The sequence below is a fragment of the Paraburkholderia sp. J67 genome (assembly GCF_905220265.1).
In the GTDB taxonomy this organism is placed as follows: Bacteria; Pseudomonadota; Gammaproteobacteria; order Burkholderiales; family Burkholderiaceae; genus Paraburkholderia.
This window is the reverse complement of the sequence record NZ_CAJMZK010000002.1, coordinates 171782-227989: the sequence shown is the minus strand read 5'-3', so window position 1 is coordinate 227989 and position 56208 is coordinate 171782. Positions and strand designations below refer to the sequence as shown.

Below are 56208 nucleotides of genomic sequence, written 5' to 3'. Positions count from 1 at the left end.
CCTGGCAGAAGCCATCGAAGCGCTGTATGCCGATCCCGGCCTCGCCCAGCGTCTCGCTGCGAAGGGGCTGATCAACGTGAAGCGCGACTTTTCGCTCAATGCCTATATCGCCCAGATGAACAAAGTCATCCGCGGCATCGAGTATTGAGCAGGGAAGCCGCGCGCTCACGCGGCATCGAGTGCGAAAAAAAAGCCGCGCATTTGCGCGGCTTTTTTTATGGCAGGGTCACGGTAACCCCGGCGCCTTGCGCAATTCATGCTGCGCGAGGAGATCGGCTTCGCGTCTGCCCTGCAATCGCGCACTCGCGGCGCTCATAGTGCGCATCACCTCGATCATCAGCGCGTGCCGGAAGTTCGCTGCCGAAAAGCGCTCCGCGTTCGCACGGCAAGCCTGCGGTGTGATCAACGTTCCCTTTTGCTCGAAGAAGTCGACGCCTTCGAGCAGCGAGTCGATCGTCTGCTTCGCGAAATGCACGCCGGTGGGCTGCTCCTCGCCGACCGGCACGACGGTTTCGAGCGCACCGCCCTTGCCGTAAGCGATGACCGGCGTGCCGCAGGCCTGCGCCTCGACCACGGCAATGCCGAAGTCCTCCTCGGCGGCGAACACGAACGCCTTCGCCCGTTGCATGTGATCCTTCAATACCGCAAACGGCTGATAGCCGAGGATGGTCACGTTGGGTCCGGCCTTTTCACGGATCGCCGCCATCTCGGGACCATCGCCGATCACCACCAGCTTGCGATGCGGCGTCGTGCTGAACGCTTCGACAATCAGATCGACGCGCTTGTACGGTACGAGTCGCGACGCAGTCAGATAGAAGTCCTCTTTATCTGCGCAGAGATCGAACTGATGCACGTTGACCGGCGGCGCAATGACCGTCGCGCGACGCCGATAGATCTTCATGATGCGGCGCGCGATGAACTGCGAGTTGGCGATCATCCGGTCAACGCCGTTGGCCGAGCGTGCGTCCCAGCTGCGCATGTAGTAGAGCAGCAGGCGCGCGGCGAATGACTTCGGGCCGACCGTCAAACGTGCCTCACGCAGGTACTGATGCTGAAGATCCCACGCGTAACGCATCGGCGAATGAACATAGCTGATATGGATCTGGTCGGGCCCGACGAGTACACCCTTCGCCACCGCGTGCGAACTCGTAATGATGAGGTCGTACTCCGACAGGTCGAACTGCTCGACGGCAAGCGGCATCAGCGGCAGATAGCCGCGATACTTGCGCCGCGCGAACGGCAAATGCTGGATGAACGATGTCGTCACCGGCTTTTCGCACACCAGCGAGCGGTCTTCCAGAAAATCGACGAGGCTAAACAGATCGGCATCTGGAAAGCACTGGATGATCTGTTCGAGAACCTTCTCCGCGCCGCCCGGAACAACCAGCCAGTCATGAACAATCGCTACTTTCATGATTTCACACAGGTAGAGCGGATCGTCCGCGATGCAAATCAGTTTAAGAGGAGCGTGCCGCGGCGTGCGTGCGCGCGGACACACTGGACACGCAACGGCTTTCGCTGGCTTCTCGCCCGCCCCTTCGCGTAAGCGATGAGAAAACGGCCTGAATTCACACCGTCTTGTTGGGACTGTACGCGCGCACACACACGCTTACCCGCGAAGCACGGCATTCTCCCTACGGATTGCCGTCGCGTCACGTCGTCGTCCAATTGTCTGACCCAACGATCGTACACAGCGCGTGAGTGCGCTGACGCACCGACGAGGGCGCGTTGCCTTTCGTTAAATTGAGGCCACGGATGCAAGCGTTCCGTTTCATGCCGGAACCGTCCACCTGTTCCCATGCCACTAACCTGAGGGGCGCCGCTCCATGAAAACTGCTCTGCGACGTATCGTTTCCGAATCCGCCCGTCTCGACGTGCCGGTCGACACCCTCGCCGATGACGCCGATCTCTATGCCGCAGGCCTCTCGTCGCTCGCGACGGTGCACCTCATGCTCGCCGTCGAAGACGAGTTCGGCATCGAGATTCCGGATCGCATGCTCACCCGCCGTCTCTTTTCGAGCATCGACTCGCTCGCCGCCGCGGTCACAGAACTGCAACAGGCGAAGGCGGCAGCATGAACGCGCCGCTCACCGACGCGGCCGTCGAGCCAGAACGTCGCGCGCTTGCAGAGGCCGCCCAGGCAAGTGCTACGGATTCCCAGGTACTGGATACTTTTGCTGCCTGGCGTGAAGCTGCGCAGCGCGTAGCTCAAGTCGCCGCGCAGTATGCAGACCACGTGGACCGCAACGCACGCTTTCCGGTCGAGGCGTTCGATGCGCTGAAAGCCGAGCGGCTGCTCTCCGTGATGGTGCCGCCGCGCTTCGGTGGACCCGGCCTCTCGCTCGCGGAAATCGCCACGATCAGCGAAACGCTCGCGCACGGCTGCGCATCCACGGCGATGATCTACGCGATGCACCAGATCCAGGTGGCCTGCATCCTTGAGCACGGCGCCGAGGTGCCGTGGCATCAGCATGTGCTCACGCAGCTCGTGGAGCAGCAATGGCTGCTCGCTTCGGCCACGTCCGAAGAGAATATCGGCGGCAGCATGCGCACGAGCGCCTGCGCGGTCGACGTGCAGAACGGGCGCTTTCACATCGAGAAAATGGCGCCGACGATCTCGTATGGCGCGCACGCGGACGGCATTCTCGTCACCGCGCGGCGCACTGCCGAATCGCCCGCCTCCGATCAGGTCTTGATCGTCACGTTGCTGGGTGATCTCGAACTGGAAAAGCGCGGCACGTGGGACTCGATGGGCATGCGCGGCACCTGTAGCGAAGGGTTTCGCCTCGTCGCCGAAGGCGGCGCCGAGCAGATCCTGCCGACGCCCTTTGCCGAGATCTCCGACCAGACCATGCTGCCCGTCTCGCACACGCTGTGGGCCGCCGTGTGGACCGGCGTGGCGAGCGACGCGGTCAATCGCGCCAAGGCGTTCTTCCGCGCCCAGGCGCGCGCCAAGCCCGGTTCGGTGCCGCCTGCGGGCATGCGTCTGGCCGAAGCCGTGGGCCTGCTGCAAATGATGCAGGCGCGTCTGAAAGTGGCGCTCGATGCGGCGCACGCGGCCCATCTCGCGCGCGCAGCCGGCCGCGACGCCGACACGCCGCTTTCCGCGCAATTGCACTACGCGTCGGACATGAACACGCTGAAGACCAGCATCTCCGCGACGGCGCTGCTCGTCGTCCAGGAAGTGCTGATGATCTGCGGCATGGCCGGCTACAAGAACGGCACCGAATACAGCGTGGGCCGCCATCTGCGCGACCTGCACTCGGCGCCGCTCATGATCAATAACGACCGTATCGCCCAGAACACCGCGAGCCTGTTGCTCGCGCAGCGGCCGACCGGCCCGGGGAGAGCCTGAGATGAACACGATGACCGAAACCGCCGCCCTGGCCGCTGCGGGCGCACCGACTGACGCGCCCGCCCCGACCTTCCGCGACGCACTGATCGCCTGCGGCCTGTTGATCGACACCGGCGAGAACGGCCTCTACGGCCGCAGCCAGGTGTTCGAGGACGTGGTCGATCGCCTCAATGCAGCGATCACCCACCTTGGCGCAGATCAGGATGCCGAAGTATTGCGCTTTCCGCCCGCGATGCGCCGCACCGACTTCGAGGACAGCGAGTACCTGAAGAACTTCCCGCAACTGGCGGGCACGATCCATTCGTTCTGCGGCAATGAGTCGGGCCAGATGCGCCTGCTGCGCTGCCTCGACGACGCGATGGAGAAAAGCGACGACGATCGCGACACCGCATGGATGGAGCAGCAAAAGCCGACGCGCGTGGTGCTCACGCCAGCGGCCTGCTATCCGATCTATCCGGTGATGGCGCGGCGCGGCCCGCTGCCCGCGAACGGCCGCACGATCGACGTGCTGTCGTACTGCTTCCGTCACGAGCCCTCGCTCGACCCCGCGCGCATGCAGATGTTCCGCCAGCGCGAATATGTGCGTCTGGGCAATCCCGAACAGGTCATGGCGTTCCGCCAGATGTGGATCGAGCGTGGCTCGCTGCTGGTTTCGCTGCTCGAACTGCCGGTGGATGTCGATCTCGCCAACGACCCGTTCTTCGGGCGCGGCGGCAAGATCGTCGCGGACAGCCAGCGCGCCCAGGCGCTCAAGTTCGAACTGCTGATTCCTGTGGCGAATCCGGATAGCAAGACCGCGTGCCTGTCGTTCAACTATCACATGGATCATTTCGGCGGCATCTGGAAGATCGAATGTGAGGATGGCTCGACCGCGCATACGGGCTGCGTCGGCTTCGGCATGGAGCGCATCACGCTCGCGCTGTTCCGCCATCACGGCCTCGATGTCAATGCGTGGCCCGACGACGTGCGCGCGCTCCTGTGGGGCGACACGAAGGCACGCATCCAGCGCGGTCTCGCGGAGACCGGCGTATGAACGCCCCAAACGCCAACGCGGCCGTCACCGAAGTTGGCTCTCAGAGCGCCCCGCGCGTGCACGAGTCGCATGCGCTGCACCAGGGCGAACGCGTGTGGGTGGAGACCAACTGCTATGTCGATCTGTGGATCGAGCTGCTGCACGGCATGGGCTTCGATCCGCGCGCGGCGCTCGCCTTCACCGTGACGCAGGATTTCGAGGGCGATCAGTTCACGTTCTTCAAGTTTCCGCTCGAGGACATCGAACGGCTCTACGGCACCCAGGTGACGGAACTGGCGATCTACGACTCGCTCGAAGACCGGGTGCACGCACAAACGCAGCGCGGTCATACCGTGCTCGTCGAAGTGGACGGCTTCTATCTGCCGAACACGCGCGCGACCTCGTACCGCCGCGAGCACCCGAAGACCAGCGTGGGCATCGACTTCATCGATCCGGTGGGCAAGCGGCTCGGCTATTTTCACAACACGGGCTATCACACGCTCGACGGCGAAGACTACGACGGCGTATTCCGCAAGCTGCCGCGCTTCGCGGGGCAAAGCGATCTGCTGTTCCCGTATGTGGAATTCGCCAAACGCGTGCGCGTCCCGCTCGAAGGCCACGCGCTCGCGCAGGAGTCCGCAGCGCTGCTGCGCGCGCATCTCGCGCGCCGTCCGACGCGCAATCCGGTGACGGAGTGGCGCGCGGCGTTTCCCGCCCAGCTCGACACGCTGCTCGAACGCGGCGAACCGTTCTTCCATCCGTACTCGTTCAATCTGATGCGGCAACTCGGCGCGAACTTCGAGTTTCTGTCGAAGTATCTGCTTTGGCTCGACGCGCAGGGCGTGGCCGTGCCACACGAGATTGCGACAGCGGCGCAGAAGGTGGCTTCCGAGGCGATGGTGATGCAGTTCCGCCTCGTGCGCGCGATGGCACGCAACCGGCGCGACACCTGTGACGACTGCTTCGACGTGCTGGAAGCGAACTACGCGCAGACGCTGGAGCCGCTCGCCGCTCTGATGACTTGATGTTCATGATGGAAGGCGCGAGGCGAACAATCCGCCGGGGGACACTGCGTGCGTAATCTGCCCAACGAGTTACACGACCTTGGCGCGAGCGCGTCGTCTCTTGCGCTCGCGCGCACGGGCGACGATCTCTGGCCTGTGCCGCTCGACGCACAGTGGCGCTGCGTGTCGACGCCCGCTTTCGCCTGCGCGACGCCGGGCGCACTCGATACGGCGACGCGCGACGCGGACTGGCTCGATGCCCCGGTGCCGGGCACCGTCGCGTCCGCCTGGCGCGCAGCGGGCAAGCTCGACGTTGAGCGCGCACCGGCCTTCGCTTCGCAGGATCACTGGTATCGCACGACGCTGAGTGGCCACGGCACGCGGCGCTTGCGCCTGCATGGCCTCGCCTCGATCGCCGAAGTCTGGCTCGACGACACGCTGCTGCTCGAATCGGCGTCGATGTTCGTCGCGCACGACATCGAATTCGAATTGCAGGGCTCTGCGACCTTGGCGCTTTGCTTCCGCTCGCTCGATGCCGCGCTCGGCGCGCGGCGCACGCGGGCGCGCTGGCGTCCGCGCCTTGTTTCGCCGCCCACGCTGCGCAACGTGCGCACCACCCTGCTCGGGCATATGCCAGGCTGGTGTGCGTCGCTGCACGCGGCCGGGCCGTGGCGTCCGATCGACGTGCTGAGCGATGCGCCCGATGCGCTGCGCGACGTCGATCTCGCCACTGCGATGGACGGCGACGACGGCGTCGTCACGGTGACGCTGCGCTTCGTGCATGCACACGACGGCATGCAGGCGGCGACACTCCATTGCGCCGGCGCTGAAATCGCCCTGACCTGGCAAGACGCGCATACGCTCACTGGCACATTGCGTGTGCCCAATGTCGAACCCTGGTGGCCGCACACGCACGGCAAGCCCACGCGCCACGCGCTTACGCTGCAACTCGCACAGCATGCGGTATCGCTCGGCGAAGTGGGCTTTCGCGTTATCGAAGTCGATCGCAACCTCAACGCCGATGACGACGCGGGCTTCTCCCTGCGCATCAACGGCACGCCGGTGTTCTGCCGCGGCGCCTGCTGGACGAGCGCCGATCTCGTCACGCTCGCGGGCAGTGAGGCGCAGCTCGAACACACCTTCGCACTGGCGCGCGACGCGGGCATGAACATGATCCGCGTGGGCGGGACGATGGTCTACGAATCGGACGCGTTCTACCGGCTCGCCGATGCCTACGGCATCCTCGTCTGGCAGGACTTCGCGTTCGCCAATTTCGACTATCCGACCGATGCGGCCTTCACCGCCGCCGTCGAGACGGAAGCCACACAGTTTCTCGCGCGCACGCGCCGCTACGCCGCGCTCGCCGTGCTGTGCGGTGGCAGCGAAGCCGACCAGCAAGGCGCGATGTTCGGATTGCCGCCCGAGATGCGCGAGCAGACGCTCTTCACGCAGCAATTGCCCGGCATCGTCGCGCGCGAACGGCCCGACGTGGCCTATGTGCCCAACTCGCCATCCGGCGGCACGTGGCCGTTCTCGACGCGCACGGGCGTCACGCACTACTACGGCGTAAGCGCGTATCAACGCCCGCTCGACGATGTGCGCCGCTCGCAGGTTCGCTTTGCATCGGAGTGCCTCGCATTCGCCAACGTGCCCGACGACGCCACGCTGCACGACGCGCTCGGCACGATCCACGCGCACGATCCGCGCTGGAAAACGGCGGTGCCGCGCGACCCGGGCGCGGGTTGGGATTTCGACGATGTGCGCGATCACTACGTGCGCGCGCTGTTCGGCATCGAGCCTGCCGCCGTGCGCTACGAAGATCCTCAGCGCTATCTGGATTTGTCGCGCGCCGTGGTCGCCGAATTGATGATCGACGTGTTCTCTGAATGGCGGCGCGCGGGATCGCCGTGTGGCGGGGGTCTCGTATGGCAGTTGCAGGATCTGCGCGCGGGCGCGGGCTGGGGCACGATCGACGCGTGCGGGCGGCCCAAGAGTGCGTGGCACGCGCTCGCCCAGGTGCTCAACCCAGTGCAGGCCGTCATCACCGATGAAGGACTCAACGGGCTCGATATCCACCTCGTCAACGAACGCGCCGAGGCGCTCGCGCTACAACTCGAACTGGTTTGCCTGCGCGACGGCGCAGTGAGCGTCGCACAGGCCACGCGCGCCATCGAACTCGCGCCGCGCAGCGTGCAGCGCGTGAGCGCCGCCGATCTGCTCGGACGCTTCTTCGATTTCACGCACGCGTACCGCTTCGGGCCGCGCGCGCACGATGTGACGATCGTCACGCTGCGCGATCCGGTAAGCGGCGCGGTGATCTCCGAGGTCTTTCACCTGCCCGAACGGCGCGCGCTGGAGCGGCACGATCTGGGCATCGTGGCGACGCCGCAGCGCGCGGAGCACGGCTGGCAACTGGTGGTGGAGGCGCGGCGCTTCGCGCGCTGCGTCCATATCGCCGATGCGCACTATCGCGCGCGCCGCGACTGGTTCCATCTCGCGCCGAACCGGCCTGTCACGATCGATCTGGTGCCGCTCGACGCGAAGGCGAACATCGAAAACATCGCGCCCGATGGCGAAGTGCGTGCGATCAATGCGGCGGCAGCGGTGTTTTATCGCTAAGCGCCCGCCAACGCGCTCGCCTAGCGGCTCTTGACGAGCGCACGCAGCGCAAAAAACGGCCGATAGATACCCGGGCACGCGGCATAAAGGAACATGCGCAGCCTGAAGCCCATCTTGACCTCCTTCGTGCGCAGCAGCAGACCGAGCTTTGCGCCCAGTCCATCCACCGCGAACACGTCACGCGCATAGTGCTCGCGCGCAAGCTTGGGCACGAGCAACGCGCGCATACGCTCGCCGACACCGGCAGTCTGCGCGTCGCGCTGAAACTGTTCCGACTCCGCCAGCCCGAACGCGGTCGTGAGCTTCACGCGTGCGATGAACTGGTCGACGGTGCGATAGCGCCTCTTGCCCGACAGCCCGCCGCGCCGATAGCGCACGAGCGGTTCGCGCAGGCTGTACGCGCCGCCCGTCATCACCGCGCGGAACGTCATGATCTGGTCCTCCGCCATCGCGCCTGGCAGCATCGGCCCAAAACGCTCGAACAGACGTCGCGACCACGCATGCGAGGCGCCCACGACCCAGGGACGCTCGCGCTCCCAGTCGTCGAAGCTGCGGTACTGGCCGAGGTCGGTGGGCGCGATGCGGCCCGCGTCCGGCGAAGCGCTTTCGAATTCCACGAGATCCGAGGCGATGAGATCGACGCGCCGGTCGAGCCCGTTCCAGCACTCGACGAGACGCTCACAACGCTGCGGCACGGAGACGTCGTCGCCGGCCGTGACCACCAGCAATTCGCCGTGACTCATCGCTGCAAGCTGCGAGAGATGCGCGGTGATGCCCGCGTTGCGTTCGTTACGGTTCAGCACGATCCGGTGCGGGCCGCGATAGTCGCGCGTGGCGGCTTCGATGGCGGCCCAGGTGCCGTCGGGCGAGCAATCGTCGGAGATCAGGATTTCGAGCGGCGAATACGTCTGCGCGAGCGCCCCCGCCACGGCGTCGGCAATCACACCGGCCTGGTTATAGGCGATCAGCAGCATCGAGACGAGCGGACGCGAAGCCTCGTTCGCGGCTTGCCCTTCGCGGGTGGCGTGGTCGGATTGTCCGTTATCCTGAATCATTGGCTAGGCAATGCGCGCGCCTTGGTCACTTCGAGCACTCAGGCGCATGACGTAAAAGTGGGCTCGGTCTCACGAGCGGGCTCGTGACGCCGCGGGCGGCCATACTATCATGCGGCCCCCGCAGGCCAGAAACGTCGTCCTGTCCAAACATTTCCCGTCGCAGCGGCGTCTCGCCCACACAATAAATCACCGCACAAGTGGCCACGCCGCAGGCGCGTCGCGCCGCCTTTGTATAATCCCGCATTCCCCTTTTCCGCCCTGCGTTTACCTTTCATGCTTAGCTTCGCACTCGGCTTCATCGTCTCACTGCTGGTCACGCTGCTGATCGTGCGTTATGCGCATCTGCATGAAAGGTTTTCCGTCGATTCGGATCTCGCGGGCGTGCAGAAATTTCACGCGCGGCCCGTGCCGCGCATCGGCGGAACCGGCATCCTGGCTGGGCTCGTCGTGGCCGCGGTGCAGTTGCATGGCGCGTACCCGGCGGTCTCGGGCGGGATTCTCGGCATCGTTGCCTGCGGCATGCCGGCGTTCGGCTCGGGCCTCGTCGAAGACCTGACCAAGAAGGTCTCGCCGCTCGCGCGCCTGATCTGCACCATGGCCGCCGCCGGGCTCGCGTATTTCCTGATGGGCATCGCGGTCACGCGCATCAGCGTCCCGCCGCTCGATTTCCTGCTCTCCTACGCGGCGATTTCGTGCGCCGTCACCGTGCTCGCGGTCGCCGCGCTCGCCAACGCGGTCAACATCATCGACGGCTTCAACGGCCTCGCCTCGATGGTCGCGTTCATGATGTTCGCCTCGCTCGCCTACGTGGCCTTCCAGGTGCACGATCCGGTCGTGCTGTCGGCGTCGTTCATCATGATGGGCGCGGTGCTCGGCTTCTTCATGTGGAATTTCCCCGCCGGTCTGATCTTTCTGGGCGACGGCGGCGCGTACTTCATCGGCTTCATGCTGGCCGAGCTGTCGATCCTGCTGGTGATGCGCAACCGCGATGTCTCGGCGTGGTATCCGGTGCTGCTGTTCATGTACCCGATCTTCGAGACCTGTTTCTCGATCTATCGCAAGAAGTTCGTGCGAGGCATGTCGCCCGGCATCCCTGACGGCGTGCATCTGCACATGCTGGTGTACAAGCGGCTGATGCGCTGGGCCGTCGGCGCGCGCACCGCACGCGAACTCACGCGCCGCAATTCGCTCACCTCGCCGTACCTGTGGCTGTTGTGTCTGATCGCCGTGATTCCGGCCACCCTGTTCTGGCGCCATACGCTGCACCTGTTCTGCTTCGTGGTGGTCTTTGCGCTGACCTATGTGTGGCTCTACGTGAGCATCGTGCGTTTTCGCTCGCCGAAATGGCTCGTGGTGCGCAAACAGCGGCGCACCTGATTCATCGGATCGGGACCGTAGCCTTCAAAGCATGTGGCCCCGGTTCGCGCGTAGAATCGTTTCGATGGCCGCGCGGCGCCGGGCATCGAAGCCGCAGGTGGCTTGTGGGCAGCGCCGTATCGACCTGATCGACCTTACCGTTCGTAGCGTTCGTTGCTGGGGATTCCGTCAAAAGGAGAGCCGACATGAGCCACATGAAGCGTTATCTTGCGTTTGCCCTTGCCCTCTTCGCGCTTACGCTCGCCGCGTGCAACACCATTGCCGGCGCGGGCGAAGATATCTCGAAGGGCGGCAACGCCATCACCAATTCGGCCGACAAGGCGAAGTAAGCGCGCCTTGCCTCACGCCGCCAGGGCCGGTCACTCCATGTGGGTGAGCGGCCCTGTTTGCTTTCCCGCCCCGTATTTGATCGCCCTCCCGTTCTTGCGGCCCCTTTTGTGGCGCGCACCTCCGGTTCCGCTCCTGCTCGCGTTTCGATCTGCGCGAGATCGTGCCAGCCAGCGCAAACGCGCAAATTCGCCTCGCCCTCCCGCGCGAAAGCGCTACCCTTGAAATTCGCGCCGCGCCGCGCGAGTCCACTCACCGCTTGGGCGTTGCACAACGCCTGCGCACCGGCAGGGAGGCAAGCATGTCGAAGTCGATCTGGGTCGTCGTCGCCAATCGCGTGACCGCGCGCATTTTTGCGACCGAAAGTCCGCTTGGCGCCATCGAGGAAGTTCAGACGCTGCTCCATCCGGAAAGCCGCGTGCCGCAGCAGAGTCTTGTCAGCGATCGCTCGGGCCGCACCGAGCGCGCCGCCGCGGGCCGCCAGGCGAGCGACCCCGACACGGCGCATCACGAACATGAATCCACGGTGTTTGCGGCGGAGGTCGCGGGCACGCTCTCGAAGGCACGCAACGACGGCCGCTACGGCACGCTTGTGCTGGCCGCGCCGCCCGCGTTTCTCGGTGCGCTGCGCAAGGCGCTCGACGCGCAGACCAAGAGCCTCGTCACGCTGGAACTCGACAAGGATCTCGCCCTGCTCGACCCGCGCACGCTACGCACGCACTTTCCCGAGCGGCTGGTGCGCGCGCAGACCTGAGCGCTTTTCGGCGAGACCGGGGCAAGGTGAAACGAGTCGCTCAGCCCGCGAAATGCGTGATGCAACTGCGCACGAAGCCGATGGCGTGCTCGCCGGCGAGCATGCCCAGCAGGCCGATCAACGCGATCGTGGGCGGCGCGGGCGACTTCACGTCGAGCACGCTGTAGAGCAAGCCCGCGAGCGTGCCCACGGCCAGCGATACCAGATACGCCTTCATGGCGGGCTCCTTGGATTCGAGAAGGTTGAGGCGTCGCGCTTCAGGCGATGTCGATGACCACGCGCCCGCGCGTACCCGCCGCCACGGCGGCATAAGCGTCCTGCGCGCGCTCGAGCGGGAAGCGCTCGGCCACCACGGGCGCGGCGAATTGCCCGGCATCGAACGCCTCGGCCAGCGCGCGCATGATGGGCGCGGCTTCGGCAACGCCGAGCTTCGCGCTGTCGGCGCCCAGCAGCTGCGTCTCGTTGTGATAGAAGTCGATCAGATCGAACTCCACGCGGCGCTTGCCCGTGGCGCTGATCTCGACCACCCGCCCACGGCGCTTGACGAGCGAGAGCGCCAGCTCGAAGGCCACGCCGCCCACCGCGTCATAGACCACTTCCACGCCTGCTCCGTCCGTGAGCGCACGCACGCGTTCGGCGGTGTGTTCGTCCATCGGCACGAACGCGTCGATCAGCCGCGCAGCCGGCGAATCCTCGGCTGGCGCCTCGCGGCCGATGCCGATCACGCGCGCGCCGCGCGCCTTGGCGATCTGCGTAACCGCGCCGCCCACTCCGCCCGAAACGCCGATCACGGCGATGGTCTCGCCGGCCGCCAGTTGTGCGTAATCGACGGTGCCGAGCCAGCCCACCACGAAGTTCACGCCGATCGACGCCGCCTGCGCATGCGTGAGCGCGCGCGGCTTGCGTGCGAGCGCCGCCACGGGGATCTCGATGAATTCGGCGTGCGTGCCATCGCGCGTGAAGCCGATGTCGCCGCCCGTGCCCCAGACTTCCGCGCCGATCCATTCTTCCGGACCCGCCACCACCACGCCGCTGAAGTCGCGGCCCGGCACGCGCGGCAGGACCGTGTGATCGAAGTGACCGGAGACGTTCTTCACGTCGCTCGGGTTCACGGATGCGCTTTTCACCTGCACGAGCGCGTGGCCTTCGGCGGGCGCGGGCGTCGGCAGATCGACGAGTTCGAGGACGTCGGGCTTGCCGAAGGTTTTGAACTGGATGGCTTTCATGATGGGGCTCCGCTAGGTCAGGGATTCAACATGAAGCCAGTCTAGATTGCCGAAACGCAGTTGAGTGGACAGATGCTTTCGAATTTCGGACAAGGCGGGTTTCACGTCCCGACAATGCAAACGGCCTGCGCGAAGGCAGGCCGTTCCGGGTGTCTCAATCGAGGTTGGGTCAGAGCGCGTCGAGCGGGATCTTCAGGTAGCGCACGCCGTTGTCCTCGGGCTCGGGCAGGCGGCCCGCGCGAATGTTCACCTGAATCGACGGCAGGATCAGATTCGGCATCGCGAGCGTGCTGTCGCGTGCGCTGCGCATCTGCACGAAGGCGTCCTCGCTCACGCCGTCGTGCAAGTGGATGTTGCCGTGGCGTTGCGCGGCCACCGTGGTCTGGAAGCTCGGGCCGCGCGACGCGGGCGGATAGTCGTGGCACATGAAGAGGCGCGTGTCGTCCGGCAGGCCCAGCAGCTTGCGCGCGGAGCGATACAGCGTGTGAGCATCGCCGCCCGGGAAATCGCAGCGCGCCGAGCCAACATCGGGCATGAACAGCGTGTCGCCCACGAACACGGCGTTGCCGATCTGGTAGGCGAGATCGGCGGGCGTGTGGCCCGGCACATGCATCGCGCGCGCCGCGAGCGGGCCGACCTGAAACGTTTCCTCGTCCTTGAACAGATGGTCGAACTCGCTGCCGTCGGCGGCCACGGTCCTGGCCAGATTGAAGACCGCGCGGAACACGCCCTGCACGCTGCGGATGTGCTCGCCGATCGCGATCGTGCCGCCCAGTTCCTGCTTGAGAAACGGCGCCGCCGACAGATGGTCGGCGTGCGCATGCGTCTCCAGCAGCCATTGCACCGTGAGTCCGTATTCACGCACGAAGGCGATCACGCGCTGCGCCGAGTCCGTGGATGTGCGGCCCGATTTCGGATCGTAGTCGAGCACCGGATCGACGATGGCGCACGCCGAGTCGCGCCCCGAGTGCACGACGTAGGTGACCGTGGACGTGACCGGATCGAAGAAGGGTTCGACAAGCGCGGTGGTAGCGGGACTGATTTCGGCGGACTGACGGATAACGTGCTCGGACATCGGAAGCTCCCTACGGCGCTTGTTCTATTGAAACACATATTATGAATCGATATAATGTTTGTCAACAAACTGTCAGCCAGTCCATGATGTCGCGCACGGCTTCGTTCATCGCTACGTCCATCCTTTACCGACCATGAACTCTCCTCTCACACCCGAGGCGCTCGGCGCGCTACGCGAGTCCGCCGAGAAGTGCTGCGCGCTGCTCAAGGCGCTCGCCCACGAAGACCGCCTGCTGCTGCTCTGCCAGCTCACCGAGGGCGAGCGCAACGTGGGTGAGCTCGAAGCGCTCGTCGGCGTGCATCAGCCCAGTCTGTCGCAGCACCTGGGCGTGCTGCGCGAGGAAGGCCTCGTCGAGACGCGCCGCGAAGGCAAGTACATCTACTACCGCCTCGCAAGCCATGAAGTCATCCAGGTGATGCAGACGCTGTCCAGCCTCTATTGCGGCCGCCTCAAGGCGCGTCCCGCTTAACTCGAAGGCAGTCGCGTCACGTCGCCGTCGTCATTTCATTCAGCCAGTCCAGGAGTCATCGAGCCCATGCAACTCGTGCAACACGACGCGCGCTTCGCGAGCGCCGACCAGATCACGCCCGCCGATCTCGCCGCTATCGCCGACGCCGGCTATCGTTCGGTCATCTGCAACCGGCCCGATGGCGAAGGCGGCCCGTCGCAGCCGGCATCGAACGACATCCGCGAAGCCGCGCAGCAACTCGGGCTCCAGTTCGCGTACCTGCCGGTGACGCCTGGCAAGATCGGCCCCGACGATGTCGCGCAGTTCGCGCAACTGCTCGCCGACCTGCCCGCGCCCGTGCTCGCCTACTGCCGCACCGGCAATCGTTCGACCAATCTCTGGCAATTCGCGCAAGCGAGCGCCGTGGCGGCGCCGCTGGTCGCGCCGAGCGGGTCTAAGGCAAAAGCTTCGAACAGCGCCGAAGCGTGGGACGTCGTCGTAATCGGCGGCGGTCTGGCGGGCATCAGCACGACGGCGAGCCTGTTGCGCCGCCAGCGCAATCTGCGCATCGCCATCGTCGAACCGAACGATCACCACGACTATCAGCCCGCCTGGACGCTGGTGGGCGGCGGCGCGTTCGACGTGAAGAAGACGCGTCGCCCGATGGCAAGCGTCATGCCGCAAGGCGCGACCTGGATTCGCGCCGGCGCCGAACGCGTCGAGCCCGCGCAAAACCGCGTGCGCCTCACGAACGGCGAGACCCTCGCCTACAAGCAACTGATCGTGGCACCCGGGCTGCGCCTCGCGTGGGAGCGCATCGCCGGTTTGCAGGAAACGCTCGGCAAGAACGGCGTCACCTCGAACTACCGTTACGACCTCGCGCCCTACACCTGGGAGCTCGTGCAGCAGATGCAGGGCGGCACCGCGCTCTTCACCCAGCCCGCCATGCCGATCAAGTGCGCGGGCGCGCCGCAGAAGGCCATGTATCTCGCCTGCGATCACTGGATGAAGCGCGGCGTGCTCGCCAGAGTGAAGGTCGAATTCGATCTCGCGGGCGCGGTGTTGTTCGGTGTGCCGACTTTCGTGCCGCCGCTCATGGAGTACGTGAAGCGCTACAACGCGCAGCTCGAATTCAGCTCGAACCTGGTCGCCATCGACGGTCCCGCGCGCCGCGCCACCTTCGAGGTCAAGGACGCCGACGGCAACGTCACGCGCGTCGAGAAGCGCTTCGACATGATCCACGTGGTGCCGCCCCAGGTGCCGCCCGACTTCATCCGCGAGAGCGATCTCGCCGATGCGGCCGGCTGGTGCGAAGTCGATCACGCGACGCTGCAACATCCGCGCTGGCCGAATGTGTTCTCGCTTGGCGACGTGTGTTCCGCGCCCAACGCGAAGACCGGCGCGGCGGCGCGCAAGCAGGCGGTGATCATCGCCGAAAACCTGCTGGCCGCACGCGCGAACGCCGAAATGCGCTATCGCTACGACGGCTACGGCTCCTGCCCGCTCACGGTCGAAAAGGGCAAGGTGGTGCTGGCCGAGTTCGGCTACGGCGGCAAGCTGCTGCCGACTTTCCCGCTCGATCCGACGCAACCGCGCCGCCTGATGTGGTTCCTCAAGGCCAGCGTGCTGCCGCGCTTCTACTGGAGCGGCATGCTCAAGGGCCGCGAGTGGTTCACGGGCGCGACGCCGGGCGACGCGCAAGGCTGAGCCGGTCCCACAAGCCGATTCGATAAAAAGGAGACCCCGCATGATCGACACCACCACGCTCGTGAGCGCCGCGCTCGGCTCGGTCGTCGGGCTCATCCTCGCGCTGACGGGCGCGGGCGGCGCCATCGTCGCGGTGCCGCTGCTGGTGTTCGGTCTGGGTCTCGGCGTAGCGCAGGCCGCGCCTATCGGGCTCTTTGCGGTGGCGCTGGCGGCGGGCATTGGCGCGTTGCTCGCGCTGCGCGAGGGCAAGGTGCGTTACAAGGCCGCCGCGCTGATGGCCGTGGCCGGTGCGGTGATCTCGCCCGCCGGGCTGTGGGTAGCGCATCGCGTACCGGATGCGCCGCTCATGCTGCTTTTCGCGCTGGTGCTCGCGCGCGTGGCGTGGCGCATGTTCCACCAACCCGCCTCGGGCACGACGGCGCACGATCTGCATGGCGGCGGCGAAGCCTGTCCCTCCGACCTGCCCTGCCGCCTCAACCTCGAACGCGGCAAGCTCGACTGGACCGCGCCCTGCGCACGGGCGCTCGCGCTCTCGGGGGCGTTCGCGGGTTTTCTCTCGGGCTTGCTCGGCGTGGGCGGCGGCTTCGTCATCGTGCCGGCGCTCAAGCGCGCGTCGGATATTCCGATGCAGGGCATCGTCGCCACCTCGCTGGCTGTGATCGCGCTCGTGTCGAGCGCGGGCGTGGCGGCCTCGGCGGCGAGCGGTCACATGCTGTGGCTCAATGCGCTGCCCTTCGCAGCGGGCGCGCTCGCGGGCATGTTGATCGGCCGCAGCTTCGCGCGCCATGTGAGCGGCGCGCGGCTGCAACAGTCGTTTGCGATGTTCGCGGGCTGCGTGGCAGTGGGCATGGCCGTGAAGGCCGTGCATGCGCTCGTCATCGCGGGCAGCGTTTGAGCGATTCGATGCGCGCGGTTTGACGCCCCCGGGCCTTCAACCCTCGAAATCCAGCCCGCCGATCAGAATTTCCGGCTCGCCCTGCGTGCGCGTGGCGAAGTCCACCGGACGCGCCGTTTCCCACGACGCCATCTTGCGCACCGTCGCCTCCAGGTAGTGCGCGAAGCGGGTCTCGCCGCCGGGCTCCATGAGGCGCTCGATTTCGTCGACGTCCCAGGTCAGCGACAGGTTCAGCGCATACGCATACGGATGCCGCGCCTCGCCAGGCTCGCCGCGCAGGCGCACGCGCGTGGGATGCCCGTGTCCCTCGTTCGGCACGACATCGACTTGAATGGTCGGGCCGAACTGGCTCGCCAGCCGCGCGGCGATGCGCGGCGCGAATGCCTCCTCGAAGCGATGGACGGCTTCGTTGTTCATGCGCGGGTGTCTCCGTTTTTGCGTATCCGATATCGGCACATCGTCGCATACGCCCGGCACGCCGACCAGTCCTGACATGAGTGCGCCCGCCTGCCCGGCGCGCGCCGGACGATTCAACGGGCGGCGCGTGCCGTGCGCGCGGCCCGCGCCGCCGCAAGCGTGCCGCGCAGCCCTTCGAGCGAATAGAGCGCAAGCGCGACCCAGATCGCGCCGTAGCCGACCGCCTGCACCGACCCGAACGGCTCGCCGTAGATCAGCACGCCGGTGAGCAGTTGCAGCGTGGGCGTGACGTACTGGATCAAGCCGAGCATCGACAGCGGAATGCGCCGCGCGGCCGCCGCGAACATCAGGAGGGGCACCGCCGTGACCGGCCCGGCCGCGGCCAGCAGCAACTGCACGCCGAGCGACGCGTGCCCGAAATGGCTCGCGCCCGCGAGGCCGATGATCGACAGATACACAATCGCGACGGGAAACAACAACAAGGTCTCGAGCGTGAGCCCTTCGAGCGCGCCGAGCTGGGCGGTCTTGCGCAGCAATCCATAGCCGCCGAAGGTAGCCGCGAGCGCGAGACTGATCCACGGCGGCGTGCCGTTCTGCCAGGTCAGCCAGGCGACGCCGAGCGCCGCGATCGCCACCGCGCACCATTGCAGCGGCCGCAGCCGCTCGCGCAGGAACGCGAAACCAAAGACCACGTTGATGAGCGGATTGATGAAGTAACCCAGGCTCGCCTCGACGATATGCCCCGCGTTGACGGCCCAGATATAGATGCCCCAGTTGGCCGAGAGCAGCACGGCGCTGGCCGCGAAACGCGCCACGAGCCGGCGGTTGCGCAGGGCGGGCCGCAGCCAGCTCCAGTGATGCCGCACGATCAGCACGCCGAGAATGAACACCAGCGACCACGCCATGCGATGCGCGAGCATTTCGAGCGCGGGGATCTGGTGAAGCGTCTTGAAGTAGATCGGGAAGAGCCCCCAGATCACGAAGGCGGACAGGGCGTAGGCGATGCCGGAATTCATAGGCGTATGGATTGGGTTCACGCGCACGGCGGCGGCAAGCGGTTCAGCCGTTCCGGCAGCTTGAGGCTTGAGTCGCGAAGCGGGCCACAAAAATTTCAGGAAGATTTCATCCTTACCCTGCGCCGATTCGCCGGTTTTGCGACAATAGCGGATTTTCGCCGCCAGCCTTTGCCGCTGTCCAGCCTGACGCAACGCCTGATTAGCTCCATGCAGGTGCGCGCAGCGCCGCCGCGTCATCCGCGAGGCATGTCGCTAGACCTGCACTTTTTTCACGCGAGATTCGCGCACCGCGCGCGTTTCCGCGTCGCCGCGATGTCCCTACCCCATATCGAACCGCTCTATTCGCTGTCCGGCCTCGCAGTCGGATTCCTGGTCGGCCTGACTGGCGTGGGAGGCGGCTCGCTGATGACGCCGCTCCTCGTGCTGCTGTTCAACGTCCACCCCGCCACCGCCGTCGGCACCGACCTGCTCTATGCCGCGGCGACCAAGTCAGCGGGCACGCTGGTGCATGGCCTCAAGGGTTCGGTGGACTGGCGCGTGACGCTGCGGCTCGCGGCCGGGAGCGTGCCGGCCGCCACGATCACCTTGATCCTGCTGCATCGCTATGGGATGGATACGCCGCGCGCCGGGCATCTGATCCAGTCGGTGCTGGGCGCGGCACTGCTGATCACCGCCGTCGCCCTGCTGTTCCGTCCGCAACTGGCGGCCTACGCGGCACGCCATCGTCACGGGCCGAGCGAGGCGCGCACGCTGTTCTTCACCATCCTCACGGGGGCGATCCTCGGGGCGCTGGTATCGCTGACTTCGGTGGGCGCGGGCGCGATCGGCGTGACGGTGCTGCTGCTGCTCTACCCGACGCTGCCGACGGTGCGCATCGTCGGCTCCGACATCGCTCACGCGGTGCCGCTCACGCTGCTCGCGGGCGCCGGGCACTGGCTGCTCGGCTCGATCGACTGGTCGATGCTGCTCTCGCTGCTGTGCGGCTCGCTGCCGGGCATCGCCGTTGGCAGCATGCTGTCCTCGCGCGCGCCCGAAAAGCTGCTGCGCGTGTTGCTCGCCGCGACGCTCACGCTCGTCGGCATACGGCTCGTGCTGGCCTGAGTGAGCCGGTTCGGCGCAAACGCATTGCGCCCAGGCGGGGCACGCCCCGCATCGCTCTGCCCGTTCAGGCGTGCGGCGCCCGGCTGAAGAAACGGCCGTTCAGGTCGATTTCGAACTGCCGCAGCCACTGGCCGCGTGCGTCGATGCGGTAGGCCTGGGCCCAGGCGCCGCGTCGCACGATCAGCAACTCGCCGTGCTCGGGATCGTCGGGATCGGCTTCGCCGCTCACGTCGAAGTGAATCGGGGCGAAGCCATGCCGCGCGCAGGCCAGCTCGAACGCCGCGCGATCGACGAGCGGCAAGTCGGTGTAGGTGTGGATAGTCATGACAGTGTCCGGCAAGGAGCCACGAGGACCTCGTGGGGTCTGCATGTCTCCAACGTATACCCCCAATCGCGGGATAGCTGTGTGTCAGTCCACATTTTTGGCGCGCATCCGCCATTCCCAATCCAGATAGTCCGAAAAAAACGGGCCCCGGCACATGGCGGGGGCCCGTTCTTGCGGCTTTGCATGCCGCCTCGCCTGGGCGAAGCGGCCAGCCGGCTTACTGTTGCATGACCGTCAGCTTGTTCGCGACCGACTTCACGCCTGCCACGCCTTGCGCGACCTGGCCTGCCTGGTCGATCTGGCCCTGGCTCGGCACCGTGCCGGTCAGGGTGACGGCGCCGGCGCGCGAGCGCACGGTGATGTTCGACACGTCGAGGCCCTGTGCCTTCGAGAGCGCCTTGCGCACGGTGTAGCCGAGCTTGCGGTCAACCTTCTTGGCCGACGGCGCCGGAGCGGCCGAGGTCGTGGCGGCTGCGCCGCTTGCCGCCGAGTTGTCCTGGGCATACGCGCCGAAGGCGACCGTCATGCAGGCCGCAGCGGCCAGAGTCTTCAGAAAAGCGACCGATTTCATGTTTTCTCTCCTTGTTGCTATCGCGTTGTTGCTTCACACGTTGTACTTCGCTCATGGCCCAAGCCACGTGGCGAAAATGGACCGCCTCTTCCGGCGACGGGACGAAGTGGTCCGTCCGGCCGGTCTGACGGCTTCGGTTACGACACCCACGGGCAGGCGTGCGAGCGCGTGCGCGCGTCGAGACACTGCCATGGTCAGGACACGCTGCGGCGAGAGGCAAGGATTCGGTTGCGCGCGAGATGCCGCGCGGGCAACGGCAGCGCGGCTCGTTTCGCCACCGGGTTGGCCGGTGCGCCGGGCGCGTCTGCGTCGATTGCCATGATGTAGCTTGTAATGGATAGCGGTCGATTCGTTCGACTCTATGCGCGGCGCGCCTGAGCGCGCCGCAGCGACCCACAATTTAGCCTGGGCGGGGCGCGAGCGCAAAGGATTTAGCGGCCAGGCGCGGCGTGCGCGCCACGCCCGCCTGCATGCCGCCGCGGCGGCGAATCTCATGTACCATCGGCGGGCGGAGGTGCGGCGCAGCGCCTTCAGCCGCCGTACCCGCAACGCAGCATCACGATTCGAACCTCCCGAGGCCCGCCATTCCCCGATGAAGTCCCCCTCCGGCCGCAAACCTCCCCCGCGTCTCGTCGCGCGCTTCGTGGCGATTTCGTGGCGCGACCTCGCTGTCTCGTTCGGTCCCATCCTGCTGGTGAGCGTGGCGGCCATCTGGCTCGCCGTGCGCCTGATCCAGCCCGCGCCGCCCAGCACGCTGACGATGAGCGCCGGCCCCAAGGGCAGCACCTTCTGGAATGCCGCGGAGAAGTACAAAACGATCCTCGCGCGCAACAACATCACGCTGAACGTGCTGGAGTCGGAAGGCTCGGCGCAGAATCTGGCGCGCCTGTCCGACCCGGCCTCGCATGTCGATGTCGCGTTCGTGCAGGACGGCCTGTCGACCAAGGTGCCCGACGGGCTCGTCTCGCTCGGCAGCGTGGCCTATGTGCCGCTCGCGGTGTTCTATCACGGCCAGCCCATTACGCGACTGTCCCAGTTCGAGGGCGAGCGCCTCGCCATTGGCGCCGAGGGCAGCGGCACGCGCGAACTCGTGCTCACGCTGCTCAAGGCCAACGGCATCGAGCCGGGCGGCAAGACGCAACTGCTGCCGCTCTCCGGCGACGATGCCGCGCGCGCGCTGGTGGCGGGCAAGATCGACGCGGCGTTCCTCGCGGGCGACTCCGCGCAGCCGCCCGTCATGGGCCGCCTCATGCGCATGCCCGGCGTGCGCTTTTTCGACTTCGCCCAGGCCGACGCCTACGCGCGACGCTTCCCCTACCTCACGGCCATCACGATCCCGATGGGCGCGTTCGACTTCGGCCGCAACCTGCCCGCCGCGCCCCTGCACTTCATTGCGCCGACGGCCGAACTGGTCGCGCGCGATTCGCTCCATCCGGCGCTCTCCGACCTGCTCGTCGAAGCCGCCAAGGAAGTGCACGGGCGCTCGACGCTGCTGCAACGCGCGGGCGAATTCCCGGCGCCGCGCGCGCAGGACTTCCCGATCAGCGACGATGCCGCGCGCTACTACAAATCGGGCAAGGGCTTCCTCTACCGCGTGCTGCCCTTCTGGCTCGCGAGCCTCGCCGATCGCTTGCTGGTCGTGCTGGTGCCGATCATCGTCGTGCTGATTCCAGGGCTGAGGCTCGTGCCTGGCCTCTACGCCTGGCGGGTAAAATCGCGGATCTACCGCTGGTACGGCTCGCTCATCGCGCTTGAACGCGCGGCGCAAGCCGACACGACGCCCGACGAGCGGCGCGCCCTCATGCGTCAGCTCGACAAGATCGAGGAATCGGTGAACGGCATGAAGATGCCGCTCGCTTACGCAGGACAGTTCTACGTGCTGCGCGAGCACATCGGCTTTGTGCGCGAGCGGCTGACGGCGGTGCGCGAACGGCTCGAGGCCACGCATGGAGAAGCGGGCGCGAGCGGCGAACAGGCGAGCGAAGACGGCGCGAAGGACGCGACCAACCCGCAAGCCGGCGAAGCGACCGACACGCCACGCGACGAGCCGGCCAGCCGCGCGTAAGCGTTGAAAAGACTGGAAAGCCCTGGCAAGCAGGCACGGAAAAAAGCAGCACGCAGGACCGAATACGATCAATACTCGAACGACGGGCCGCCGGTGCGGTCCGCATGAAGCCCATTTCGGAGGAACAGCATGATCCGCGGCATCGACGCCAACCAGCCGGCCTGGTTCTACGACTTCGTGTCGCCGTTCTCGTACCTGCTGCTGGAGCAGTACGACAAATGGCCGGGCTTCGACTTCGTGCCGACCCCGGTCATGCTCAACGACCTGTACCGCCATTGGGGCACGCCGTACGGCGGGGCGATTCCCTCCAAGCGCTTCTTCACCTACCGGCACGCGCTCTTTCGCGCAGAACAGCTCGGCATTCCGTTCAAGATGCCGCCCGCGCATCCGTTCGACTCGGTCAAGCCGATGCTGCTGGCGATCGCGGCGGGCGGCGAGTTTGCCTGCGTGCGCGAGATCTTCCGCTTCATCTGGCGCGAAGGGCGCGACCCGTCGACCGAGGAAGGTTTCGAGCAATTGTGCGAGCGCGTGGGCATCGCGCATGGCGAGGCGCTGATCGAAGAGGAAGCCGTGCGCGCGCAACTGCGCCGTTTCACCAACGACGCGATCGGCATGGGCGTGTTCGGCGTGCCGACCTTCTGGATGAACAAGCAGCTTTTCTGGGGAGAGGACGCGCTGCCGATGGTGCTCTACTGCGCGCGCTCGCCGAACTGGCTCGACTCGCGCGAGGTCAAGCGCATCAGCACGCTGCCCTCGGGGCTGGTCAAGCCGGAAACGGCCTGACATTCCTAAGCGCGACGGTGCGCGGCGAGCCGCGCGGCCGCGCTGATGCCGGCCATACCGTGCGCCCTATGGCGGCCTCGCGCGCGGCGGCATAAGGTTATGGCTGACGCCGTGCGCGCGCAGCACGGCCCCGCCCCCCACGCTTTTGCATCGCCATGGACGACACTGCCCTTTCCCTCGACATCTGGCTCGTGCGCGTGCTGCGCACGCTGCTGGTCGAGCGCAGCGTCACGCAGGCCGCGCTACGGCTGAACCAGACCCAGCCGGCCATCAGCACGGCGCTGCGCCGCCTGCGCGAGATCCTGGGCGACCCCATCCTCGTACGCGGCAAGGCCGGCATGGTGCCGACCGAATACGGCGAGTCGCTGCTCGCGCACGCCCAGCGCGTGCTGCGCGATGTCGATTTCGTCGCCACGCCGCACGGCGACTTCGACCCGGAGCGCTCGAAGCGCACCTTCCGCCTCGCCGCACCGGACTACCTCAACGACTTCTTCATGCCCACGCTGATCGCCGCGTTTCGCGAGGCGGCCCCGGCGGCGCGGCTGGAGATCCTGTCGCTCTCCCCCACGCTCGATCATCATGCGGCGCTGGAGGCGGGCGAACTGGACATCGTGATCGGCAACTGGCCAAAGCCCGACGCCCGTTTCGCGCGCAGCGACCTGTTCACGGACAAGATCGTCATCATGATGCGCGCCGATCATCCGCTCGCGCGCGCGCCGCTCACACGCGAGGCGTATCTCGCGGCGGCGCATCTCGCGCCCACGCCTTATACCGGCGCGAACGCGAGCCCGGTGGACATCGGTTTCGCGAAGGCCGGCGCGCACCGGCGCATCGTCGCGACGCTGCCCTACTTCGGCCTCGTGCCGCAAGTGCTGCTGCAATCGGACCTGATCTTCACGACCACGCGCCGCTTCGCCACGCACTATGCGGGGCTATTGCCGATCGCCGTGGCGGAGCCGCCGTTCGCGTTTCCACGCATCCACTGCTATCAGATGTGGCATCCGCAACCGGACCGGCCTAGCGACGTGGGCTGGCTGCGCGAGTTGATCGACGGAGTCTCGGCTTCGCTCACGGTGCGCGGCGGTCGTCGCACGAGCGCTGCGGGTAAGCGCAACGCGTCGCGCACGCAAGATACGCCTGTCGCGACGCGCGAAGAAGCCTGACGACTTCCAGCATCATTCGGATTGCGAAGCGATGAAAAATCCATCGCTCACGCCATATTTTCGGGTCTATTTCGACACTTTCATTTTCCAGTCAGGCTGACCGGCAAGCACGAAGTCTCCGTCGTCGGTTTTGATGACCGAGCGGCACCAGTCGGTAACGTCTTTGCGCCATTCCACATGGCTGCAAAATTTGCCATCGTCGGAGATTTTCCAGCTGCCCTTGCCTGAACTCGAGTGATGCTTGGACGTGGTGAGTCCCGACATCAGGACGGCATCGACACTGCCGTCGTCAGCGTCCTTCCAGAGCGTGGTGGAGCCGTCTGCATAGGTGATCTGGATCTGCGCGCCCGGCAGGAGCTGCTGGAGTTCGTCGTGCGTAAGCGGCGTGGTGCCGTCGGCGAACGCGGGGGATGAAGCGAGCGCCGGCATGGCGATCGCGAGGCTTGCGAGCAGGAATTTCATTTTGGACCTCCCCGGCTTTGACTGCCGCGCAGCAAGGAAAAAGGGCGGCACATGGGCCGCCCAATTCATTGAAGTCCCTGCAAGGTCCAAAAGCAAATTGATGCGCTTGCTACATTGTTGGCGTGTTCAAGCGTTCGCCTTTCCGTTGCATTACGCCTGTGCGAATGCCTCGCGCTTCACTTCGTCCGGCAAACTCACCCGCATCTGCATCAACTGCGCCGCCACGGCCACAGCGATCGAAGACGGTGCCTTGTCCACGATCCCGGTCACGCCGATCGGGCACGTCATCTCGCTCATCCGGGTCGGTTCCACGCCGCGCTCGATCAGCCTGCGCTCGAACTTCACGCGTTTGGTTTTCGAACCAATCAAGCCGAACCAGGCGAAATCACGCCGCCGCATGATGCGCTCCGACAATTCGAAGTCGAGTGCGTGGTTATGGGTCATCACGATGAAGTAAGCGCCGGGCGGCGCTTCATCGACGATCGCGGCGGGCGTGTCGGTGGCTTCTACCTGCACGTTCGCCGGCACTTCGTCGGGGAACAACTCATCGCGCTCGTCCACCCACTGCACGACGCAAGGCAGCATGCCGAGCAGCGTCGCCAGCGCGTGGCCAACGTGCCCCGCGCCGAACAGCACGACGTGCATCGGCCCATACTGCGGCACCGGCGTGCTGCGCCGGCCGATGACGACGCGGCCGTTACGATCGACATTCACGCAATGATTCGGATGACTCAGCATCTCGCACTCCTCTCCTGTCGCCTGATCAGCCGCGCGCCATCTCGCGCACCGCGCGCACGCCCTTGAGGATTTCCTCGGCGGTGGCGGGCGCGTTCATCGGCGGGTTGAAGCGGTAGTCGGCCACGCTCGCCACGGCGTCGCGGATCGCGAAGAACACCGAGAACGGCAGCAGCAGTGGCGGCTCGCCCACGGCCTTCGAACGGTGGATGCTGTCCTCGGCGTTGCGATTGTTGAAGAGCTTCACGCTGAATTCAGGCGGCGTGTCGTTCACGGTCGGGATCTTGTAGGTGGACGGCGCATGCGTCATAAGCTTGCCGTCCGCCTTCCACCACAGCTCTTCCGTGGTGAGCCAGCCCATGCCCTGAATAAAGCCGCCTTCGACCTGCCCCACGTCGAGCGCCGGATTGAGCGAAGCGCCCACGTCGTGCAGCGCATCGGCGCGCAACACGCGCGACTCGCCCGTGAGCGTGTCGATCACGACTTCCGAAATCGCCGCGCCATACGAGTAGTAGTAGAACGGGCGACCACGCAGCTTCGCCTGATCCCAGTAAAGTTTCGGCGTGGCATAGAAGCCGTCCGACCAGAGTTGCACGCGCGCGAGATAGGCCTTTTGCACCAGCGTGCCGAACGGCACCACTTCGTCGCCGACAATCGCGCAGTCGTTGGCGAAGCGCACATCCGCCGCGTTGACCGAACCCTTGCCCCAGGTCGTGGCCGCCAGCGCGGCGAGCCGCTCGCGCAGTTGTCGCGCGGCGTCCTGTGCGGCCTTGCCGTTCAGATCGCTACCGGTGGATGCCGCCGTTGCCGACGTATTCGCAACCTTGCTGGTATCGGTGGCCGTCACGCGCACGCGGCTGAACTCGATGCCGAGTTCGTGCGCCACGACCTGCGCGACCTTGGTGTTGAGCCCCTGCCCCATCTCCGTGCCGCCGTGGTTCACGAGCACGGAGCCATCGGTATAGATATGGACGAGCGCACCGGCCTGGTTGAAGTGCGTGACGTTGAACGCGATGCCGAACTTCACCGGCGTGATCGCGATGCCCTTCTTAAGCACCTCGTTCTTCGCGTTGAACTCGCGAATGGCGGCGCGGCGCGCGCGATAGCCGGTCGTCTCCACGATCTCGTCGATCAACTCGTGAATCACGTTGTCTTCGATCGTCTGGCCGTAAGGCGTTTCGTTGTTCTCGGTCTTGCCGTAGAGATTGCGCTTGCGCACGTCGAGCGGATCGAGGCCGAGCGAGCGCGCGACATCGTCCATGATGTATTCGATCGCGAACGCGCCTTGCGGGCCGCCGAAGCCGCGGAATGCGGTGTTCGACTGCGTGTTGGTCTTGCCGCAGAAGCCCGAGATCGACACGTCGGGCAACCAGTAGGCGTTGTCGAAGTGGCAGACGGCGCGCGTCATCACCGGGCCCGAGAGGTCCGCCGAGAAGCCGCAGCGCGAGGTCATGTCGACGCTCACGCCTTCGATCAGGCCTTCGTCGTCGTAGCCCACTTCATAGGTGTAGTGGAAGTCGTGACGCTTGCCCGTGATCATCATGTCGTCGTCGCGGTCCGGGCGCAGCTTCACGGGGCACAGCAGCTTCCACGCTGCCAGCGCCGCGCAGCACGCGAAGATGCCCGACTGCGATTCCTTGCCGCCGAAGCCGCCGCCCATGCGCCGGCACTCCACCAGCACGTTGTGCGAGGCCACGCCCAGCACGTGCGCCACCAGATGCTGCATTTCGCTCGGGTGCTGCGTCGAGCACCAGACGTGCATGCCGTCGTCGTCCTTCGGCACCGCGTAGGCGATCTGCCCTTCGAGGTAAAACTGCTCCTGACCGCCCAGCAGCATCTCGCCTTCATGGCGATGCGCCGCGCGCGCGGCGCGCGTGGAGGCTTCGCCGCGTGCGAGCTTCATCAGCGGCAGCACCGACTGGTTGGCGGAGCGTGCCTGCTGCGCCGTGAGGATCGGCGGCAGTTCTTCGTACTGCACCTCGGCGCGGCGCGCGGCGCGGCGGGCCGTGTCGTGCGAGGTCGCCACGACGATGAACATCGGCTGACCGACGAATTGCACGATGCCGTCGGCGAGCACCGGGTCGTCGTGGATGATCGGGCCGCAGTCGTTCACGCCGGGAATGTCCTCGGCCGTGAGCACGGCCACGACGCCGGGCGTCGCGCGCACCTTGGCGAGGTCCATCGAGACGATGCGCGCATGCGCTTTCTGCGACATGCCGAGCGCCGCGTGCAGTGTGCCCGCCACGGTCGGGATGTCGTCGGTATAGGTGGCGCGTCCGCTCACGTGCAGATGCGCGGATTCATGCGGGCGCGAGACGTGCACCTGTGCGAAAGGTTCACGCGCCTTCACTTCGTCCAGGAACGGTTCGGCTTGCTGGTTCATGGTTTCGTTCTCCGTATCTCTTCTATCCGTTTCCTGGTCGATCAGGCGGTTTCCGCCGCCACGGCGCGCACGTTCACGGCCTCGGCGGCCAGCGGGTTGTGCGGACGCGTTTCGAGCCAGAAACGGTACAGCGTGTTCTTCGCGGCTTCGAGGCGATAGTCGCTCGTCGCGCGCATGTCCGAAAGCGGCGCGTAGTCGTTGCCGAGCGCGATCATCGCGGCCTGCGCCGTGGCTTCGTGCCACTGGGCGTCGGCGAGCACCGCTTCGGTCAGGCTTGCGCGCTTCGGTGTGGCCGCCATACCGCCAAAGGCGATGCGCGGTTCGCGGATCGTCTCGCCATCGGCGATGAAGGCGAACGCGGCGCACACGGCCGAAATATCGGAGTCGAAGCGCTTGGACACCTTGTAGGTGCGGAACTTGAGGTTGGCGCGCGCGCCGGTGCGCGTGGGCACCTTCAGCGCGAGCACGAACTCGTGTTCAGCCATGTCCTTCTTCTGGTAGGCCAGATAAAGGTCTTCGAGCGGCATCTCGCGCTCGATGTCACCGCCGCGCACCACCACGCGCGCGCCCAGCGCGATCAGGCCGGGCATCGAGTCGCCGATCGGCGAGCCATTCGCCACATTGCCGCCGATGGTGCCCGCATTGCGGATCGGCAGCGAGGCGAAGCGTTGCCACATTTCGAAGAGTTCGGGATAGGGCTTCGCGAGTTCCGCGTACGCACGCTCCACCGTCACGCCCGCGCCGATTTCGATGAAGTCGTCGCCTACGGTGATCTCGCGCATCGCGTCGACCTGGCCCACGTAGACGATGTCGCCCAACTCGCGCATCTGCTTGGTGACCCACAGCCCGATGTCGGTGCTGCCCGCGAGAATCCGCGTGTTCGGATTCGCTTCCTTGATCGCGGCAAGCGCTTCGACCGTGCGCGGCGCGTCGTACTTCTGGCCTTTGTGCTCGTAGTGGAAGGTCTCGTTGCGCTCGATCGTGCCAAGCGTCTGGCCGAGCGCCTTCACGTCGAGGGGCGCCTTCGGCCCGTCGAGCCTGAACATCTGCTCAGCGGCGTCGAGGATCGGGCGATAGCCGGTGCAGCGGCACAGGTTGCCGGTGAGCGCGTTGGCGATGTCGTCGCGTGACGGCACGCTGCATCCGCTCTTGCCCGCACAACCCGGCGCGCCTTGCGTCGCGCCGTGCTCGTGACCATGCTTTTCGTAGAGCGCCCACATCGACATCACAAAGCCCGGGGTGCAGAAACCGCACTGCGAGCCGTGGCAATCGACCATCGCCTGCTGCACCGGATGCAGCGAGCCGTCGGGCTGGCGCAGGTCTTCGACCGTGAAGAGCGCCTTGCCGTCGAGCGTCGGCAGGAACTGGATGCAGGCGTTGACGGCCTTGAAGCTCACGCCGCCCTCGGCATTGCGCTCGCCGACCACGACCGTGCAGGCGCCACAGTCGCCTTCGGCACAGCCCTCCTTGGTGCCGGTGCAGCGCGCGTCCTCGCGCAGATACTGGAGAACGGTGCGGGTGACGCCCGCGTCGCTGACTTCGCGAATCGCGTTGCGGTGATAGAAGCGGATCGGCTGACTCATGATGTCTGTCTCGTCGTGTTTCTGCGGCGGGCTGGAGGGCGATTGCGGGGGTTCCGGACGCTCGCCGCGTATTCTTTCAGTGAACGATTCGAAAATTATCATCACCAATATTGAGAACCCATAGCCGCAAGAGCATGGGGGATATATCGTCGCGGCGATAAATCGACGCTTCGCGGTGGTGCGAGGCTTATGGTGTGATGGCCGATTCGCGCATCAGATGAATAATTTGACGCGAATGCGACACAGACATCGTTCGGACCATGCACCATGAAGCAGCAGCAGCCCATTCTTTCAGCGTAGTGCATGCACAGCGCGCTTCAAATCCGGCCATCGCGCGTCCAACTTCGCCCATTTCCGCTCACGCGGATGACTCCGTGTTGACACGCCAGTTGCGTGCCACGGACGTACCTGGCGTGCGCAAAAACCGTGGGATACGCCCAACGGATTGGTTTTTCAACATCTGCATAAGAACCGGTTCCATGGGACAATCACGCCTTTCCCGCCGTTATCCATCCGCGTTTTCCCCATGTCCGCTGATATAGCGCCCCCGCTCAACGGGGTTTCGACGACCATGCAGATCATTCCGGTCGTCTTTTTCACCTTCCTCTGCTACCTGACGATCGGCATTCCGCTGGCCGTGCTGCCGGGCTACGTGCACAACGACCTCGGTTTCAGCACCGTCGTGGCCGGCGCGGCCATCAGCGTGCAGTACATCGCCACGCTCTGCTCGCGTGCGCTCGCCGGTCGCTCGGCGGACACGCTCGGCCCCAAGAAGACCGTCAGCATCGGCCTGACGATCTGCGGCGCGAGCGGCGTGATGCTGCTGCTCGCCACCCTCGTCGATCACTGGCCGGCGCTCTCGCTCACGCTGCTGATCGCGAGCCGCCTGTTCCTCGGTTGCGGCGAAAGCCTGTGCGGCACGGGCGCGATCCTCTGGGGCATCGGCCGCGTGGGCACGGCGCACAACGCCAAGGTGATCTCGTGGAACGGCATCGCCACCTATGGCGCGCTCGCCATCGGCGCGCCGCTCGGCGTGGAAATGGCGCACTACCTTGGTTACTGGATGCTCGGCATTTCGGTGATCGCGCTGGCCGCGCTCGGCTACTGGCTCGCGCGTCCGATCGCGCCGGTGCCGCTCGTGCACGGCGAGCGCATGTCGTATCGCAGCGTGTTCACGCGCGTGCTGCCGCACGGCCTGGGCCTCGCGCTCGGCTCGGCGGGCTTCGGTTCGATCGCCACCTTCATCACGCTGTTCTACGCCGCGCGCCACTGGCCCAACGCGGCGTTCACGCTGACGGTGTTCGGCCTGATGTTCATCGGCGCACGCCTGTTGTTCGCCAACACGATCAAGACCTTCGGCGGCTTCCGCGTCGCCATCGCCTCGTTCTCGTTCGAATGCGCGGGCCTGCTGCTGCTGTGGCTCTCCCCCACGCCGCACGTCGCGCTCGTGGGCGCGGCGCTGACCGGCTTCGGCTTCGCGCTGGTGTTCCCCGCGCTGGGCGTGGAGGCGGTCGGCCTCGTGCCGGCGGCGAGCCGCGGCGCGGCGCTCTCGGCTTATTCGGTGTTCCTCGATCTGTCGCTCGGCATCACCGGGCCGCTCGCGGGTTATGTGGCGAATGTGTTCGGCTACGCCTCGGTGTTCCTGTTCGCCGCCATTGCCGCCGCAGCCGCCGTGGCGCTGTCCGTCTCGCTGCATCGCAAGAGCGTGCGCGAAGTGGCTGCGCGCCAGCCGGTCACGACCGAAGCGCAGTAAAACAAAAAACCGCACCGGGCAGCGCGCCCGATGCGGTTCGTCTACTTCCGCGTGGCGGCGCGTTCGAACGCCGCCACGCCGGTCCCATCCCCTTCCTTACTTCTTCACCGTAGCCGGATCGAGCTTCTTGCCGGTTGCCTCGTTGTAGCGCTGCACGTATTCCTCGGTGAGCTTGGCCACCGCACGCCCGATCTTGCGATAGTCCGACTCGTTGAGGTTGGCAAGCGACACGCGGCCCGACGGATGCGCCGTGCCAAAGCCCTTGCCCGGCAGCAGCACCACACGCGCTTCGGCCGCCAGCTGGAACAGGAGTTCGTTGGGCTTCACCTGCTTGAGCAGCCAGTCGACGAAGTCGCGACCGAAGCGTTTCTCGCCCAGATACTCCATGTCGAGAATCGTGTAGTAGTCGACCTGGTTCGGATCGTCTTCGTCGTAAGTCGTGCCCATCGCCTCGAACAGCGCGCGCTTGCGGCTGCGGATCAGGCGCTTGAGCGCGTTCTTGTACGCGTCGGGCGTATCCATCAGCGAGAACAACGAGAACAGCACCATCTGCACCTGCTGCGGCGTCGACAGACCCGCCGTGTGATTGAGCGCGACGGTGCGGCTGTCGGCCACCAGACGGTCGATGAACTTGAGGTTGTCCGGGTCCGTGGTGATCGACTCGTAGCGCTTGTGCAGGATCTTCTTCTCTTCCTTCGGCAGTTGCGCGAGCAGATGATCGAGGACGTTGTCGCGATGCGTCGCAACGGCGCCCAGACGCCAGCCCGTGGCTCCAAAATATTTTGAATAGGAGTACACGAGAATCGTGTTCTTCGGCGCGAGCGCGAAGAGCGACACGAAGTTGTCGGCGAAGGTGCCGTACACGTCGTCGGTGAGGAAGATGAGGTCCGGGCGCTCCTTCACGATTTCGGCGATGTATTCGAGGCTCTCGTCGTCGAGCTTCACCGAAGGCGGATTGCTCGGATTCACGAGGAAGAACGCCTTCACCTTCGGGTCGCGCAGCTTGTCGAGTTCCTTCTTCGAGTACTGCCAGTTGTTCTCCACGGTGGCGTCCAGATGGACCACGTTGAGCTGGTAGTCGTTGAGTTCGGGAATCTCGATGTAGGGCGTAAAGATCGGCATGCCGAGCGCGATGGTGTCGCCGGCCTTGATGAGGAAGTTCTCCTTCATCGTGTTGAAGATGTAGGTCATGGCCGCCGTGCCGCCTTCCACCGCGAACACGTCGAACTCGCCCACGAACGGATGCTTGCCGATCATCTCGCGGCGCAGATACTGACCGACGATGATCTCGGATAGCTTGAGCATGCGATCCGGCACCGGATAGTTACAGGCCAGGATGCCTTCGCACATCTCGTAGAGGAAATCGCCCGCCGACAGCCCCAGTTGATCGCGCACGTACGAGACCGCCCCGCCGATGAACTCGATGCCGGGCTGGCCCTTGTTCTCGCGCAGGAACTGGTCGAAGCGCTCGACGATGCCCGCGCGCTGCGGGAAGCCGCCCACGCCTTCGGGCATGTACGAGAACGAGCGCTCCGATTCGCGCATCGCAAAGAGGCCCAGTTGCCAGAAGCCGTGGCGCGGAACCGTCGCGAGGAAGTTGGGGTTGCCGCGGCCGGCGTTGAGCATCGAGAGGTTGGCCGGACGCTCGGTCGCGCCGCCGCCCGCTGCCTTGATGAGTTCGTCCTTCAGCTCGAACGGGCTCAGTGCGTCGATGCCGGACTTTTCCTTCGTACCGTTGCCGTTGCCTTTACCTTTTGCCATGGTGCTCTCCAGTGGAAGACGTTGAGCGTGCCGCCGTTGCCTGCGCTGCGCACAGCGCACGAGGCCGGCACGCGTTTCGACACAGATCCGGGCGGACCGGCGCGTGCGGGTTCAGCACACGCGGCCCGCATTGACTTCATCTCATGCAAGCCCCACCACGAGCGGCCCGAGCAGCGTGAGCAGCACGTTGGCGATCGCGTAGGTGATGGCGAACGGCACCGTTGGCACGGCGCTCTCGGCCTTGTCGAGAATGCCGCCGAAGGCCGGGTTCGCGCTGCGCGAGCCGGACAGCGCGCCCGCGAGAATCGCCGCGTTGTTGTACTTCAGCACGTAGCGGCCAAACAGCATCGTGAGGATCAGCGGCACGATGGTCACCACCACGCCGAGCAGGAAGATCGTGACGCCGCTCTGCTTGATCGTCACCACGGCCTGCAGGCCCGAATTCAGCCCCACCACCGCGACGAAGGCGGCAAGGCCGAAGTCCTTGAGCAACTGCGAGGCGGCCGGCGGCATCACGCCATACATCGGATGCTTGCCGCGCATCCAGCCGAACACCAGACCCGCGAGCAGACAGCCGCCGCCCGAGCCGAGCGTGAGCGGAATGCCCGCCACGTTCACGACGATCAGGCCGACCAGCAGACCCAGCACGAGGCCCACGCCCATGTAGATGAAGTCGGTCTTGTTGCTCCATGCGAGCTCGTAACCGGCTTCCTGGACCGCGCGCTTCGTGTCGGTGGCCGTGCCGTAGATCGTGATGACGTCGCCGTGCTCCAGCGTGCTCTGCGGCAGCACCGGCACCGGTTGGCCCGCACGCTCGATCTTCTCGATATAGACCCCGTGGCGCATGTCGTGATCGACGTTCTTGCGCACCTCGGCGATCGTCGTGTGGTTCATGCCCTTCTTCGTGAAGACGAGCTGGCGCGTCTGCATGACGAGGCTCATGCCGCCCGAATCCGGCACTTCCGGGCCGATCAGCGCCCCCACTTCGACCATCTGCTCGCGCCGGCCGACCACCAGCACGAGGTCGTCGCGGCTCAACACGAAGTCGGGCGTCGAATCGAGCACCTTGCCCGCGCGCCGCACCTTCTCTATCGCGACCAGATCTTTCTCGGCCGATTCGAGCTGTTTGATCGTCTTGCCCGCGGCGGTTTCGACACGGAACACACGGCCGAACAGTTCGGGCAGCGCGGAAACCTGGCCCGGCCCCGCCGAGGCGTCGCCCCCTGCCATTTCGCGTTCGGCGTCGAGCGAGGCGTCCTTGAGGCTGCGCCCCATGAACTTCGGCAGGATGTTCACGCAGACGATGATCGCCCCGAGCGAGCCGAACACATAGGTCACGGCATAGCCGATCGCGACATCGGCCTGCATGGCTTTGACCTGATCGGCTGGCAGGCCCAGACGTGCGATCGCGTCGCCCGCCGTGCCGATAATGGCCGACTGCGTCATGCCGCCCGCAGCAAGACCGGCGGCGAGGCCCTTGTTGAGGTGGAAGAGCTTCGCGCACACCAGCACCGTGGCGAGGCCCGCGACCGCCATGAAGACGGACATGGCGATCTCGCGCAAGGTCTTGCGATTGAGCGAGTTGAAAAAGCCCGGCCCCGAGTCGTAGCCCACGGCGTAGATGAAGACGGCGAACATCACCGACTTCACGCCGTTATCGATCGTCACACCCGCCTGACTGATCACGACCGCGGCGAGCAGCGACCCGCCCACGCCGCCTAGCTGGAACTTGCCGAAGTTGATCTGGCCGATCCAGTAACCAACGGCCAGCGAGAGAAACAAGGCGATTTCCGGGGATTTGTGAAAGATGTCATGCAGCCATTCCATCGTGCCCTCGCATTGGTAGGAGTGACGCTCTGCTGCCGTCTCAAGAGGACGGCTGCGCGGACCCGTTCCGCGTCAGCCGAACTTCGTCGCGAGCCCGACCACCACGGGCCCCATGAGCGGCAACAAGATATTCGACAGCGCATAGGTGATCGTGTAGCCGATCACCGGCGTCGAATTGCCGGTGACGCCAACGAGCGCACTGATCGCCGGCGTGCTGCACTGCTGACCTGCAATCGCGCCGAGCAGCATCGGCGCTTCGAGCTTGAGAAACATGCGCCCGATCCAGAGAGAGAGAAGGCCCGGAATCAGCACCATCAGGATGCCGACGAGCGGCAGCGCGAGACCGTATTCGCGCACGAGCTTGATGGCGTCGGGTCCGGCCGACAGGCCCACGGCCGCAATGAAGGTGGCCAGGCCGAAGTCCTTGAGCACCTGCGCCGCCGCCGAGGGAAGCGAGCCGACCACGGGAAAGTGCGAGCGCAGCCAGCCGAAGAAGAGGCCCGAGAGCAGGCACCCGCCGCCCGTGCCGAGCACGAGCGCCACGCCGCCCACGTTGACGCCCAAGCGCCCGATCAGCATGCCCACCAGCACGCCGAGGCCAAGATAGACGAAGTCGGTTTTCTGGGTCTGCTGGATGACGTAGCCAAGGCGCTTCGCACCGCGCGCGACATCCGAAGGGGCGCCGAGCAGCGTGAGCACGTCGCCGCGATGCACGACCGTGCCGGGCAACGCGGGCACCGTGGTGTCCAGACGCGTGATCGCGCCCACGTAGATGCCGCGCCCATCTTCGGGCGTGGCGCGCTCGCGCAGTTGCGCGAGCGTGAGGCCGTTGGCGTCGCGGCGCGTCAGCATCACGTCGACCCGCTGCGCGAGCAGCTTCGTGAAGCCTTCGCCGGAGACTTCTGCGCCAAGGCTCGCCGACGCTTCGACCATCGATTCCCGCCGCCCGGCAATGAACACGACGTCGCCGGGTTGCAGCACGAACTGCGCTTGCGCGTCGATCTGACGCTGATCGCGCAGGACGCGTTCGATCGTGATGTTGTTGCCAAAGCGCGCCTCGAACGCCGAGACCTGGACGCCCGCGGCCGGCCCCACCTCGAACGCGCGCCCCACCAGCGGCGGCAGCGCGAAACGCTGGCCCTCGTCGAGCACGCCGTCGCCGCCGAGCTTGCGAAACAGGCGCGCGGCCTCCTCGCGCAGATTCACGCGCATGATGAGCGGTGCGATCTGGCTCGTGAACAGCACGATGGTAATCAGGCCAAAGAGGTAGCTCACGCTATAGGCGGTCACGACGTGCGCCTGCATCGTGCTCACCTGGGCGTCGCTCACGCCGAGCTTCGCGATGGCTTCCGACGCCGTGCCGATCACGGCGGACTCCGTGGCCGCGCCAGCCAGCAGCCCGGCGGCCGTGCCCGCATCGAGCTTCATCGCAACGACTGCAATCATCACGAGCGTCATGACCGAGACGATTTCGACAATCGACAGTAGTCCATAACGCCAGCCGCGCCCCACGTTCGCGAAAAACTGCGGACCGCCCGTGAAGCCCAGCGCGAAAATGAAAAGCGCGAACGCCACGTTCTTGAGATCGGGCGCAATACGCGCACCGGTCTGGCCGATGACGAGCGCGACGATCAACGTACCGCATACACCGCCCAGCGATATCGGCCCAAAACGGATTGAACCAATCAGATAACCGAGTGCAAGACTGACGAACAGGGCAATCTCGGGTTGCGACTTCAGCAATTCGACGATCATGTCTGGTCTGCCGATTTACGTTTTCGTTTTGCCAAAAGCGCTGAAAAATACATGCCGATGGCATGCACGCCTTTAGTTCCGCGCCTTGCCGCATATTTGCGCAACGCGCAATAAATTCCAGAACCGCCGTTATTCTTCGTTTATGTTAAAAATGTGAAGCCGTTCTGCGCCACACCGGCAATGCATTGAAAACAAACGTATTCAGACGGATAAACTATCAGACCCGGACAAATGCTGTATCGAAGGTGTACGACTGGCGCTATCAGCGCCTTTTTCCCAGCATGTGCGAAATTCGAATAGACACGCCAGTACAACTGAAACTGCGGCAAAACGCTTCTTTCAATTCTCATGCCAGTCGCGCATTGAATCTTTTACAAGCGTGAAACAGCGTTGCCGTTTGAGATAGATATTGTAATTCTTAACGACTGTCAATATTATTTTCGTGCACGATCGCTGTTCGCTCTACTGGAAGACGCGTTACATTGGATACCCGGCGTTTTGCCGTGAAAATCCGCGTAACGTCCATTGAACCGGCACATGCACCTGCCTACGAGGCGAATTCGATGAACCAGATACACGCCATGCGCGTCTTCGTCAGGGTTGCGGAATCACAGAGCTTTCGCCGCGCCGCGCAGCAACTCGATGTCTCGAATGCGCTCGTCACCCGCTCGGTTGCGATGCTCGAAGCGCATCTGCATACCCGCCTCATCAATCGCACCACGCGCAATCTTTCGCTGACCGAAGCAGGTCTGCGCTACCTCGAAGGCTGCAAGTGCGTGCTCGAAGAACTCGATCACCTGGAAGACTCGCTCGCGCACACCGAGCGCGAGCCAAGCGGCACGCTGCGCGTGATGGCCGCGGGCGCGCTGTCGCTCGCCACGCTCACGCCGCTGATCGACGGCTTTCGCCGCCTCTATCCGCGCGTAAACGTCCGTCTCACGGTGGCCGAGAAGCAGACTGGCCTGCTCGACGACGGCTTCGACGTGGGCATCGTCGCGGCCTCGGGGGCGGCGTGCGCCTCGGGAACAGCCGGCGCGCGCGAGGGCGAGTTCGTCGAACATGCGCTCGGCACCACGGCGTTCGTGCCCTGCGCGTCGCCCGCCTGGCTCGCCGAGCACGGCGAACCGCTCACGCCCGCGCAACTGGAACAACACTCGGCCGTGACGCTGCCCCCTGAGGAGCGCAGCGTAAGCTGGCAGTTCGCACGCCCAGGCGAAAGCGCTCAGCAGGTCACGCTGCAACCGGGCTACGCCGTCAACAACATGCTGATGGTGCGGCTCGCGGCGCTCGCCGGCATGGGCGTGGCCATCGTCCCCGCCACGCTGGTCGCCGACGATCTCGCGGCCGGCGCGCTGGTGCGACTCTTGCCCGACTACGAGATCGAAGATGCGCAGGGCAGCATGGCCATCGTCTATCCGCGCCGACAATACCTGCCCGCGAAGACCCTGCGTTTCGTCGATTACACCGTCGAGCATTTCCAGCAGGCGTGCGACGACAAACCGGCGACGGGCACGGCGGCGCTGCGCACCATGAACGGCAATCAGAGCGGCGGCCTCGGCAGCCCGACCCTGCAGGCGATGAGCGGCGTGTGAACACACGCATGGTTAGGCAACGTCGTTTTCAAAGGGGCGCATCTGCGCCCCTTTCTTCGAGCGCAGCATCACGCCCCTAGCGCGCCTGCCGTATGGCCTCGCGCTGCGTATCGCCCGCGTCGGCCGCGCCGCATAGCTCACGCAACAACGGCGCTTCGCGCTCATGCACCTCCACAGGCAGCCACACCGCGCCAGCCCACGCGAGATAGCGCGCGCGATGCTGGCCGTTGCGAAAACCCACCACGCCCACATGCGCGAGGCCGAGCCAGCCGGCTACGCCGCTGCCACGCCGCTTCGTGATCGTCACGTAGGGCATCTGCGGCACGCGCTCGTTGCGCGGATCGAGGAATTCGCGGATGCCGCGCACCTTGCCCACGTGCCAGTCGTCGACGGGCTTGAGCACATAGTCGGTGTCGTCGCGATCCGCGCAGAGCAACAATTTGTGGAGATCGACGATCACCACTTCGTGACGCGTGCCATCGGTCGTGAAAACACGCTTGAACTGCACGTGGTCATACGCCTGATGGCGCGGCAAAGGTACAACCCACACAGCGCCATTCGCGGCTGGCTGCTGCGGCGAAGGAATCGAAGTCATCTCGGAGGGCATAGACATGGACGTCTTCGGCATGCGGATAGTGCGTCGCTCGCAGGGAGGAAAAGCGGCCTAAGCTACGAGGGATCTGTGAAACTTTTGTGACCTATGCGATGTGAATGCACATGGTGTGGGCCGCTCAGGGAAGAAGCCGATGGACATCACCGATAACGATAACGCCCGCGCCGACGACACTCGTATCGAAACCTTCGGCGAACACGTGCGCATCGAAGCACGCGCACAGGTCGCGACCGTCGTGCTCGATCGTCCCGCGCAGCGCAATGCCATCGATCGCAACGTGGCCGACGCGCTCGCCGCCGCCTTCGCGCGCTTCGAAGCGCATCCGCACTGGCGCGCGGGCGTACTGTTCGGTGCGGGCGGCACCTTCTGCGCGGGTGCCGATCTCGGCGCGCTGGGCGACGATGCGCGCCGCAACGAAGTCCATGCCGACGGCAGCGGCCCCGGGCCACTCGGCCCCACGCGCATGCTGCTCAAGAAGCCCGTGATCGCCGCAATTTCAGGATACGCCGTTGCGGGTGGGCTCGAACTCGCGTTGCTCTGCGATCTGCGCGTGATCGAACAAAACGCTGTACTGGGTGTGTTCTGCCGCCGCGTGGGTGTGCCGCTCATCGACGGCGGCACGGTGCGCCTGCCGCGCCTGATCGGCTTGTCGCGCGCGCTCGATCTGATCCTCACGGGGCGCGCCATCGAGGCGCAGGAGGCGCTGGCCTTCGGGCTCGCGAATCGGGTGGTGGCGCCCGGCACGGCGCGCGCCGAAGCCGAAGCGCTGGCGGCGCAACTCGCGGCCTTCCCGCAAGCCGCGCTGCTCGCCGATCGCCGCTCGGCGTGGGAAAACAGCACGCTCCCCGATCTGGCCGAAGCGCTGCGTCGCGAAGGCGCGCAAGGCTATCGCGCAGTCATGGACGGAGGCCTCGCGATGGCCGCGCGCTTTGCGGCAGGCGCGGGCCGTCACGGCGCAGCGATCGACGCCGGCGATATCGGCGACACCACCGCCACGTCGCCCGACGATTGATTCTTGAACGCGGCTGCGCGAGCCGCTAGATTTAAATCTGATGGTCTCACTCCGGCCATCCGATGAATGACCCGCACCGCCAGCACTACCCGCGCGCGCAACCCATGATGCCGCATCAAGGGGCCAGCCATGCCGACGGATCGACTCATCCGCTTCGCGGACTTCGAACTCGACGTCGAGCGCTACCAGCTCCGGCGCAACGGCCAGGAAGTCCGGCTGGAGCGTCTGCCGATGGATCTGCTGATCCTGCTCGCCTCGCGCCACGGCGAGCTGATCTCGCGCGCCGACATCGTCGAGCGGCTGTGGCACAGCAACCCCTATCGCGATACCGAGAACGGCATCAACACGGCGATCCGCAAGATCCGTATCGCACTCGACGACGATCCGCTCAAGCCGCGCCACCTCGTGACCGTGAAGGGCAAAGGCTACCGGCTCGATGGCGCGAATGACGCGAGCCCGTCGAACGCCGATGGCGCCGATGCACCCGGCGCACACCGGGCCGTACGCGTGCTGGTGCTGCCGTTTGCAAACCTCACCGGCGACGGTAATCAGGAGTACCTGTGCAGCGCGCTCGCCGATGAAATCTCGGCCACGCTCGGCGCACTCGGCGCCCAGCAGCTACGCCTGATCGCGCGTACGACGGCGGCGCGTTATCGCGACACCGCCAAAGGGATCGGCGAGATCGCGCGCGAGCTCAAACTCGACTACGTGCTGGAAGGCTCGCTCTCGCGCGAGGGGCCGCAGGCGCGCATTCTCACGCGCCTGATCCGCTGCGCCGACGAGGTACAGATCTGGAGCCGCGCCTACGAGAGCGCGTCGCCCGGCGCGCTCGACATTCTCAAGGAGGCAGCCGCCGCGCTCACCCAGGATCTCGCCTCGACGCTCTCCGAGCAGCAGCGCTCGCTGCTCGCCCGGCGTCTACCCGTCGACCCCGCCGCGCACGATGCCTATGTGCGCGGACGCTACTTCTGGTATCGGCGCGTGCATTTCGATGCGGCGTTCTGCGCGCATCACGGCATCGACGGCGAGGACTTCGCACGTAGCCGCGCCTACTTCGAAACCGCGCTCGAACACGACCCGAACTACGCGCTCGGTTACGCGGGACTCTCGAACTACTACGGCGCGTCGGTCGTGCACGGCATGTTCTCGCCCGAAGACGGCTGGCCGATCGCACGCGCGCTCGCGCATAGCGCGCTCGAACTCGACCCCGATCTGCCCGAGGCCCATCACGCGCTCGCCGCCGTGCGCTACTTCTTCGAGTGGGACTGGCTGCGCGCCGAAACCGGCTTCAAGGAGGCCTTGCGGTGCAACCCGAGCTATCCGGAGGCGCACCGGCTCTACGCGCGGCTGCTGCTTGCCGCGGGCCGCCGCGCGGAAGGCGACGTGGAAATGGCGCGGGCCGAGCGCATCGACCCGCTCGCGTTCCAGGGCTCCCGCGCCTTCGGCATGATTCTCGCGGGCCGCCACGAAGAAGTGGTGAGCGAATATCTCTCGCCGGGTCACATGGACTATTCGCCGCTTGCGTACCAGGTGCTCGCGACCGCGTTCGAGGTCAAGAAGCTCTACGCCCAGGCTGTGGATGCGACCGTGGAGGCGCTCGTGCGGTGCAACCTGCATGCGCGCGCGGCGACGATCCGCGCGCAATGGAATGCGGGCGGCTACGTGGCGGTGCTGCACTGGTATCGCGACGATCTGCTCGCGCGGCGGCGCAGCCACTACACCTCGCCGCTGCTGATCGCCGAAATCTACGCGCGGCTCGCGCAGCCTGACGAGATGTTTCACTGGCTCGACGCGGCGCTCGCCGAACGCAGCTCGCGCCTGTGCGAGCTACGCATGAATCCGTGGTTCGAGCCGTATCGCCCGAGCGGGCGCATGAGAAAAATCGAGAAGCTGATCGGCGAGGGTCGAACGCACTAGCGGCGCTGCGGCCCGGCCGGAAGATCGACGGTCCCCTCCTCCCTTTGCGCGAGGGCCGTCGCGGGGGCGGTCGCCGGGCGAGGCCCAGTTGCCGTCCCAGTTACCGTCTCAGTTACCGTGATAGAGGTCGTTGTTCAGGCGGTCACGTTCACCCGACTGTTCCGAACGCAGCAGATCCTGATACACCTGCGCGTGCGTCAGCGCGATCGGTCCACCCGAGGCGCTGTTGGTCATGGGCATGCCGCCCACGTCCTGCGAGGCCGGCGGCGCGGCTTGTGACGGATCGGACGTCGTATCGGCTAGCGCGAGTCCTGCGAAGAAGGCGGCCGAGCAGGCCACCGCGATGCGTACGGTCTTTAACGTGTTCATGTCATCGCTCCAGGAGAAAGAAGCGCATGCAAGGCTTCCGCCATGCGCGGCGCGGACGAGGCCAGTTCCCGGCGGATCAATGCGGCGGCGTGCGCGGGCTGGTTCGTTGACGCATGATGCGGCTCGCCTGCGCCGCGCACCATGTACGTAACCTGAAGAAATCGTCAAGGCAATCCGCCAAACGGCAGTGTTGCGTAAGAAGAACGCAAGAAAAGGGTGCCGCATGCGGCCTGGCGCATTTCAGTACAATCCCGGGTTGACTCTTGCCGCGCGCGCGGGAATCGCGGCGTCCAGTCCGGCGCAATCCTGCCCCGGCCATCGCACGTCAACCCGCATCGCCAACCCTCCAGTCCCACAGCCATGCCACTGCCCCTGCTCGCCCTTGCCGTTGCCGCGTTTGGTATCGGTACCACCGAATTCGTCATCATGGGCTTGCTGCCCGATGTCGCGCGCGACCTGTCCGTGTCGATTCCGGCGGCGGGCATGCTCGTCTCGGCCTACGCGCTTGGCGTGACGATCGGCGCGCCCATCGTCGCCATCGCGATCGCCAACGTGCCGCGCAAGGCGGCGCTGATGCGCCTGATCGGCATCTTTATCGTCGGCAACCTGCTGTGCGCGCTCGCGCCCAACTATTCGATCCTGATGGCCGCGCGCATCGTCACCGCGTTCTGCCACGGCGCTTTCTTCGGCATCGGCTCGGTGGTCGCGGCGGGACTGGTTGCGCCCAACCGGCGCGCCCAGGCAATCGCACTGATGTTCACCGGCCTCACGCTCGCCAACGTGCTGGGCGTGCCTCTTGGCACCGCGCTCGGCCAGCTCGCGGGCTGGCGCACGACCTTCTGGGCCGTGACCGCTATCGGCCTCGTTGCCGCGCTCGCGCTGCAGGTCTGCCTGCCGAAGCACATCGAGATGCAGAAGGCGAGCCTCGTGCACGAATTCAGCGTCCTCAAGAACCCGCAGGTGCTGATGGTGCTCGGCATCAGCGTGCTCGCATCGGCAAGCCTGTTCTCGGTCTTCACCTACATCACGCCGATCCTCGAAGACGTCACTGGCTTCTCGCCGCACGAAGTCACCTTCGTGCTGCTGTTGTTCGGCCTCGGCCTGACGGTTGGCAGCACGCTGGGCGGCAAGCTTGCCGACTGGAAGCTGATGCGCTCGCTGCTGGTGTTCCTCGCCATGATTGGCGTGACGCTCGCGGTGTTTGCGGCCACCATGCACGACCAGGTGGCGGCGATGGCCACCATCTTCGTGTGGGGCGTGCTGGCCTTCGCGATCGTGCCGCCGCTGCAAATGCTCATCGTCAACCGTGCGAGCGAGGCGCCCAACCTGGCCTCGACGCTCAATCAGGGCGCGTTCAATCTGGGCAACGCGAGCGGCGCGTGGATTGGCGGCGTGGCGATCGGCTCGGGCGCGGCGCTCACGACGCTGCCGTGGGTGGGGCTGCTGATGGCGCTCGCGGCGCTTGGCCTCACGTTCGTATCGGCGCAGCTTGAGCGGCGCGCGCGTCGCCGCGGTGTCGTTTCAGGTTCGACTTCGGTCATCTGACCCGCAGCATCACGGTTTCAGCACGGGCGCTGTCGCTGCCGTAGTAGCATTGCGCCCGATGAAAACCGTCCTCACCCGCGATTTCCTCGCGCTGATCCTGAGCGTGGCCGTAGTTGGCCTCGGCTCCGGCGCGACCCTGCCGCTTACCGCCCTTGCGCTCACCGACGCCGGTTACGGCACCTCCGTGGTCGGCCTGCTCACGGCTGCCCAGGCGCTCGGCGGTCTTGTCGTGGTGCCGCTTACCGCGTGGATCGCTGCGCGCTTCGGCTCGCGTCAGGTGATCGTTGCGGCCGTGCTGGCCGTATCGCTCGCCACGGCGCTGATGCAGTGCTGCGCCAATCTGTGGCTCTGGGGCGCGCTGCGCATGATCTGCGGCGCGGCGCTCATGCTGCTCTTCACGATCGGCGAAGCATGGGTGAACGAACTCGCCGACGATTCCAATCGCGGTCGCGTGGTGGGCGTCTACGCGACGACCTTTACGCTCTTTCAGATGTCCGGGCCGGTGCTGGTGAGCCAGATCGCGGAATTCACGGCGTGGCGCTTTGCGATCTGCGGAGCGATCTTTCTGATCGCGCTGCCGATGCTGGCCGCGATTCGCTCTAGCCCGCACACTTCCGATCTGCATGAGCCGCATGGCAGTTGGCGTCATGTTCTGCCGAAGATGCCCGCGCTTATTATCGCTACCGGGTTTTTTGCGCTGTTCGATACGCTCGCGTTGTCGCTGCTGCCGCTTTTTGCCATCGGGCATGGGATCGATAGCGAGACCGCTGTGCTGTTTGCTTCAGTCGTGCTGCTTGGCGATACGACCATGCAATTTCCGATTGGCTGGCTTGCCGATCGGCTCGGGCGCGAGCGGGTGCATGCCCTCATGGGGGTGATCGTCGCTGCGCTGCTGCCGCTTGTGCCCTTCGTGGTGGATTTTCCCTGGCTGCGGTGGCCTCTTTTATTCGTGCTGGGTGCAGCGGCCGGGTCAATTTATACGCTTGCTATCGTTGCTTGTGGGGAGCGGTTTGAGGGTGTCGCGCTTGTTTCCGCTAGCGCGCTTGTGAGTGCTTCTTGGAGCGCCGCCAGTTTTGGTGGACCGATCGTCACCGGAGCGCTCATGGAGCATGCCGGGCGCGATTCTATGCTCTGGGTGCTGTTCGCCTCTGCGCTCGTTTTTCTTGGCGCATTACGGTGGGAGCGCTCGCGGGGGCTCGCTCGGGTGTCGCGTATTTCTTAGGCCTTTTTTTCGCGGTGCTTGCTGCGTTGGCCTTTCCTTGTGTTCGTGTCGGTCTATTAGCGTTGCCCCTGTGCGGGGCGGCACCTACTTTCTTTGCCGCGGCAAAGAAAGTAGGCAAAGAAAGCCGCTCACACCGCCAGTGTGACGCCGTCCACAACCAGCCGTACGCGGGGAAAGGTATAGGAGCATCTGTCATTTCGCACCACGAAACGAAGTGACAAAGCAGTCATTCATCCCGCTGCTCGCTACGCGCGCAGCGGTTGGGTCTGCAAGGGAAACCTGCTGTTCTGAAAGCTTAAGCGCGAGTCCTGGCAAACCTGCGGTTTGCCGGTTATGCCCCACGGGGCGCGTAGCGCCCCCGGATGTATGACGGCTTTGTCACTTCGTTTAGTGGTGCGATGTGACGGATGCTCCTATACCTTTCCCCCTAAACGGCGGTTTGTGGACTGCGTCACACTGGCGGTGTGAGCGGCTTTCTTTGCCTACTTTCTTTGCCGCCGCAAAGAAAGTAGGTGCCGCCCCGCACAGGGGCAACGCTAATAAACCGACACGAACACAAGGAAAGGCCAAAATAGCAAGCACCGCGACAGCCAAGCCCCCTATTTCAAGGCCGGCAAAATCACCCCAACACAAGTCCCAAAGCCCACGCGATACCCATCCCCCTGACACCACCCAGCGAGCGTCAGCTCATCGCCATCTTCGATAAAACCGCGGGTCCCCCCCGTCTTAAGCTCAAGCGGATTCTTCGCATTCCACGTAAGCTCAAGCAGGCTCCCAAACGAATCCGCCGTAGGCCCCGATATCGTCCCTGAACCCATCAGATCGCCGACCCGCGTATTGCAGCCCGCAACGGTGTGATGCGCAAGCTGCTGCGCCATCGTCCAGTACATGTGCCGGAAATTGGTCCGCGCGATAGTCGTCGGTTCAGCCACACCTTCAGGCCGCAACAAAACCTCCAGCGCGATATCGAACCCATGCTCCCCCGCATGACGCAGATACTCGAGCGGTTGCGGCTCCTGCACCGGCTGCGCGACGCGGAAAGGCTCCAGCGCATCGAGCGTCACCACCCACGGCGAAATCGTGCTAGCGAACGTCTTCGCATTGAACGGCCCAAGCGGCACGTATTCCCACTGCTGAATATCGCGCGCGCTCCAGTCATTGAGCAGCACCATCCCGAAGATATGCGCTTCGGCATCCTCGCAGGCGATCGGCTCGCCCAGCGCGTTACCGCGCCCGACGATGAAACCCGTCTCCAGTTCGATATCGAGCTTGCGGCACGCACCAAACACCGGCCGCTCCTGATCCGGCAACTTCAGTTGCCCATTAGGACGACGCACCGGCGTGCCGCTCACCACCACCGACGACGCGCGGCCGTTATAACCGATCGGCATTTCCGACCAGTTCGGCAGCAGCGCATTCTTCGGATCACGAAACATCGAGCCAACGTTGGTCGCGTGCTCTTTCGACGAATAGAAGTCCGTGTAACCCGGAATCTCCACCGGCAGATGCAAGGTCGCATCGGCAAGCTTCACGAAGGCGCGCTGGCGCAGCACCGCATCGTCGCGCAGCGTGGCCGTATCTTTCGCGAGCAGCGAGGACAGCTGCACACGCACGCTGCGCCACGTATCGCGGCCCAGCGCGATGAAGTCGTTCAGTGCAGGGCGCGCGAAAACATTCGCCTGCGCGCCGGCCGGCACTTGCAGTAGCCCCGCGTCGTGCAACGCGGCCAGATCGACGACCTGATCGCCAATCGCCACGCCCACGCGCGCTTCAGTCTGCTGCGCGGTGCTGAAGACGCCGAACGGCAAATTCTGGATCGGAAAATCGCATGCTGCGTCGTTCGCGCTGTCGATCCAGCTCTTGCGTTGCGGATCGAGCGTCGCCTGGAGTTCGCGGGTATTCGGGGTGCTCATTGCTGCTCCGGATTGAAGTGTTTCGTGAGGCCTTGCCAGCACTCGTAGTAATGCGCCTGCAACTGGCTCGTTTCGAGCGCGTAGCGCGTCGGGCGGATCAGCGTGCGGGTCTCGAACATGAACGCCATCGTGTCGCCCACTTTGTGCGGTTTCGACGTGTCGGCGTTCGAGGCTTTTTCGAAAGTCTCGGCATCCGGGCCGTGGCCCGACATGCAGTTGTGCAGGCTCGCGCCGCCCGGCACGAAGCCCTCGGCCTTGGCGTCGTAGACGCCGTGCACGAGGCCCATGAACTCGCTCGCCACATTGCGGTGATACCAGGGCGGGCGGAAGGTGTTCTCGGCCGCGAGCCAGCGCGGCGGGAAGATCACGAAGTCGATCGCATCGACGCCCGGTGTGTCGGTCGGCGATTGCAGCACGAGGAAGATCGACGGGTCCGGATGGTCGTAGCTGATCGAGCCAATCGTGTTGTAGCGGCGCAGGTCGTATTTATAAGGCGCGTAATTGCCGTGCCATGCCACCACGTCGAGCGGCGAGTGGCCGATATCGGCGCGCCAGAGTTGGCCGTTGAGTTTCGTGACGAGTTCGAACTGCCCTTCGCGGTCTTCGTAGCTGGCGACCGGCGTGAGGAAGTCGCGCGGGTTCGCGAGGCCATTCGAGCCAATCACGCCCAGATCCGGTAGCCGCAGCAGCGCGCCGAAGTTCTCGCAGATATAGCCGCGCGCCTCGCCGTCGGGCAGATCGACCGTGAAGCGCACGCCGCGCGGAATCACGGCGATCTCGAACGGCTCGATGTCGAGCCGGCCCATTTCCGTCGCGATCGACAGACGTCCCTGCTGCGGGACGATCAGCAGTTCGCCGTCGGTGTTGTAGAAGAAGCGGTCCTTCATCGACCGGTTGGCCGCGTACAGGTGGATCGCGCTACCGCTCATCGAGGCCGCCGAGCCATTGCCAGCCATCGTCACCCAGCCGTCGATGAAGTCGGTCGGCGCGGTGGGCATCGGCAACGCGTCCCAGCGCAGCTGGTTGGGCGGCGTGGGCGGCACATCGCCGAAGTCGGCGACGAGGCGCGGGCTCTCGCCACGCGCGGCAAGCGGCGTGAACGGCTGGTGCACCGCGCCCGGACGGATGCGGTAGAGCCACGTGCGGCGGTTGTGCGCGCGCGGCGCCGTGAAGGCCGTGCCGGAAAGCTGCTCGGCATAGAGGCCATAGGCACAGCGCTGCGGCGAGTTCTGGCCCGCGGGCAAAGCGCCGGGCAGCGCCTCGGTCGCGAATTCGTTGGCGAATCCGCTCATGTAGCCGTCGTGGCCATGAACCAGCGCGCGCGGCGCCTGGGGCGCTTTCGTCACGTCGGGCAAAGGTGCGTTCATCACTGTCTCTCCACGTTCTGTGCCGAATCGGCGCGCCTGGCGCGCACGGTGCACGGATGGTCCATTTGTTCGAGCGAGCGCAGCTTGGGTGCAGCCTTGTCCTTCAACTGGTCTCGCCTCATGATTTACGAATAGTAAAACGGATTATGATTAGTGAAATTGCACGTAAACCCTAAGCATCCGGTTTTTTTGGGTGCCGCGCCCCGCCGGGCAAGCCTTCGCGCAGGGATATCGTTATCACCAATCAGTGCATGCCAGAGCGTCCGGGGCTGCTACCATCAAGCCATGCGGCCCCGTAGCCGGGATTCGCCCTTTTCGCCCCTGATCCACGTCTTTCCTTCTTGCTCTCCAACGCGTCATGATCGCTCCGACCATTCCCGAGCTTATTGCCCGCTCTGCCAGCCATCCTTTCCTCGGCGAGCATCTGGCGATGGGGACGGGCGCGCATCAAGCCGAGGCCGTCGCGCACCGGCGCGGCGTGGAGTTGCTAAGCGCCTACGAGCCGATCTACGACATCAGCGTGCACGGCGGCGCACAGTCGCTCACGGCCGATCTCTCGTCGGCGGCGCGCTTTGGCGACGAACTCGGCTTCCAGGCTGTGACGCTGCGCGACGAGGACGGCAAGGCCACGCGTTTCGATCCTTTCTCCGATACGCTCGACGATCCGGAACTGGTCGCGCTCGATCGCTGCGTGCGGGCGCTGCACACGATCAATTTCCTCGGCTCGCAGCAACACGGGCTGCTGTTCCTGCGCGTGCATGAGCGCCTGCTCAAGAGTGTGAAATACGATCATGGGCGCCATTTCTCGAACGTGCTGGTGTCGTTCGGGCTCAATCCGGGCCGCGTGGTGATCGAACTGCCGGCGGCGGCGGTCGCGCATCGGACCTTCGTCGGCTATCTGACGAAAAGCTATCAGCGTTATGGATTCAAGGTGGCGGGCAATCTGCCCAATGCCGGGCAGATCCTTTCGGTGTCGGACATGGCGCGGCTCGATTTCGTGAAGATGGATGCCAGCTCGGCGCTGCGCGACTCGATGGTCAAGCCGCTGGTGAGCTATGCGGCGCGCCTGCGCATTCCACTGATTTTCAACCGCGTGATGGACACCGCGCAGTTCGAGCAATTGCAGCAGTACGATGTGCGCTTCGTGCAGGGGCCGGTGTTCGCCGCGCAGAACAGTGCGGCGTAGAAAGCAAAACGCCGCGCAAGTGAGCGCGGCGTTGTCTTGTCGATGAAACCTTGGCGTGCCATTTAGAGGCTGATGGGCTCCTGCTCCAGCTCCACGCCGAAGCGCGTCAACACATCGTGACGGATCGCCTGGGCCAGTTCGAGGATGTCGGTGCCGCACGCGCCGCCACGATTCACGAGCACGAGCGCCTGACGCTCATGCACGGCCGCCGAGCGTAGCGCACGCCCCTTCCAGCCGCACTGATCGATCAACCAGCCCGCCGCGAGTTTCACCCGGCCATCGGCCTGTGCATACGAGACCACCTGCGGCTCGCGCAGAACGAGGGCATCGAACTGCTCGGCTTCGATCACCGGATTCTTGAAGAAGCTGCCCGCATTGCCGAGCACGAGCGGATCGGGCAGTTTGGCGCGGCGCACAGCCACGACGGCATCGAAAACATCGCGTGCATGGCGTGCCTCGGCGAGACCGCGCTGTGCAAGTTCGCGCGCGAGGTCGGCATAGCCCGCGTTGGCGCGCCAGGTTTTCGGCAAACGGAAGGTCACCGAAGCAATCACGAAGCGATCGCGCCCTTCGCGCTTGAAAAAGCTGTCGCGATAGCCAAAGCCGCAGTCGGCGGCATCGAATTCATACGGCGTGCCGGTTTCGAGCTCGATCGCCCGCACGCGCGCACAACGCTCGGCCATCTCCAGCCCGTAAGCGCCGATGTTCTGGATCGGCGCCGCACCCACGGTGCCCGGAATCAGCGCGAGGTTTTCGAGACCCGGCATGCCCGCTTCGAGCGTCCAGGCCACGAAATCGTGCCAGTTCTCGCCGGCGGCGGCTTCCACGTACCAGGCTTCGTCGTCTTCGTGCACGACGCGCTTGCCCGCCAGCGCGATCAGCAGCACGAGGCCGTCGAAGTCGCGCGTGAGCACAACGTTGCTACCGCCACCCAGCACCAGCGTGCGCAGCCCGGCGGCACGCGGGTCGCGCAGCGCATTCGTCAGATCTTCTTCGCGTTCGATGCGGCAGGCCGCACGCGCACGCACGTCGAAACCGAAGGTGTTATGCGCGCGTAGCGGATAGCCAGCGGTGAACCAGACGGGGGACGCAACGGTGGGCGCAAGGGAGGCGGACATCGGGAAAAATCGGGGCGGATGCGACAGAAAAAGGGCGGATACCGGACTGAATACCGCGAAACGCGGCACGCACCGGGCAGCCTTGGGCAAACACGGCCGCACCGGTAAAATGGCGCGGTCCGTGATTATAGCGAGTGCGCGGCCTGTCTCAGTAACAGCGGTTCGACGCCGCAGCTGTGACTTCTTGCGTCATTCGCACCTTTGGGAGAAAGCAATGCCATCGTTTGACGTCGTCAGCGAAGCCAACATGATCGAAGTGAAGAACGCGATCGAGCAATCCAACAAGGAGATCTCCACGCGCTTCGACTTCAAGGGTTCGGATGCGCGCGTCGAGCAAAAGGAACGCGAGTTGACCGCGTTCGCCGACGACGATTTCAAGCTCGACCAGGTCAAGGACGTCTTGATCTCGAAAATGGCCAAGCGCAATGTGGATGTGCGCTTCCTCGACTACGGCAAGGTCGAGAAGATCGGCGGCGACAAGGTCAAGCAGCTCATCACCGTGAAGAAGGGCGTCTCGGGCGACCTCGCCAAGAAGATCGTGCGGCTCGTGAAGGACAGCAAGATCAAGGTCCAGGCGAGCATTCAGGGCGACGCCGTGCGCGTGACGGGCACCAAGCGCGACGATCTGCAAAGCGTGATCGCCATGCTGCGCAAGGACGTGACCGACACGCCGCTCGACTTCAACAACTTCCGCGACTGAGCGTTCGCGACTACACGTTCGTTGCGACCGGGCCTACGCGCCCGTCGCGACGAGCGGCATCAACACCTCGCCCGTCTCCAGCAGGGTCTTCAGATTCGACAGGATGCGCGGCCAACCGGCCGACACGGCCTCGATGAACTTCGAGCCCGGGCGCCCCATCCGATGCGTGACCGTGAGCTTCGCGGCCTGCTCGTCCGCCTCGATTTCCAGCGTGCACTGCGAATCGCCCTCTTCGGTCAACTCTGGGCGAAAGATGTTGCGCCAGCGGATCACGAGCCGATGCGGCTTGTCCGCCTCCACAATCTCGCCCGCGTCGGCCACCCGGCCATCGGCAAAATGCAGCGACCACGACGCGCCCGCGCGCCACTCGCTTTCCTGATGCATGCCGTACCAGTAGCGTTCGGTGAACGCGCGGTTCGTGAGCGCCGTCCAGAGTTCGTCCGGCGTCGTGCGGATGTAGGTCACGTAGACGAATACCGACTCGCCTGAATCAGTTGCCTCGCCTGCGTGGGCCGCTGTGTGACTAGTCATGGCTGTCTCCTTGCGCTTCGAACTAGCGCCTCAGATTGACGAGTGCTTTCACGCACGCTCGAACTGACCAAACCGCCCGCTGTAAAAATATCGTGACCAGGATCACGGTTCAAGCGCCGCGGCGACCCTTCATCATGCGGCTTCGACGGCAGATTTGACGATTCCCATACCGCCAGGCTCGTTCGCTGTCGCGTCATCCGTTTGCGCGAGCGCTGCCGCGATCACTTTACGCGGCCGGCCGCCTTTACGTCCGTTCGCCCGGGACGCAGCGGCCTTGGCCGGCGACTTCGCCGATCCCATGCCACGCGCGAGGTCGCCCATCCAGAGCCGGGTCCCGTACACGCCCTTGAGCAGCCCCGGCGCCCAGACCAATTCGTCGAGACGCGGAAAGTAGAGCGAATGGCCCGCGCCCCAGATCTCGATCTTCGACAATTGCGCGGCCGTAGGCCACTTCTCCATCAAGTGGAAGTCCTGGATGAGCGTGACCGGCACCGCAATGTCTACACCGTGCGCAAACGAGATTTCGAGCTTGCCGCGCGTGCGGTTATAGCGCGCGGCGACGACGACCGGAATTTCCGCGCCCGCCCTTCCGGCGGCGTCGTATTCCTCGCGGGTGAGGTGGACCATGTCTGCGATCTCCTTGCTTCGATACTTTGCCAATCCAGGCACAGGCGGCTGACTTCGGGCCCTAGCGCCCTCATGAAGCGCGTCACCACGTGGTGCGCGAGTTCAGAGCGATCACGCAATACCGGCGGCCCGCCCGGGCAATTGAGGTTAAACACACACGCGCCTTGCGAAGTCACGACATGAACATGCGCGGGGCGATGATCAGCCGGATAAATGATCACTCGGGCGCCGAGTACGCGAAACAGTGTGGGCATGGCGTCGACAATAACCTAACGTTGGGTTTCTGGGGCGTCGCACCGGGCCGCTTCAGCCGCATTTCCTTGCGCTGGAACAAGGCCGATGACGAACGCGATCGAAACACAGCATAAGCACGCACACCTGCGTTGAAACCTCAGCCAGACGATGTAGGCGAACGCCGACAGCAGACGAAAAAAAACGGCGCCGCAGCGCCGTTCTTTCGGGTTGAAAGCCGCCCTCGATCACGCCCTCAATCGAGCTTGAACTGCCCCACCGCATCGGCGAGATTCGCTGCCTGGCTGCGCAGCGCCGCCGCCGCCGCTGTCGATTGCTCGACCAGCGCCGCGTTCTGCTGAACCATTTCGTCGAGTTGGCTCACCGCGCGGTTCACCTCCTGAATCCCACGCGTCTGTTCGCCGGTCGCGTTCGTGACTTCGGAAATGATGGTCGTCACGTTCGAGACATTCGCCACGATCTCGTCCATCGTTTCGCCAGCGCGGCGCACGAGTTGCGAGCCCGAGTTCACGCTCGCCACCGTCGATTCGATCAGCGCCTTGATCTCGCGCGCCGCCTGCGCGCTGCGCTGCGCGAGGCTGCGCACCTCGCCCGCCACCACCGCGAAGCCGCGGCCCTGCTCGCCCGCGCGCGCCGCTTCCACCGCCGCGTTGAGCGCGAGGATGTTGGTCTGGAACGCGATGCCGTCGATCACGCCGATGATGTCGGCGATCTTCACCGACGCCTGTTCGATCGCGCCCATCGTGTCGACCACGTCGTTGATCACCGCTCCGCCGCGCGAGGCCACCGTCGAGGCCGAGTTGGCCGTCACGTCCGCCTGCTGCGCCGCGTTGGCCGACTGCGCGACCGTCGCCGTGATTTCCTCCATCGAGGCGGCCGTTTCTTCGAGGCTCGCCGCCGCCGATTCGGTGCGGCCCGAGAGGTCGACGTTGCCCGCGGCAATTTCGTCGCTCGCGGTGCGCACCGACTGGCTCGCGTCGCGGATATGGCGCATCACGTCGCGCAGCTTGTCCATGAAGGCGTTGAACGAGCGCGCGATCTGCGCGACTTCGTCGTTGCCCGTGACCGGCAGGCGCTGCGTGAGATCGCCTTCGCCTGCGCTGATCGCGTCCATCGCGTCGCGCACGCTCGAGAGGCGCTTGAACGACACCGCCGTGACCGCGCCCACCACCAGCGCCGCGATCACCGCGATCACCACCAGCGAGATCAGCGACACCGTCAGCAGCGAGCGCATGCCCGCCAGCGCATCGGCGCGGTCATAAGCGACGATCACGCGCCAGTCGGTGCCGGGGATCGCCTGCGCGCGCATCAGATAGGCTTCGCCGTTCACGTCGATGTGCAGCGGCCGGGCCGCCGCGAACAGCGTCGCGAGCTTGTCGCCCGCCAGATCCGGCGCGACGTCGGTAACGGGCTTGAGCGTGAGCTTGGCGTCGTCGTGCGCGACGATCCCGCCCGCGCTATCCACCAGCATGCCGAAGCTCGCCGGCGTCGGATGGATCGAGCGCACGTTGGCGATCACGCTGTCCATCGCCACATCGCCGGAAATCACGCCCTTGACCTGGCCATCGCGGACCACGGGCGTGGCGAACGCCACCACCAGCTTGCCGGTGCCCACGTCGACGTAAGGCGGCGTCACCACGCCCTTGCCCGCCGCGACGGCCTGCTTGTACCAGGGGCGGCCAGTCGGATCGTAGTCGGGCGGGATGCCGGTCGCGTCCGAGAATTTCGCGGTCTTGTCGGCGTAGCCCACGTAGACGTTGGTGAAGCCGCCCGCCGCTGCGACCTGCTTGAGCATCGGCACGGGATCGGGTTGCAGCACGGCGTCCTGGAGCGATTCGACCATCTGCGCATGGTTCGTGACCCAGTCGCCGATGCCTTCGGCATGACTGTTCTCGACCGCGACGAGCGTGGCGTCGATCGAATCCTTGTTGTGCGAGTTCGCAACGAAATAGTCGAGCGCGGTATTGGCCGCAAGCGCCACGACGACGATGACGACGCATAGCGCGACGATACGTGCGCGGATGGTGGAGAACATGGTGGGGAAACGCCGTGTGGAAGTGTTTGAATCGGACTGCTGTACCGTAAAACTGACTTTTGACGTGGGGGACGACAGTCTCGTTTACGGCGTCCTGCACGGGCGACTTGAGTAGGGTTTATCGGGGTATGAACGCGACGATCGAGCGTACAAGTACGCTGCGCATGAATTCGCAAGCCAATCGAAAGAGAATGAAAAACGGCCCGCACGAATGGCGGGCCGCGAAGGGGATTCAGTCCAGCAGACCAACGCGCACCAAGGCGCTGAGGGCCTCGCTTATTTGCTTGCCGCAGCGGCCTTCTTCTTGTCGCCGATACGGCTTTCGGTGCCGTTCATCAGCTTCGAGATATTGCCGCGATGGCGCCAGAACAGCAGCACGCTCAGCGCGAGGATCGCCAGCGCCATGACGTGGGGGCCGAACATGAACACGTCGAACAGCGGCGCGAACACGGCAGCGGCAAGTGCCGCCAGCGACGAGTAGCGCGTGAAGAACGCGACGATCAGCCAGGTCAGCAGCGTCAAGCCACCGAGCACCGGGTTCACGGCGAGCAACACGCCCGCGGCGGTCGCTACACCCTTGCCGCCCTGGAAGCGGAAGAAAATGGGGTACAGGTGACCGAGAAACACGGCGATGGCCGCCAGCGCCACGGCGGTTTCGCCCAGACCGAAGCGCGGCCCGAAGTACGCGGCCAGCCAGACGGCGAGCCAGCCCTTGAAGGCGTCGCCGATCAGCGTGAGGATCGCGGCTTTCTTGTTGCCGCTGCGCAGCACGTTGGTCGCGCCCGGATTGCCGGAGCCGTAGGAGCGAGGATCGTCGAGGCCCATGACGGCGCTCACGATCACGGCAAACGAAACCGAGCCGATCAGATAGGCAGCGACGGCGACTAACAGGTTGTACATGCACGAAACCCGAAGGAAGAGGAACGAAGCGCGCGGCGCAAGGGCGTGGTGTCAGCGCTTGCGTGCGCGAAGGCGCGCCCATTCTACCGAAGCGCGCACGCCCTTTCGTCCACAATCCCGGCTATTGCGGGCAAAACCAGGGAAATCAGGGAAAGCAGGGACCGAACCCGGCGCGCCACCCAGGCTCAGTCGACACTCGCGCACTGCACCGGCTTCGCGTTCAGCAGCGTGGTGAGCACCGCGGGCGCGAGACTCACCAGATAGCCGCGCTTGCCGCCATTGAGCCAGATCTGCTCGAGTTCGAGGATGGTCGATTCGACATAGACCGGCATGGTCTTCTTCGTGCCGAACGGCGAGGTGCCGCCCACCAGATAACCCGAATGACGATTCGCGACCTCGGGCTTGCAAGGCTCGACGCGCTTGGCGCCGATCTGCCGCGCAAGGTTCTTGGTGGACACCTTGCGGTCGCCATGCATTAGGACGATCAGCGGTTTGGCGTGCTCATCCTCCATCACGAGCGTCTTGACGACGCGGTGCTCGTCCACGCCAAGCTGACGCGCGGACTCTTCCGTGCCGCCGTGCTCGACATACTCGTAGGGATGCTCGCCGAACGCGACGCCCGCGCGGCGCAGCATCTGCGTGGCGGGCGTTTCGGAGACGTGTTTCGATTTGCTCATGGCGCGCATTTTAATGCGCAACGCGCGCGGCCATGCCCGCCGCGTGCATCGGCAACGTCGATCAACCGCGCGGATGAT

Annotated in this window: 51 protein-coding genes (2 of these 51 only partly in view); 24 read left to right on the top strand and 27 right to left on the bottom strand. The window is 65.3% G+C overall.

The window, feature by feature from the left end; genetic code table 11:
• A protein-coding gene (locus U5782_RS05025; RefSeq protein WP_322042724.1) for a glycosyltransferase family 4 protein crosses the window boundary here: on the top strand, positions 1–148 show its 3' portion. Its footprint begins 1091 nt before the window's first position; the window shows 148 of its 1239 coding nt (coding positions 1092–1239); its start codon lies beyond the left edge, outside the window; the stop codon is at positions 146–148.
• Between the two features lie 78 nt (positions 149–226).
• Here the strand turns inward: U5782_RS05025 and U5782_RS05020 are convergent, their stop codons facing one another.
• Positions 227–1414, bottom strand: coding sequence for a glycosyltransferase family 4 protein (locus U5782_RS05020; RefSeq protein ID WP_322042723.1), 1188 nt, complete (start codon positions 1412–1414; stop codon positions 227–229).
• A 412-nt stretch (positions 1415–1826) separates the two neighbouring features.
• On the opposite strand from U5782_RS05020, the gene U5782_RS05015 reads away from it, so the two are divergent.
• Genes U5782_RS05015 through U5782_RS04995 form a run of 5 tightly spaced genes read left to right on the top strand, consistent with a single transcriptional unit; the run spans position 1827 to position 7990 of the window.
• Positions 1827–2078: an acyl carrier protein gene (locus tag U5782_RS05015; protein WP_322042722.1), complete on the top strand. Its 252-nt coding sequence runs from the start codon at positions 1827–1829 to the stop codon at positions 2076–2078.
• Positions 2075–3355, top strand: coding sequence for an acyl-CoA dehydrogenase family protein (locus tag U5782_RS05010; protein WP_322042721.1), 1281 nt, complete (start codon positions 2075–2077; stop codon positions 3353–3355). The genes U5782_RS05015 and U5782_RS05010 overlap by 4 nt, the downstream gene beginning before the upstream one ends.
• A 1-nt stretch (position 3356) precedes the next feature.
• Positions 3357–4388, top strand: coding sequence for an amino acid--[acyl-carrier-protein] ligase (locus U5782_RS05005; protein ID WP_322042720.1), 1032 nt, complete (start codon positions 3357–3359; stop codon positions 4386–4388).
• Positions 4385–5392 (top strand): DUF1839 family protein, encoded by a 1008-nt coding sequence (locus tag U5782_RS05000; RefSeq protein WP_322042719.1) that lies wholly within the window; start codon positions 4385–4387, stop codon positions 5390–5392. Before U5782_RS05005 ends, U5782_RS05000 begins: the two co-directional genes overlap by 4 nt.
• A 48-nt stretch (positions 5393–5440) precedes the next feature.
• Positions 5441–7990, top strand: coding sequence for a glycosyl hydrolase 2 galactose-binding domain-containing protein (locus U5782_RS04995; protein ID WP_415914251.1), 2550 nt, complete (start codon positions 5441–5443; stop codon positions 7988–7990).
• Positions 7991–8010: 20 nt separating this feature from the next.
• Here U5782_RS04995 and U5782_RS04990 read toward each other — a convergent pair whose 3' ends face one another.
• Positions 8011–9045, bottom strand: a complete 1035-nt coding sequence (locus U5782_RS04990; protein WP_322042718.1) for a glycosyltransferase family 2 protein — start codon at positions 9043–9045, stop codon at positions 8011–8013.
• Between the two features lie 273 nt (positions 9046–9318).
• Here U5782_RS04990 and U5782_RS04985 point away from each other — a divergent pair, with 273 nt between their 5' ends.
• From U5782_RS04985 to U5782_RS04975, 3 genes are all read left to right on the top strand, one after another.
• Positions 9319–10422, top strand: coding sequence for a glycosyltransferase (locus U5782_RS04985; protein ID WP_322042717.1), 1104 nt, complete (start codon positions 9319–9321; stop codon positions 10420–10422).
• 194 nt (positions 10423–10616) lie between these two features.
• Complete coding sequence (locus U5782_RS04980; RefSeq protein ID WP_322043074.1) at positions 10617–10751, top strand: entericidin A/B family lipoprotein; 135 nt, start codon at positions 10617–10619, stop codon at positions 10749–10751.
• 299 nt (positions 10752–11050) lie between these two features.
• Positions 11051–11503: a host attachment protein gene (locus U5782_RS04975; RefSeq protein ID WP_322042716.1), complete on the top strand. Its 453-nt coding sequence runs from the start codon at positions 11051–11053 to the stop codon at positions 11501–11503.
• Positions 11504–11543: 40 nt separating this feature from the next.
• Here U5782_RS04975 and U5782_RS04970 read toward each other — a convergent pair whose 3' ends face one another.
• The 3 genes from U5782_RS04970 to U5782_RS04960 form a co-directional block, all read right to left on the bottom strand.
• Entirely contained in the window at positions 11544–11720 is a 177-nt protein-coding gene (locus tag U5782_RS04970; protein WP_322042715.1) for a DUF1427 family protein, read from the bottom strand.
• Positions 11721–11760: 40 nt separating this feature from the next.
• A complete protein-coding gene (locus tag U5782_RS04965) occupies positions 11761–12729 on the bottom strand; it encodes a zinc-binding alcohol dehydrogenase family protein (protein WP_322042714.1) in 969 nt (322 codons plus the stop codon).
• 169 nt (positions 12730–12898) lie between these two features.
• Positions 12899–13804, bottom strand: a complete 906-nt coding sequence (locus U5782_RS04960) for an MBL fold metallo-hydrolase (protein WP_322042713.1) — start codon at positions 13802–13804, stop codon at positions 12899–12901.
• 133 nt (positions 13805–13937) lie between these two features.
• Here U5782_RS04960 and U5782_RS04955 point away from each other — a divergent pair, with 133 nt between their 5' ends.
• The 3 genes from U5782_RS04955 (at position 13938) to U5782_RS04945 (ending at position 16854) form a co-directional block, all read left to right on the top strand.
• Positions 13938–14273 (top strand): metalloregulator ArsR/SmtB family transcription factor, encoded by a 336-nt coding sequence (locus U5782_RS04955; protein WP_322042712.1) that lies wholly within the window; start codon positions 13938–13940, stop codon positions 14271–14273.
• 66 nt (positions 14274–14339) lie between these two features.
• Complete coding sequence (locus U5782_RS04950; RefSeq protein ID WP_322042711.1) at positions 14340–15959, top strand: TIGR01244 family sulfur transferase; 1620 nt, start codon at positions 14340–14342, stop codon at positions 15957–15959.
• Between the two features lie 40 nt (positions 15960–15999).
• Complete coding sequence (locus U5782_RS04945; RefSeq protein ID WP_322042710.1) at positions 16000–16854, top strand: sulfite exporter TauE/SafE family protein; 855 nt, start codon at positions 16000–16002, stop codon at positions 16852–16854.
• Positions 16855–16890: 36 nt separating this feature from the next.
• Here the strand turns inward: U5782_RS04945 and U5782_RS04940 are convergent, their stop codons facing one another.
• Together U5782_RS04940 and rarD are read right to left on the bottom strand one after the other, a co-directional pair.
• On the bottom strand, positions 16891–17271 hold the full coding sequence (locus U5782_RS04940) for a DUF5594 family protein (RefSeq protein WP_322042709.1): 381 nt from the start codon (positions 17269–17271) through the stop codon (positions 16891–16893).
• A 113-nt stretch (positions 17272–17384) separates the two neighbouring features.
• Complete coding sequence (gene rarD, locus U5782_RS04935; protein WP_322042708.1) at positions 17385–18287, bottom strand: EamA family transporter RarD; 903 nt, start codon at positions 18285–18287, stop codon at positions 17385–17387.
• A 312-nt stretch (positions 18288–18599) separates the two neighbouring features.
• Here rarD and U5782_RS04930 point away from each other — a divergent pair, with 312 nt between their 5' ends.
• Positions 18600–19388, top strand: a complete 789-nt coding sequence (locus U5782_RS04930) for a sulfite exporter TauE/SafE family protein (protein ID WP_322042707.1) — start codon at positions 18600–18602, stop codon at positions 19386–19388.
• A gap of 64 nt (positions 19389–19452) precedes the next feature.
• Here U5782_RS04930 and U5782_RS04925 read toward each other — a convergent pair whose 3' ends face one another.
• Together U5782_RS04925 and U5782_RS04920 are read right to left on the bottom strand one after the other, a co-directional pair.
• Complete coding sequence (locus U5782_RS04925) at positions 19453–19713, bottom strand: hypothetical protein (protein WP_322042706.1); 261 nt, start codon at positions 19711–19713, stop codon at positions 19453–19455.
• A gap of 217 nt (positions 19714–19930) precedes the next feature.
• On the bottom strand, positions 19931–20284 hold the full coding sequence (locus U5782_RS04920; protein ID WP_322042705.1) for a BON domain-containing protein: 354 nt from the start codon (positions 20282–20284) through the stop codon (positions 19931–19933).
• Positions 20285–20876: 592 nt separating this feature from the next.
• Here U5782_RS04920 and U5782_RS04915 point away from each other — a divergent pair.
• From U5782_RS04915 to U5782_RS04905, 3 genes are all read left to right on the top strand, one after another.
• Positions 20877–22349 carry a TAXI family TRAP transporter solute-binding subunit gene (locus tag U5782_RS04915; protein WP_322042704.1) on the top strand — a complete coding sequence of 491 codons (1473 nt, stop codon included), beginning with the start codon at positions 20877–20879 and terminating at the stop codon, positions 22347–22349.
• Between the two features lie 129 nt (positions 22350–22478).
• Positions 22479–23132, top strand: coding sequence for a 2-hydroxychromene-2-carboxylate isomerase (locus U5782_RS04910; RefSeq protein ID WP_322042703.1), 654 nt, complete (start codon positions 22479–22481; stop codon positions 23130–23132).
• 155 nt (positions 23133–23287) lie between these two features.
• Complete coding sequence (locus tag U5782_RS04905) at positions 23288–24295, top strand: LysR family transcriptional regulator (RefSeq protein ID WP_322042702.1); 1008 nt, start codon at positions 23288–23290, stop codon at positions 24293–24295.
• A gap of 66 nt (positions 24296–24361) precedes the next feature.
• Here U5782_RS04905 and U5782_RS04900 read toward each other — a convergent pair whose 3' ends face one another.
• The 4 genes from U5782_RS04900 to xdhA form a co-directional block, all read right to left on the bottom strand.
• Positions 24362–24757, bottom strand: coding sequence for a DUF995 domain-containing protein (locus tag U5782_RS04900; protein ID WP_322042701.1), 396 nt, complete (start codon positions 24755–24757; stop codon positions 24362–24364).
• Between the two features lie 150 nt (positions 24758–24907).
• The gene (gene xdhC, locus U5782_RS04895) at positions 24908–25495 is read right to left on the bottom strand and encodes a xanthine dehydrogenase accessory protein XdhC (RefSeq protein ID WP_415914250.1); all 588 of its coding nucleotides are present in this window, start codon (positions 25493–25495) and stop codon (positions 24908–24910) included.
• Positions 25496–25520: 25 nt separating this feature from the next.
• Positions 25521–27875 (bottom strand): xanthine dehydrogenase molybdopterin binding subunit, encoded by a 2355-nt coding sequence (xdhB, locus tag U5782_RS04890; protein ID WP_322042700.1) that lies wholly within the window; start codon positions 27873–27875, stop codon positions 25521–25523.
• A 41-nt stretch (positions 27876–27916) separates the two neighbouring features.
• Entirely contained in the window at positions 27917–29458 is a 1542-nt protein-coding gene (xdhA, locus tag U5782_RS04885; RefSeq protein WP_322042699.1) for a xanthine dehydrogenase small subunit, read from the bottom strand.
• A 526-nt stretch (positions 29459–29984) separates the two neighbouring features.
• Here xdhA and U5782_RS04880 point away from each other — a divergent pair.
• Positions 29985–31211, top strand: a complete 1227-nt coding sequence (locus tag U5782_RS04880; protein ID WP_322042698.1) for an MFS transporter — start codon at positions 29985–29987, stop codon at positions 31209–31211.
• Between the two features lie 96 nt (positions 31212–31307).
• Here the strand turns inward: U5782_RS04880 and U5782_RS04875 are convergent, their stop codons facing one another.
• The 3 genes from U5782_RS04875 to aspT (U5782_RS04865) form a co-directional block, all read right to left on the bottom strand.
• Positions 31308–32972: a bifunctional aspartate transaminase/aspartate 4-decarboxylase gene (locus tag U5782_RS04875; protein ID WP_322042697.1), complete on the bottom strand. Its 1665-nt coding sequence runs from the start codon at positions 32970–32972 to the stop codon at positions 31308–31310.
• 141 nt (positions 32973–33113) lie between these two features.
• Positions 33114–34799, bottom strand: coding sequence for an aspartate-alanine antiporter (gene aspT / locus U5782_RS04870; RefSeq protein ID WP_322042696.1), 1686 nt, complete (start codon positions 34797–34799; stop codon positions 33114–33116).
• Between the two features lie 72 nt (positions 34800–34871).
• Entirely contained in the window at positions 34872–36554 is a 1683-nt protein-coding gene (gene aspT / locus U5782_RS04865; RefSeq protein ID WP_322042695.1) for an aspartate-alanine antiporter, read from the bottom strand.
• A gap of 563 nt (positions 36555–37117) precedes the next feature.
• Here aspT (U5782_RS04865) and U5782_RS04860 point away from each other — a divergent pair.
• Positions 37118–38146, top strand: a complete 1029-nt coding sequence (locus tag U5782_RS04860) for a LysR family transcriptional regulator (RefSeq protein ID WP_322042694.1) — start codon at positions 37118–37120, stop codon at positions 38144–38146.
• 76 nt (positions 38147–38222) lie between these two features.
• Here the strand turns inward: U5782_RS04860 and U5782_RS04855 are convergent, their stop codons facing one another.
• On the bottom strand, positions 38223–38753 hold the full coding sequence (locus tag U5782_RS04855) for a plasmid fertility inhibition factor family protein (protein ID WP_322043072.1): 531 nt from the start codon (positions 38751–38753) through the stop codon (positions 38223–38225).
• A 139-nt stretch (positions 38754–38892) separates the two neighbouring features.
• Between U5782_RS04855 and U5782_RS04850 the strand changes: the two genes are divergently transcribed.
• Together U5782_RS04850 and U5782_RS04845 are read left to right on the top strand one after the other, a co-directional pair.
• Entirely contained in the window at positions 38893–39771 is an 879-nt protein-coding gene (locus tag U5782_RS04850) for a crotonase/enoyl-CoA hydratase family protein (protein WP_322042693.1), read from the top strand.
• A gap of 129 nt (positions 39772–39900) precedes the next feature.
• Positions 39901–41688 carry a winged helix-turn-helix domain-containing protein gene (locus U5782_RS04845; RefSeq protein ID WP_322042692.1) on the top strand — a complete coding sequence of 596 codons (1788 nt, stop codon included), beginning with the start codon at positions 39901–39903 and terminating at the stop codon, positions 41686–41688.
• Positions 41689–41796: 108 nt separating this feature from the next.
• On the opposite strand, the gene U5782_RS04840 is transcribed toward U5782_RS04845, so the two are convergent.
• Positions 41797–42057 carry a hypothetical protein gene (locus tag U5782_RS04840; protein ID WP_322042691.1) on the bottom strand — a complete coding sequence of 87 codons (261 nt, stop codon included), beginning with the start codon at positions 42055–42057 and terminating at the stop codon, positions 41797–41799.
• Positions 42058–42417: 360 nt separating this feature from the next.
• Here U5782_RS04840 and U5782_RS04835 point away from each other — a divergent pair, with 360 nt between their 5' ends.
• Positions 42418–43602, top strand: coding sequence for an MFS transporter (locus tag U5782_RS04835; protein WP_322042690.1), 1185 nt, complete (start codon positions 42418–42420; stop codon positions 43600–43602).
• Between the two features lie 58 nt (positions 43603–43660).
• A complete protein-coding gene (locus U5782_RS04830; protein ID WP_322042689.1) occupies positions 43661–44824 on the top strand; it encodes an MFS transporter in 1164 nt (387 codons plus the stop codon).
• A 599-nt stretch (positions 44825–45423) separates the two neighbouring features.
• On the opposite strand, the gene fahA is transcribed toward U5782_RS04830, so the two are convergent.
• Together fahA and hmgA are read right to left on the bottom strand one after the other, a co-directional pair.
• Positions 45424–46737: a fumarylacetoacetase gene (gene fahA, locus U5782_RS04825; RefSeq protein WP_322042688.1), complete on the bottom strand. Its 1314-nt coding sequence runs from the start codon at positions 46735–46737 to the stop codon at positions 45424–45426.
• Positions 46734–48029, bottom strand: a complete 1296-nt coding sequence (gene hmgA, locus U5782_RS04820) for a homogentisate 1,2-dioxygenase (RefSeq protein ID WP_322043071.1) — start codon at positions 48027–48029, stop codon at positions 46734–46736. Before hmgA ends, fahA begins: the two co-directional genes overlap by 4 nt.
• 433 nt (positions 48030–48462) lie before the next feature.
• Between hmgA and U5782_RS04815 the strand changes: the two genes are divergently transcribed.
• Positions 48463–49290 (top strand): EAL domain-containing protein, encoded by an 828-nt coding sequence (locus U5782_RS04815; RefSeq protein ID WP_322042687.1) that lies wholly within the window; start codon positions 48463–48465, stop codon positions 49288–49290.
• Between the two features lie 62 nt (positions 49291–49352).
• On the opposite strand, the gene murB is transcribed toward U5782_RS04815, so the two are convergent.
• Entirely contained in the window at positions 49353–50408 is a 1056-nt protein-coding gene (gene murB, locus U5782_RS04810; protein ID WP_322042686.1) for a UDP-N-acetylmuramate dehydrogenase, read from the bottom strand.
• Between the two features lie 214 nt (positions 50409–50622).
• Between murB and U5782_RS04805 the strand changes: the two genes are divergently transcribed.
• Positions 50623–51108: a YajQ family cyclic di-GMP-binding protein gene (locus U5782_RS04805; RefSeq protein ID WP_322042685.1), complete on the top strand. Its 486-nt coding sequence runs from the start codon at positions 50623–50625 to the stop codon at positions 51106–51108.
• 33 nt (positions 51109–51141) lie between these two features.
• Here the strand turns inward: U5782_RS04805 and U5782_RS04800 are convergent, their stop codons facing one another.
• From U5782_RS04800 to xerD, 6 genes are all read right to left on the bottom strand, one after another.
• Positions 51142–51639, bottom strand: coding sequence for an SRPBCC family protein (locus U5782_RS04800; protein WP_322042684.1), 498 nt, complete (start codon positions 51637–51639; stop codon positions 51142–51144).
• A gap of 132 nt (positions 51640–51771) precedes the next feature.
• Positions 51772–52266, bottom strand: coding sequence for a DUF2442 domain-containing protein (locus U5782_RS04795; protein ID WP_322042683.1), 495 nt, complete (start codon positions 52264–52266; stop codon positions 51772–51774).
• 487 nt (positions 52267–52753) lie between these two features.
• A complete protein-coding gene (locus U5782_RS04790) occupies positions 52754–54553 on the bottom strand; it encodes a methyl-accepting chemotaxis protein (protein WP_322042682.1) in 1800 nt (599 codons plus the stop codon).
• A 276-nt stretch (positions 54554–54829) separates the two neighbouring features.
• The gene (gene plsY / locus U5782_RS04785) at positions 54830–55453 is read right to left on the bottom strand and encodes a glycerol-3-phosphate 1-O-acyltransferase PlsY (protein WP_322042681.1); all 624 of its coding nucleotides are present in this window, start codon (positions 55451–55453) and stop codon (positions 54830–54832) included.
• A gap of 185 nt (positions 55454–55638) precedes the next feature.
• Positions 55639–56130, bottom strand: coding sequence for a Cys-tRNA(Pro) deacylase (gene ybaK, locus U5782_RS04780; protein WP_322042680.1), 492 nt, complete (start codon positions 56128–56130; stop codon positions 55639–55641).
• Positions 56131–56191: 61 nt separating this feature from the next.
• Positions 56192–56208: the final stretch of a site-specific tyrosine recombinase XerD gene (gene xerD, locus U5782_RS04775; protein ID WP_415914259.1), read on the bottom strand. It continues 973 nt past the right edge of the window; 17 of the gene's 990 nt are visible here — the last part of the coding sequence; its start codon lies beyond the right edge, outside the window; its stop codon occupies positions 56192–56194.

What these genes read in the sequence shown, in the direction of transcription:
- U5782_RS04795 (WP_322042683.1), bottom strand. Translation starts at nt 52,266, where the DNA reads ATGGTCCACCTCACCCGCGAGGAATACGACGCCGCCGGAAGGGCGGGC.
- aspT (WP_322042695.1), bottom strand. Translation starts at nt 36,554, where the DNA reads ATGATCGTCGAATTGCTGAAGTCGCAACCCGAGATTGCCCTGTTCGTC.
- U5782_RS04970 (WP_322042715.1), bottom strand. Translation starts at nt 11,720, where the DNA reads ATGAAGGCGTATCTGGTATCGCTGGCCGTGGGCACGCTCGCGGGCTTG.
- ybaK (WP_322042680.1), bottom strand. Translation starts at nt 56,130, where the DNA reads ATGAGCAAATCGAAACACGTCTCCGAAACGCCCGCCACGCAGATGCTG.
- U5782_RS04815 (WP_322042687.1), top strand. Translation starts at nt 48,463, where the DNA reads ATGATCGCTCCGACCATTCCCGAGCTTATTGCCCGCTCTGCCAGCCAT.
- U5782_RS05005 (WP_322042720.1), top strand. Translation starts at nt 3,357, where the DNA reads ATGAACACGATGACCGAAACCGCCGCCCTGGCCGCTGCGGGCGCACCG.
- U5782_RS04845 (WP_322042692.1), top strand. Translation starts at nt 39,901, where the DNA reads ATGCCGACGGATCGACTCATCCGCTTCGCGGACTTCGAACTCGACGTC.
- xdhA (WP_322042699.1), bottom strand. Translation starts at nt 29,458, where the DNA reads ATGAGTCAGCCGATCCGCTTCTATCACCGCAACGCGATTCGCGAAGTC.
- U5782_RS04850 (WP_322042693.1), top strand. Translation starts at nt 38,893, where the DNA reads ATGGACATCACCGATAACGATAACGCCCGCGCCGACGACACTCGTATC.
- U5782_RS04990 (WP_322042718.1), bottom strand. Translation starts at nt 9,045, where the DNA reads ATGATTCAGGATAACGGACAATCCGACCACGCCACCCGCGAAGGGCAA.
- U5782_RS04860 (WP_322042694.1), top strand. Translation starts at nt 37,118, where the DNA reads ATGAACCAGATACACGCCATGCGCGTCTTCGTCAGGGTTGCGGAATCA.
- aspT (WP_322042696.1), bottom strand. Translation starts at nt 34,799, where the DNA reads ATGGAATGGCTGCATGACATCTTTCACAAATCCCCGGAAATCGCCTTG.
- U5782_RS04965 (WP_322042714.1), bottom strand. Translation starts at nt 12,729, where the DNA reads ATGAAAGCCATCCAGTTCAAAACCTTCGGCAAGCCCGACGTCCTCGAA.
- U5782_RS04930 (WP_322042707.1), top strand. Translation starts at nt 18,600, where the DNA reads ATGTCCCTACCCCATATCGAACCGCTCTATTCGCTGTCCGGCCTCGCA.
- rarD (WP_322042708.1), bottom strand. Translation starts at nt 18,287, where the DNA reads ATGAATTCCGGCATCGCCTACGCCCTGTCCGCCTTCGTGATCTGGGGG.
- U5782_RS04910 (WP_322042703.1), top strand. Translation starts at nt 22,479, where the DNA reads ATGATCCGCGGCATCGACGCCAACCAGCCGGCCTGGTTCTACGACTTC.
- U5782_RS04975 (WP_322042716.1), top strand. Translation starts at nt 11,051, where the DNA reads ATGTCGAAGTCGATCTGGGTCGTCGTCGCCAATCGCGTGACCGCGCGC.
- U5782_RS04915 (WP_322042704.1), top strand. Translation starts at nt 20,877, where the DNA reads ATGAAGTCCCCCTCCGGCCGCAAACCTCCCCCGCGTCTCGTCGCGCGC.
- U5782_RS04830 (WP_322042689.1), top strand. Translation starts at nt 43,661, where the DNA reads ATGAAAACCGTCCTCACCCGCGATTTCCTCGCGCTGATCCTGAGCGTG.
- xdhC (WP_415914250.1), bottom strand. Translation starts at nt 25,495, where the DNA reads ATGCTGAGTCATCCGAATCATTGCGTGAATGTCGATCGTAACGGCCGC.
- U5782_RS04905 (WP_322042702.1), top strand. Translation starts at nt 23,288, where the DNA reads ATGGACGACACTGCCCTTTCCCTCGACATCTGGCTCGTGCGCGTGCTG.
- fahA (WP_322042688.1), bottom strand. Translation starts at nt 46,737, where the DNA reads ATGAGCACCCCGAATACCCGCGAACTCCAGGCGACGCTCGATCCGCAA.
- U5782_RS04945 (WP_322042710.1), top strand. Translation starts at nt 16,000, where the DNA reads ATGATCGACACCACCACGCTCGTGAGCGCCGCGCTCGGCTCGGTCGTC.
- U5782_RS04855 (WP_322043072.1), bottom strand. Translation starts at nt 38,753, where the DNA reads ATGCCCTCCGAGATGACTTCGATTCCTTCGCCGCAGCAGCCAGCCGCG.
- U5782_RS05015 (WP_322042722.1), top strand. Translation starts at nt 1,827, where the DNA reads ATGAAAACTGCTCTGCGACGTATCGTTTCCGAATCCGCCCGTCTCGAC.
- xdhB (WP_322042700.1), bottom strand. Translation starts at nt 27,875, where the DNA reads ATGAACCAGCAAGCCGAACCGTTCCTGGACGAAGTGAAGGCGCGTGAA.
- U5782_RS04805 (WP_322042685.1), top strand. Translation starts at nt 50,623, where the DNA reads ATGCCATCGTTTGACGTCGTCAGCGAAGCCAACATGATCGAAGTGAAG.
- plsY (WP_322042681.1), bottom strand. Translation starts at nt 55,453, where the DNA reads ATGTACAACCTGTTAGTCGCCGTCGCTGCCTATCTGATCGGCTCGGTT.
- U5782_RS05000 (WP_322042719.1), top strand. Translation starts at nt 4,385, where the DNA reads ATGAACGCCCCAAACGCCAACGCGGCCGTCACCGAAGTTGGCTCTCAG.
- U5782_RS04950 (WP_322042711.1), top strand. Translation starts at nt 14,340, where the DNA reads ATGCAACTCGTGCAACACGACGCGCGCTTCGCGAGCGCCGACCAGATC.
- U5782_RS04940 (WP_322042709.1), bottom strand. Translation starts at nt 17,271, where the DNA reads ATGAACAACGAAGCCGTCCATCGCTTCGAGGAGGCATTCGCGCCGCGC.
- hmgA (WP_322043071.1), bottom strand. Translation starts at nt 48,029, where the DNA reads ATGAGCGGATTCGCCAACGAATTCGCGACCGAGGCGCTGCCCGGCGCT.
- U5782_RS04980 (WP_322043074.1), top strand. Translation starts at nt 10,617, where the DNA reads ATGAAGCGTTATCTTGCGTTTGCCCTTGCCCTCTTCGCGCTTACGCTC.
- U5782_RS05020 (WP_322042723.1), bottom strand. Translation starts at nt 1,414, where the DNA reads ATGAAAGTAGCGATTGTTCATGACTGGCTGGTTGTTCCGGGCGGCGCG.
- U5782_RS04875 (WP_322042697.1), bottom strand. Translation starts at nt 32,972, where the DNA reads ATGGCAAAAGGTAAAGGCAACGGCAACGGTACGAAGGAAAAGTCCGGC.
- U5782_RS04880 (WP_322042698.1), top strand. Translation starts at nt 29,985, where the DNA reads ATGTCCGCTGATATAGCGCCCCCGCTCAACGGGGTTTCGACGACCATG.
- murB (WP_322042686.1), bottom strand. Translation starts at nt 50,408, where the DNA reads ATGTCCGCCTCCCTTGCGCCCACCGTTGCGTCCCCCGTCTGGTTCACC.
- U5782_RS04840 (WP_322042691.1), bottom strand. Translation starts at nt 42,057, where the DNA reads ATGAACACGTTAAAGACCGTACGCATCGCGGTGGCCTGCTCGGCCGCC.
- U5782_RS04900 (WP_322042701.1), bottom strand. Translation starts at nt 24,757, where the DNA reads ATGAAATTCCTGCTCGCAAGCCTCGCGATCGCCATGCCGGCGCTCGCT.
- U5782_RS05010 (WP_322042721.1), top strand. Translation starts at nt 2,075, where the DNA reads ATGAACGCGCCGCTCACCGACGCGGCCGTCGAGCCAGAACGTCGCGCG.
- U5782_RS04800 (WP_322042684.1), bottom strand. Translation starts at nt 51,639, where the DNA reads ATGACTAGTCACACAGCGGCCCACGCAGGCGAGGCAACTGATTCAGGC.
- U5782_RS04790 (WP_322042682.1), bottom strand. Translation starts at nt 54,553, where the DNA reads ATGTTCTCCACCATCCGCGCACGTATCGTCGCGCTATGCGTCGTCATC.
- U5782_RS04955 (WP_322042712.1), top strand. Translation starts at nt 13,938, where the DNA reads ATGAACTCTCCTCTCACACCCGAGGCGCTCGGCGCGCTACGCGAGTCC.
- U5782_RS04985 (WP_322042717.1), top strand. Translation starts at nt 9,319, where the DNA reads ATGCTTAGCTTCGCACTCGGCTTCATCGTCTCACTGCTGGTCACGCTG.
- U5782_RS04835 (WP_322042690.1), top strand. Translation starts at nt 42,418, where the DNA reads ATGCCACTGCCCCTGCTCGCCCTTGCCGTTGCCGCGTTTGGTATCGGT.
- U5782_RS04960 (WP_322042713.1), bottom strand. Translation starts at nt 13,804, where the DNA reads ATGTCCGAGCACGTTATCCGTCAGTCCGCCGAAATCAGTCCCGCTACC.
- U5782_RS04925 (WP_322042706.1), bottom strand. Translation starts at nt 19,713, where the DNA reads ATGACTATCCACACCTACACCGACTTGCCGCTCGTCGATCGCGCGGCG.
- U5782_RS04920 (WP_322042705.1), bottom strand. Translation starts at nt 20,284, where the DNA reads ATGAAATCGGTCGCTTTTCTGAAGACTCTGGCCGCTGCGGCCTGCATG.